General features: G+C 55.9%; 54 protein-coding genes (1 of these 54 running past the window's edge). 26 read left to right on the top strand and 28 right to left on the bottom strand.

The window, feature by feature from the left end:
* The 4 genes from KGB14_RS00270 to KGB14_RS00255 all read right to left on the bottom strand — a co-directional run.
* Nucleotides 1–543: the 5' portion of a fumarylacetoacetate hydrolase family protein gene (locus KGB14_RS00270; RefSeq protein WP_223483583.1), read on the bottom strand. The gene continues 309 nt to the left of window position 1, outside the view; the window shows 543 of its 852 coding nt (coding positions 1–543); its start codon is at nt 541–543; its stop codon lies beyond the left edge, outside the window.
* A gap of 304 nt (nt 544–847) precedes the next feature.
* Nucleotides 848–2,293 carry a carotenoid oxygenase family protein gene (locus KGB14_RS00265; RefSeq protein WP_223483582.1) on the bottom strand — a complete coding sequence of 482 codons (1,446 nt, stop codon included), beginning with the start codon at nt 2,291–2,293 and terminating at the stop codon, nt 848–850.
* A 48-nt stretch (nt 2,294–2,341) separates the two neighbouring features.
* The gene (locus tag KGB14_RS00260; protein ID WP_223483581.1) at nt 2,342–3,523 is read right to left on the bottom strand and encodes an MFS transporter; all 1,182 of its coding nucleotides are present in this window, start codon (nt 3,521–3,523) and stop codon (nt 2,342–2,344) included.
* 59 nt (nt 3,524–3,582) lie between these two features.
* Entirely contained in the window at nt 3,583–4,575 is a 993-nt protein-coding gene (locus tag KGB14_RS00255) for a transporter (protein WP_223483580.1), read from the bottom strand.
* A gap of 245 nt (nt 4,576–4,820) precedes the next feature.
* On the opposite strand from KGB14_RS00255, the gene KGB14_RS00250 reads away from it, so the two are divergent.
* Nucleotides 4,821–5,828 (top strand): Ldh family oxidoreductase, encoded by a 1,008-nt coding sequence (locus KGB14_RS00250; protein WP_223483579.1) that lies wholly within the window; start codon nt 4,821–4,823, stop codon nt 5,826–5,828.
* A 123-nt stretch (nt 5,829–5,951) separates the two neighbouring features.
* Here KGB14_RS00250 and KGB14_RS00245 read toward each other — a convergent pair whose 3' ends face one another.
* From KGB14_RS00245 to KGB14_RS00170, 16 genes are all read right to left on the bottom strand, one after another.
* A complete protein-coding gene (locus KGB14_RS00245; protein WP_223483578.1) occupies nt 5,952–7,532 on the bottom strand; it encodes an aldehyde dehydrogenase (NADP(+)) in 1,581 nt (526 codons plus the stop codon).
* 144 nt (nt 7,533–7,676) lie between these two features.
* Entirely contained in the window at nt 7,677–9,071 is a 1,395-nt protein-coding gene (abaF, locus tag KGB14_RS00240; protein ID WP_223483577.1) for a fosfomycin efflux MFS transporter AbaF, read from the bottom strand.
* A gap of 71 nt (nt 9,072–9,142) precedes the next feature.
* Complete coding sequence (locus KGB14_RS00235) at nt 9,143–10,060, bottom strand: dihydrodipicolinate synthase family protein (protein ID WP_030132201.1); 918 nt, start codon at nt 10,058–10,060, stop codon at nt 9,143–9,145.
* Nucleotides 10,061–10,175: 115 nt separating this feature from the next.
* On the bottom strand, nt 10,176–11,204 hold the full coding sequence (locus KGB14_RS00230) for a trans-3-hydroxy-L-proline dehydratase (protein ID WP_223483576.1): 1,029 nt from the start codon (nt 11,202–11,204) through the stop codon (nt 10,176–10,178).
* 134 nt (nt 11,205–11,338) lie between these two features.
* On the bottom strand, nt 11,339–12,061 hold the full coding sequence (locus tag KGB14_RS00225; protein ID WP_223483575.1) for an amino acid ABC transporter ATP-binding protein: 723 nt from the start codon (nt 12,059–12,061) through the stop codon (nt 11,339–11,341).
* Nucleotides 12,054–12,704 carry an amino acid ABC transporter permease gene (locus KGB14_RS00220; RefSeq protein WP_223483574.1) on the bottom strand — a complete coding sequence of 217 codons (651 nt, stop codon included), beginning with the start codon at nt 12,702–12,704 and terminating at the stop codon, nt 12,054–12,056. The genes KGB14_RS00225 and KGB14_RS00220 overlap by 8 nt, the downstream gene beginning before the upstream one ends.
* A 10-nt stretch (nt 12,705–12,714) precedes the next feature.
* Entirely contained in the window at nt 12,715–13,380 is a 666-nt protein-coding gene (locus KGB14_RS00215; RefSeq protein ID WP_223483573.1) for an amino acid ABC transporter permease, read from the bottom strand.
* On the bottom strand, nt 13,373–15,151 hold the full coding sequence (locus tag KGB14_RS00210; RefSeq protein ID WP_223483572.1) for an aconitase X: 1,779 nt from the start codon (nt 15,149–15,151) through the stop codon (nt 13,373–13,375). The genes KGB14_RS00215 and KGB14_RS00210 overlap by 8 nt, the downstream gene beginning before the upstream one ends.
* A 10-nt stretch (nt 15,152–15,161) precedes the next feature.
* Nucleotides 15,162–15,980: a transporter substrate-binding domain-containing protein gene (locus tag KGB14_RS00205; RefSeq protein WP_223483571.1), complete on the bottom strand. Its 819-nt coding sequence runs from the start codon at nt 15,978–15,980 to the stop codon at nt 15,162–15,164.
* A gap of 399 nt (nt 15,981–16,379) precedes the next feature.
* Nucleotides 16,380–16,739, bottom strand: a complete 360-nt coding sequence (locus KGB14_RS00200) for a DUF6124 family protein (protein ID WP_223483570.1) — start codon at nt 16,737–16,739, stop codon at nt 16,380–16,382.
* Between the two features lie 513 nt (nt 16,740–17,252).
* On the bottom strand, nt 17,253–18,002 hold the full coding sequence (locus KGB14_RS00195) for an AraC family transcriptional regulator (protein WP_223483569.1): 750 nt from the start codon (nt 18,000–18,002) through the stop codon (nt 17,253–17,255).
* Between the two features lie 71 nt (nt 18,003–18,073).
* The gene (locus KGB14_RS00190; RefSeq protein WP_223483568.1) at nt 18,074–19,330 is read right to left on the bottom strand and encodes an FAD/NAD(P)-binding oxidoreductase; all 1,257 of its coding nucleotides are present in this window, start codon (nt 19,328–19,330) and stop codon (nt 18,074–18,076) included.
* Entirely contained in the window at nt 19,327–19,563 is a 237-nt protein-coding gene (locus KGB14_RS00185; RefSeq protein WP_223483567.1) for a (2Fe-2S)-binding protein, read from the bottom strand. Before KGB14_RS00185 ends, KGB14_RS00190 begins: the two co-directional genes overlap by 4 nt.
* Nucleotides 19,556–20,671 carry an NAD(P)/FAD-dependent oxidoreductase gene (locus KGB14_RS00180; RefSeq protein WP_223483566.1) on the bottom strand — a complete coding sequence of 372 codons (1,116 nt, stop codon included), beginning with the start codon at nt 20,669–20,671 and terminating at the stop codon, nt 19,556–19,558. Before KGB14_RS00180 ends, KGB14_RS00185 begins: the two co-directional genes overlap by 8 nt.
* Nucleotides 20,668–21,600: a 4-hydroxyproline epimerase gene (locus KGB14_RS00175; protein WP_223483565.1), complete on the bottom strand. Its 933-nt coding sequence runs from the start codon at nt 21,598–21,600 to the stop codon at nt 20,668–20,670. Before KGB14_RS00175 ends, KGB14_RS00180 begins: the two co-directional genes overlap by 4 nt.
* A gap of 106 nt (nt 21,601–21,706) precedes the next feature.
* Nucleotides 21,707–22,378, bottom strand: a complete 672-nt coding sequence (locus tag KGB14_RS00170) for a GntR family transcriptional regulator (protein ID WP_223483564.1) — start codon at nt 22,376–22,378, stop codon at nt 21,707–21,709.
* Nucleotides 22,379–22,603: 225 nt separating this feature from the next.
* On the opposite strand from KGB14_RS00170, the gene KGB14_RS00165 reads away from it, so the two are divergent.
* The 4 genes from KGB14_RS00165 to KGB14_RS00150 all read left to right on the top strand — a co-directional run bounded on the left by KGB14_RS00165 (nt 22,604) and on the right by KGB14_RS00150 (nt 26,217).
* Entirely contained in the window at nt 22,604–22,969 is a 366-nt protein-coding gene (locus KGB14_RS00165; RefSeq protein ID WP_223483563.1) for a metalloregulator ArsR/SmtB family transcription factor, read from the top strand.
* A gap of 80 nt (nt 22,970–23,049) precedes the next feature.
* Nucleotides 23,050–24,054 (top strand): ArsJ-associated glyceraldehyde-3-phosphate dehydrogenase, encoded by a 1,005-nt coding sequence (locus tag KGB14_RS00160; RefSeq protein WP_223483562.1) that lies wholly within the window; start codon nt 23,050–23,052, stop codon nt 24,052–24,054.
* A 9-nt stretch (nt 24,055–24,063) separates the two neighbouring features.
* On the top strand, nt 24,064–25,284 hold the full coding sequence (arsJ, locus tag KGB14_RS00155; protein ID WP_223483561.1) for an organoarsenical effux MFS transporter ArsJ: 1,221 nt from the start codon (nt 24,064–24,066) through the stop codon (nt 25,282–25,284).
* 333 nt (nt 25,285–25,617) lie between these two features.
* The gene (locus KGB14_RS00150; protein ID WP_223483710.1) at nt 25,618–26,217 is read left to right on the top strand and encodes a serine protease; all 600 of its coding nucleotides are present in this window, start codon (nt 25,618–25,620) and stop codon (nt 26,215–26,217) included.
* A gap of 65 nt (nt 26,218–26,282) precedes the next feature.
* Here the strand turns inward: KGB14_RS00150 and KGB14_RS00145 are convergent, their stop codons facing one another.
* Both KGB14_RS00145 and KGB14_RS00140 read right to left on the bottom strand, forming a co-directional pair.
* Entirely contained in the window at nt 26,283–26,699 is a 417-nt protein-coding gene (locus tag KGB14_RS00145) for a hypothetical protein (RefSeq protein ID WP_223483560.1), read from the bottom strand.
* Between the two features lie 171 nt (nt 26,700–26,870).
* The gene (locus KGB14_RS00140) at nt 26,871–28,112 is read right to left on the bottom strand and encodes an MgtC/SapB family protein (protein ID WP_223483559.1); all 1,242 of its coding nucleotides are present in this window, start codon (nt 28,110–28,112) and stop codon (nt 26,871–26,873) included.
* Nucleotides 28,113–28,353: 241 nt separating this feature from the next.
* Between KGB14_RS00140 and KGB14_RS00135 the strand changes: the two genes are divergently transcribed.
* Nucleotides 28,354–29,190, top strand: a complete 837-nt coding sequence (locus tag KGB14_RS00135) for an undecaprenyl-diphosphate phosphatase (RefSeq protein ID WP_223483558.1) — start codon at nt 28,354–28,356, stop codon at nt 29,188–29,190.
* Nucleotides 29,191–29,258: 68 nt separating this feature from the next.
* On the opposite strand, the gene rfaH is transcribed toward KGB14_RS00135, so the two are convergent.
* The 3 genes from rfaH to galU form a co-directional block, all read right to left on the bottom strand.
* Nucleotides 29,259–29,765, bottom strand: a complete 507-nt coding sequence (gene rfaH, locus KGB14_RS00130) for a transcription/translation regulatory transformer protein RfaH (protein WP_223483557.1) — start codon at nt 29,763–29,765, stop codon at nt 29,259–29,261.
* Nucleotides 29,740–30,192, bottom strand: a complete 453-nt coding sequence (locus KGB14_RS00125) for a phosphomannomutase (RefSeq protein WP_223483556.1) — start codon at nt 30,190–30,192, stop codon at nt 29,740–29,742. The genes rfaH and KGB14_RS00125 overlap by 26 nt, the downstream gene beginning before the upstream one ends.
* 76 nt (nt 30,193–30,268) lie before the next feature.
* A complete protein-coding gene (gene galU, locus KGB14_RS00120) occupies nt 30,269–31,102 on the bottom strand; it encodes a UTP--glucose-1-phosphate uridylyltransferase GalU (protein WP_223483555.1) in 834 nt (277 codons plus the stop codon).
* 603 nt (nt 31,103–31,705) lie between these two features.
* Here galU and KGB14_RS00115 point away from each other — a divergent pair.
* The 17 genes from KGB14_RS00115 (at nt 31,706) to KGB14_RS00035 (ending at nt 50,094) form a co-directional block, all read left to right on the top strand.
* The gene (locus KGB14_RS00115; RefSeq protein ID WP_223483554.1) at nt 31,706–32,200 is read left to right on the top strand and encodes a low molecular weight protein-tyrosine-phosphatase; all 495 of its coding nucleotides are present in this window, start codon (nt 31,706–31,708) and stop codon (nt 32,198–32,200) included.
* Between the two features lie 44 nt (nt 32,201–32,244).
* The gene (locus tag KGB14_RS00110; protein ID WP_223483553.1) at nt 32,245–34,473 is read left to right on the top strand and encodes a polysaccharide biosynthesis tyrosine autokinase; all 2,229 of its coding nucleotides are present in this window, start codon (nt 32,245–32,247) and stop codon (nt 34,471–34,473) included.
* A 309-nt stretch (nt 34,474–34,782) separates the two neighbouring features.
* Entirely contained in the window at nt 34,783–36,108 is a 1,326-nt protein-coding gene (locus KGB14_RS00105) for a UDP-glucose dehydrogenase family protein (protein ID WP_223483552.1), read from the top strand.
* A 192-nt stretch (nt 36,109–36,300) separates the two neighbouring features.
* The gene (locus KGB14_RS00100) at nt 36,301–37,602 is read left to right on the top strand and encodes a lipopolysaccharide biosynthesis protein (protein ID WP_223483551.1); all 1,302 of its coding nucleotides are present in this window, start codon (nt 36,301–36,303) and stop codon (nt 37,600–37,602) included.
* Nucleotides 37,603–37,621: 19 nt separating this feature from the next.
* Entirely contained in the window at nt 37,622–38,503 is an 882-nt protein-coding gene (locus KGB14_RS00095; RefSeq protein ID WP_223483550.1) for a glycosyltransferase, read from the top strand.
* Nucleotides 38,493–39,596, top strand: coding sequence for a glycosyltransferase family 4 protein (locus KGB14_RS00090; protein ID WP_223483549.1), 1,104 nt, complete (start codon nt 38,493–38,495; stop codon nt 39,594–39,596). Before KGB14_RS00095 ends, KGB14_RS00090 begins: the two co-directional genes overlap by 11 nt.
* Nucleotides 39,597–39,750: 154 nt before the next feature.
* Nucleotides 39,751–40,872: a DUF1972 domain-containing protein gene (locus KGB14_RS00085; protein WP_223483548.1), complete on the top strand. Its 1,122-nt coding sequence runs from the start codon at nt 39,751–39,753 to the stop codon at nt 40,870–40,872.
* Nucleotides 40,869–41,936 (top strand): dTDP-glucose 4,6-dehydratase, encoded by a 1,068-nt coding sequence (gene rfbB, locus KGB14_RS00080; protein WP_223483547.1) that lies wholly within the window; start codon nt 40,869–40,871, stop codon nt 41,934–41,936. The genes KGB14_RS00085 and rfbB overlap by 4 nt, the downstream gene beginning before the upstream one ends.
* Before the next feature lie 44 nt (nt 41,937–41,980).
* The gene (gene rfbA, locus KGB14_RS00075) at nt 41,981–42,859 is read left to right on the top strand and encodes a glucose-1-phosphate thymidylyltransferase RfbA (RefSeq protein ID WP_223483546.1); all 879 of its coding nucleotides are present in this window, start codon (nt 41,981–41,983) and stop codon (nt 42,857–42,859) included.
* On the top strand, nt 42,856–43,395 hold the full coding sequence (rfbC, locus tag KGB14_RS00070) for a dTDP-4-dehydrorhamnose 3,5-epimerase (RefSeq protein WP_223483545.1): 540 nt from the start codon (nt 42,856–42,858) through the stop codon (nt 43,393–43,395). The genes rfbA and rfbC overlap by 4 nt, the downstream gene beginning before the upstream one ends.
* Before the next feature lie 2 nt (nt 43,396–43,397).
* Nucleotides 43,398–44,291, top strand: coding sequence for a dTDP-4-dehydrorhamnose reductase (gene rfbD / locus KGB14_RS00065; protein WP_223483544.1), 894 nt, complete (start codon nt 43,398–43,400; stop codon nt 44,289–44,291).
* Between the two features lie 449 nt (nt 44,292–44,740).
* Nucleotides 44,741–45,013: a hypothetical protein gene (locus tag KGB14_RS00060; RefSeq protein ID WP_223483543.1), complete on the top strand. Its 273-nt coding sequence runs from the start codon at nt 44,741–44,743 to the stop codon at nt 45,011–45,013.
* A gap of 87 nt (nt 45,014–45,100) precedes the next feature.
* On the top strand, nt 45,101–46,213 hold the full coding sequence (locus tag KGB14_RS00055; RefSeq protein WP_223483542.1) for a polysaccharide biosynthesis/export family protein: 1,113 nt from the start codon (nt 45,101–45,103) through the stop codon (nt 46,211–46,213).
* A gap of 14 nt (nt 46,214–46,227) precedes the next feature.
* Nucleotides 46,228–46,887 (top strand): YjbF family lipoprotein, encoded by a 660-nt coding sequence (locus KGB14_RS00050; protein WP_317851004.1) that lies wholly within the window; start codon nt 46,228–46,230, stop codon nt 46,885–46,887.
* On the top strand, nt 46,884–47,651 hold the full coding sequence (locus tag KGB14_RS00045; protein ID WP_223483541.1) for a capsule biosynthesis GfcC family protein: 768 nt from the start codon (nt 46,884–46,886) through the stop codon (nt 47,649–47,651). The genes KGB14_RS00050 and KGB14_RS00045 overlap by 4 nt, the downstream gene beginning before the upstream one ends.
* Complete coding sequence (locus KGB14_RS00040; RefSeq protein ID WP_223483540.1) at nt 47,648–49,738, top strand: YjbH domain-containing protein; 2,091 nt, start codon at nt 47,648–47,650, stop codon at nt 49,736–49,738. The genes KGB14_RS00045 and KGB14_RS00040 overlap by 4 nt, the downstream gene beginning before the upstream one ends.
* On the top strand, nt 49,735–50,094 hold the full coding sequence (locus KGB14_RS00035; RefSeq protein ID WP_223483539.1) for a VanZ family protein: 360 nt from the start codon (nt 49,735–49,737) through the stop codon (nt 50,092–50,094). Before KGB14_RS00040 ends, KGB14_RS00035 begins: the two co-directional genes overlap by 4 nt.
* Nucleotides 50,095–50,371: 277 nt before the next feature.
* Here the strand turns inward: KGB14_RS00035 and KGB14_RS00030 are convergent, their stop codons facing one another.
* The 3 genes from KGB14_RS00030 to KGB14_RS00020 are packed head-to-tail and all read right to left on the bottom strand — an operon-like array spanning nt 50,372 to nt 54,014.
* A complete protein-coding gene (locus KGB14_RS00030; RefSeq protein WP_223483538.1) occupies nt 50,372–51,418 on the bottom strand; it encodes a glycoside hydrolase family 99-like domain-containing protein in 1,047 nt (348 codons plus the stop codon).
* A 16-nt stretch (nt 51,419–51,434) separates the two neighbouring features.
* Nucleotides 51,435–52,607, bottom strand: a complete 1,173-nt coding sequence (locus tag KGB14_RS00025) for an acyltransferase family protein (RefSeq protein WP_223483537.1) — start codon at nt 52,605–52,607, stop codon at nt 51,435–51,437.
* Nucleotides 52,608–52,619: 12 nt separating this feature from the next.
* A complete protein-coding gene (locus KGB14_RS00020) occupies nt 52,620–54,014 on the bottom strand; it encodes a hypothetical protein (RefSeq protein WP_223483536.1) in 1,395 nt (464 codons plus the stop codon).
* Between the two features lie 296 nt (nt 54,015–54,310).
* Here KGB14_RS00020 and KGB14_RS00015 point away from each other — a divergent pair, with 296 nt between their 5' ends.
* The 3 genes from KGB14_RS00015 to KGB14_RS00005 all read left to right on the top strand — a co-directional run bounded on the left by KGB14_RS00015 (nt 54,311) and on the right by KGB14_RS00005 (nt 56,818).
* On the top strand, nt 54,311–55,408 hold the full coding sequence (locus KGB14_RS00015; protein WP_223483535.1) for an acyltransferase family protein: 1,098 nt from the start codon (nt 54,311–54,313) through the stop codon (nt 55,406–55,408).
* Nucleotides 55,405–56,169 carry an SGNH/GDSL hydrolase family protein gene (locus KGB14_RS00010; protein WP_223483534.1) on the top strand — a complete coding sequence of 255 codons (765 nt, stop codon included), beginning with the start codon at nt 55,405–55,407 and terminating at the stop codon, nt 56,167–56,169. Before KGB14_RS00015 ends, KGB14_RS00010 begins: the two co-directional genes overlap by 4 nt.
* Nucleotides 56,170–56,368: 199 nt before the next feature.
* On the top strand, nt 56,369–56,818 hold the full coding sequence (locus tag KGB14_RS00005; RefSeq protein WP_411740763.1) for an IS66 family transposase: 450 nt from the start codon (nt 56,369–56,371) through the stop codon (nt 56,816–56,818).
* The last annotated feature ends 292 nt before the right edge of the window (nt 56,819–57,110 follow it).

Raw genomic sequence — 57,110 nt, 5'->3', positions numbered from 1 at the left:
GCCGGTGTTAGGGAAGTTCTTGCCCGGTACGAACTGAATGGTGTGCTTCTGCCAGTCGCGGACACTGCCGTCGTTGTAGCAGGCGTAACCGGCTACATAGTCCAGCGCGTCGGCTTGCTTGACGTGACGTGCCGTTTTACCGATCACCACGGCCAGCTCGCCCTCAAAATCAAGCTTGTGCGAGGCCTTTGGGCGAATGATGGGTTGCAGGTGGGCGGTCTGGCTGTCGGCGAAGCGGGTAAAAATCATCGGGTAGGTCGGCATCTCACGACCGGTTTCGCGCACATGAGTGGCGTAGTTGATGCCAATGCACAGCACCTTGCCCGGGTTCTGGATGACGGGCAGGAAAGTCACTTCAGTCAGAGGGATGCGCGGCAGGTTCGCCAGGGCGACGCTGGTCAGCTCGCCCAGGCGATTGTTGGCAATGGCTTGCTTGAGATCGGTGCCGAAGGTTGGCTTGAGCGATTCCAGATCAATGACCTGATCGCCTTCGACGACGCCGTAGGTGCTACGACCTTGCACAATAAAGCTCGCGAGTTTCATGGAGTCTCCTTAGAGAGTGGTGCATGCGCACGGGATGCAATGAGGGTTAATCTAGTCTTGCAGATAAATCCTGTAAAGTAGGATTTGTGCATAAATCCTAAAATATGAAATTTTTGTAAAGTTGGCAGTTTTTTGCGGACCGAAGGATCGAGGGAAAAAGGGAGATGAGGAAGGTGTGCCACCCGTACGGTATGCGGATGGCAACGATGTTGTGCGAGGTTGGAAACGGGACGAGGGCTTAATACCCGTCAGCGATCCGTAGCAGCGGGCGGGACCTGCATTCGGCAACACGACACAGAATGCGTCAGCTCGGTGCCCAGCACCCGTGCAGCGACATGCGCATCCGGAACGGGATTTTGATTCGCGCAATCGGGCCACTTTCCATGTCACGAGAGTCCAGAACGACGAGCTCGCTACGGCCCTCTGCGATGAGATTGAGCAGGGAAACGACATAGCCATCGGCTTCCTCTGCATCTGGGGAGCGCGGAATGAAAATGGGCTCCTGGAAGCATCCGCTGTCACCGGGAAACCAGGCGTCGGTGGTTCCTGTTTTCAGGTTCACGTGAGCCAGCAAGTTGAAAAACTGAAACGGTATCGGTCCATTCTCGGGGTTGTAGGGGCGCTGCGGATCAAAGGCGAGCAGGAAGCCGTGCCCGTACTTTCGACCGATGTAGCGGTCATCACACCTTGGAAACTCGCAGGGGTAGTCAGTCAGTGGCTGCGGTTGAATGTCGTCCTGCGAACCGTTCAGGTCAAAGGTCCAGCGCATCAGGCTGGCAGCCAGCGTTTCAGGCGGTGGGACATAACCGTCCGCCTGGGGGAAGAAGTAGAAGATGTTCCCGCCGGTGACCGGCATATCGACGTAAACCTTGTCATCCTCATCGAACGCATTGAGCGTATGCCCCTGGAAACCTTCCTTGGGGCCCTTGAACCAACGAACGTCCTGCGTGCTCCCGTTGCGTGGCACGACAGCGAAAAGTTGAGGTAAATCGGGTTGCCATTGAAAGTGCGGCCCCCCGTTTTTCATGCGTTCGATGTCCACTGTTAACGGAATGAGTGGGAACACGACGTAGCGTTCGGTTACCGCGAAATCATGAACCATGGCTGCATAAGGTGCCTGGAACCAGATCTCATGCAGCAGCTTTCCGTCCGGCGAGAGTTCGAAATAGGCCAGGTCAGGCGTGCCTTCTCCTTTGGCTTCATAGCTGAATGCCAGGAGGTTTCCTGTTGCCGGGTCGAGCTTGGGGTGTGCGGTGAACGTCGCTGATTTGATCTGCCCGTCAAAATTCCATTCGCCGAGGGTCTCCAGCGTTTCGAGATCCATTGCCCAAGGCATGGCATCTTCCTTGAGTGCAAGCAGGACGCCGTTGTGTGGTACGACGGTTGTGTTCGCGGTGGTGTTGTTCTTCGCCGCAAGCGGATCATTGGTGTAGGCGTTTCGATAGAGACCATTGAGCGAACGACCTTCACGACGCTGGGCCAGCAACCGATCCGTCTTCACGTAGCGACGTCGCAGCGAAACCTTGCCGTTTGCGAAGTAGAACCCGCTGACCATTCCGTCACCGTTGAAAAAGATATCGGTGCCCAGCATCGGTGGGTACTGCGGGTCTGGCGCGACCTGATAAAAAGTCCCACGGATCGAGGCGGGAAGGGCACCTTCAATCTCGAGATCGAACACTTCTGCTTCTACGCGGCTGGGCGTATAGAGCGCACCGGAAAACTCAGGGGTTTGAGGGAATGGAATAGTCATCAGGTCATCTCATTAATAGGCGGTTTCGTTCAGGTTCAGGGTGAGCGTTCAGACCGATTGGGGGGACATTGCCGGCTCGGCCGGCTTCACGCCTCGACGAAAGCGTGCAACGACCAGACACGAGATAATCAAGGCTGCCAAATAGGCTGAGGCGGCCAGCCATCCGACGGCCCGGAAGTGTCCCTCACCGACGACAAGTGCTGCACCAAACGGGCCGAGCCCCTGGCCGATAAAAATGGCGGCGTTACCCAAACCCGCCAGTCGACCGGAAGGGTCCAGTTCTGCCGCCATGGACAGCAGGTAAGGCAGGCTGAAAAACCACACCATATGGATCAGGCAGGCAGTGGCGGCAAAAGCAACGGCACTATCGCCATAGACCATGACCAGGGTCGCCAGCAACGCTGTGCCGAAGCTCAATAGTTGTGGAAACAGCAAGCCCAGGCGACGTCCGATCAGCCCGGCAAGACCTGCTCCAAGGGCGCCGGCAAGGATGCTGCCTCCGAGAATGCCACCAATCTGCTGCGGCTCCAGGCCAATGCTTTTGCCGATGCGCTCCTGGTAAACCCACAGGGCGGAATGTCCGAAAAACAGCAGCGCAAACAGCATGATCAACAGGATGGACGTGAGACCAAATGGCGGAGTCGAGAGGTTGGCCGAACGGTGTGTTTCCGGGTAGCGCTTGGGCACCCTCCGGCAACCCAACGCCGCTAGCACGCTGGTGATGGCCAATAGGGAAAACGCACCATTCACGCCGAATGTTTGCACGATCATGGGCATGGAGGTCACCAGCAGCATGCCCCAGAGCAGATTGCCGATATTGATGACGGCGAACGTTGCATCTTTAGACGTGCGCAGTGCTGCTGTAGCGTAGACAACCGCCATAACAGCGCCGCCGCTTGCGCCGCAGATCATTCTGCAAATGAGTAGCCAAGTCTGACTGTGCAGTTGAGTGCTGGCCAGATTGCCTGACGCCAGGATCAACAATGCAACCAGGGCGAAGCGGCGCCGGTCGATGCTCGCCATGAACAGGGCGCAAACACCGCACGCGATGGCCATCGCAATAAGCTCTGTTGCGAAAATGGCGCCTATTGCATTGAGCGGCAAGCCGAGTTGATCGATCAACGCGCCACCCAGAATAGGCTGGATTTGCAGCGTCCCTAGGGAAATGACCATCATCAGGCAAATAGCGCCCAATGATTTTTTGCTGTCGATGGAGTCGAGCGCGTTCATGAAGCATCACCTCGGGTCAGAAGGCCCGCTCCTCATGCAGGAGCGGGCGCACACGTCAGTCAGAACTTGTGAACGTAACGAACCTGCACCTGGTAATCCGCTCGGGAGCGGTTTTCGACGCCGGTCTCTTTATAGGTGTTCAGCCAAAAGGCTTTGTCTTCGGTGATTTTCCAGAACAGGCCCGGGCCAATGCCCAATACCTTTTCCCGAGAATTGCTCAGCCTGCCTCCGTTGACCTCGTCATCCGATATCTGCCTGAAGTAGTACCCGTTGATGCCGACCGAGACCTTTGGGATCACTTCATACGAGGCCGTGAAGTTGGCCCACGCCGACTGTCCTGCCTGGGTGTCACGTACGGATTGCCCTTCGAAATATTGCGCCGAGCTGCTGGCGGGGTCGTCGTTCTTGAAGTTGTACAGGTACTGCAACCTCCAGCTCACCTCCCAGCGCGGTGCGGGCATCCAGGTCGCTGCCCAGTAGGGGTTCAGAGAGAAGTAGTTGGAGCCTGGGTTCAGGTCTTTATGTTTGTCGTATTTACCCGTTGGCAGGATGGTATCGAAGGCCACACGCTGCACAAAAACCGGCCTGCCGTGGGCGTCGACGATCGGATCGAACTGGACCTGAGGCCCAACCGTGATGTCACCAAGGCCGGTGGCGTTATCCTGGAGCTTGGCACCGTTGTCTCCGAAGTCGCCGTCCAGCGAGACGATGGGCACCAACAAACTCCAGCCCAGGTGCGCACCGCCCCCGATGGTGTCGGGTGAGTAATAGCTCAGCTGATTGATCAGCGTGATGACGTTGATCTTCGGATTATCAAAGGCGCCATTATCCTTGCCTGCATTGTCCCTGATGCTGCTTGCGGTGCTGAATTTCAGATAGGTCTGATGCGTCAACCCGGGTGGTCCCGCAAAACCATCGTAAAAACTGGTGCCGCCCAGGTTGATGCCGCTGGGCTGGTTCACCGAGGGGGGTGGAGGGCCATCTGCTGCATGTGCGGCAAATGATGCGAAGGTGAGTGCCAGGCAGGCTGGCAGGGATTTTGTCAGGCTCATCGCAGTGGCTCTATTCTTGGAATTGTGAGCGGGGTAACTTCCCCTGGCGCTTCGACTTTAATTCCTGGGTATACGTGATGCTTGAGCATAACGGCCAGAGTTGACTGAGCGTGCCATGATGCAAGACGACCGCAGCCCGCCCCTTCACCACCCCTGTGCCAATATCGTCACCCCCCGCGCCAAAACCCATCAAGCCACCTTCTTGCAAATAGACCACCCTGACCGGTCTGTCCAAGGAGATGAGCATGATCCGACTGACCCTGATCGAAGCCTGTGAACTGGCCGAATCGATCCTGTTGCACAACGGTTTTAATCTGGCCCATGCGCAAGCGGTGGCGGCGACGGTGATCGCCGGCGAGCGCGATGGCTGTGCCTCTCACGGGTTGTACCGGATTCTGGGCTGCGTGAATTCCCTGCGGGCCGGCAAGGTGTCGGCCGATGCCGAGCCGCAGGTGATCGACCAGGCGCCGTCGATCGTGCGGGTGGATGCCGGTGGTGGTTTTTCGCAGTTGGCGTTTCAGGCGGGGCTTGGGTTGCTGGCGGAGAAAACCCGGGCCAACGGGATTGCGGCGTTGGCGATCAATCGCTGTGTGCATTTCTCGGCGCTGTGGGTGGAGATCGAGCAGTTGACCGCCGCCGGGTTGGTGGCGCTGGCGTGCAATCCGAGTCATGCCTGGGTGGCACCCGCCGGGGGACGTGTGCCGGTGTTCGGCACCAATCCCATTGCCTTTGGCTGGCCGCGTGCAGGTCAGGATCCGTTTGTATTCGACTTTGCCACCAGTGCGATTGCCCGGGGTGATATCGAGTTGCATCGGCGTGCCGGCAAGGCGATTCCCGAGGGTTGGGGCGTGGACGCTGAGGGCCGACCGAGCACCGATGCCAACGTCGTGCTCGACAGCGGCGCGATGCTCACGTTCGGCGGGCACAAGGGCTCGGCGCTGGCGGCAATGGTGGAGTTGATCGCCGGGCCTTTGATCGGTGATTTGACCAGTGCCGAGTCGCTGGCCTATGACGCGGGCAGCAAGTCGTCGCCGTACCATGGCGAGTTGATCATCGCGCTGGATCCGCGCCGTTTTCTGGGGGCGGCCACCGAGGAACATTTGGCCCGGGCCGAAGTGTTGTTTCAGGGCATTGAAGGGCAGGGTGCACGCTTGCCGTCGCAACGGCGTTATGCGGCGCGGGCACGCAGTGTGGTGGAGGGGGTGCAGATTCCCGAGGCGCTGTACAAAGACCTGAAAGCGTTGCTGGCTTGAATGAAACGGGCGCCCACTCCTGTGGGAGCGAGCCTGCTCGCGATGAGGGTATCGGATTCAACATTTTCGTTGACTGACACACCGCTATCGCGAGCAGGCTCGCTCCCACAGGAGGTCGTGTTGTTAAACCGGTTCGCGGTGGCTGTTGCCATCAACCAGTCGCGCAATGCCCAACGGGTTGGCGTTTTTCAGGGCGTCGGGCAACAAGGCGTCGGGGCAGTTCTGGTAGCACACCGGGCGCAGGAAGCGCTCGATAGCCAGGCTGCCGACCGACGTGCCACGGGCGTCGGAGGTTGCCGGGTAGGGGCCGCCATGCACCATGGCATCGCAGACTTCGACGCCGGTGGGGTAGCCGTTGAACAGCACGCGGCCGACCTTTTGTTCCAGCAGTACCAGCAGATCGGCGTGTTCCTTCAAGTCCTGTGCTTCGCCAATCAACGTGGCGGTGAGCTGACCGTGCAAACTGTTCAGCGCTTGTCGCAACTCGGCCTTGTCGGCCACTTCGACGACGAGGGTGGTCGGGCCGAACACTTCTTCCTGCAACAGCGGATCACCTTTGAACAGCAGACTGACATCGGCCTTGAACAGTTGCGGCCGCGCTTGATTGCCGTGTTGGTCCTGGCCTGCCAGGCGGGTTATTCCCGGATGGTCGAGCAAGGCCTGCACGCCTTTTTCGTAACTGCCGAGGGTGCCGGCATTGAGCATGGTTTGCGCCGGTTGTTCGGCCATCAAAGTACTGAGCGATGTGATGAAAGCGCTGAAGTGGGGTGAGCGCATACCGATCACCAACCCCGGATTGGTGCAGAACTGACCGCAACCCTGGACCACCGACGCCACCAGTTCACCGGCAATTTTCTCGCCACGCGCGAGCAAGGCTTCAGGCAATACCAGCACCGGGTTGATGCTGCTCATTTCGGCGAACACCGGGATCGGTTGTGGCCGGGCGGCGGCCATGTCACAGAGGGCGCGACCACCTTTTAACGAGCCGGTAAAACCGACAGCCTGAATCGCCGGATGCTTGACCAGCGCTTCGCCGACGCCCGCGCCGTAGATCATGTTGAACACACCTTTGGGCATGTCGGTTTGCTCGGCGGCGCGGATGATTGCGTCGGCCACGCGTTCGGCGGTCGCCATGTGTCCGCTGTGGGCCTTGAACACCACCGGGCAACCGGCGGCCAGGGCGGCAGCGGTGTCGCCGCCAGCGGTGGAAAAGGCCAGCGGGAAATTACTGGCGCCGAACACGGCCACCGGACCGACGCCGATCCGGTATTGGCGCAGGTCGACCCGTGGCAGTGGCTGACGTTCGGGCAAGGCACGGTCGATGCGCGCACCATAGAAATTGCCCCGGCGCAGAACCTGGGCGAACAGGCGCATTTGGCCGCTGGTACGGTTGCGTTCACCTTGAATGCGCCCGGTCGGCAGCGCCGTTTCGCGGGTGACCAGAGCGACGAATTCATCATCCAGCGCATCCAGTTGCGCGGCGATGGCCTCAAGAAACTCTGCACGGCGAGTCGCCGGCAGATTGCGGAAGGCCGGGTAGGCCGCCGCCGCAGCTTGGGCGGCGGCGTCCACTTCCTCGGCGGTGGCTTGCATGAACGAGTAGGCCAGCGCTTCGCCGGTGCTGGCGTCGTGGCTGCGCAGGGTGATGCTGCCAGCGGCGCTGCGGGCGCCGCCGATGTAGTTGTGGCCAATGATCTGGGGCATGGAAAACTCCTATCAAAAAAGATGACCGGGATCTGTAGGAGCGAGCGGTGCGGCGATCCGACTTGCCCGCGAAGACGGTGTGTCAGACAACATCAATGGTGAATGTCGGACCGTCTTCGCGGGCAAGCCTCGCTCCTACAGGGTTCAGGCCAATGAATCACCCCGGCGTGTGGCCGGCGCGGCGCTATCGAGGGCAGCAATGCGCGCAGCGGATTCGGCATCCACCTGGTGCAACGACTTGCCACGGGTTTCCCGGGTCAGGCCGACGGCGACGATGGAGATCAACGCGGCGCCCACCAGGTACCAGGCGATGGGTGTCGAGCTGTGATATTTGTTGAGCAAGGTGATGGCGATCAGCGGTGCCAGGGAACCGGCGAAGATCGGCGCCACCTGATAACACAGTGAAAGGGCGGTGTAGCGCACATGGGTCGGGAACATCTCGGCCATCAGCGCCGAGTAAGGCGCGTAGGTCATCGACTCGATGCCCAGGCCCAGAATGATCGCCGCCATGATCAGCCAGTTGTTGCCAGTCTCCATCATCGGAAAACCGATAAAGCCCCAGAATGCGGTGAGCACTGCGCCGGTCAGGTAGATCGGTTTGCGCCCGACGATATCCGACAAATACCCCATCAACGGAATCAGGAAAAAGTGCACCAGGTGCGCACCGAACATCAGCAGCAGAATTTCCGAGGTGTCCTTGTGCACCACCAGTTTCAGGTAGGTGATTGAAAAGGTGACTACGGTGTAATAGAGGATGTTCTCGGCAAAGCGTGCGCCAATCCCGACCAGCACGGCGCGCCAGTGATGACGCAGCACTTCGACCACGCCCAGCTGTTGCTGCTTGGTCTGCGCTTGACGGGCCTGGGCTTGTTTGAAGATCGGCGCGTCATCGACGCTGGTGCGAATCCAGTAGCCGATCAGCACCACCACCGCCGAGAACCAGAACGCCACGCGCCAGCCCCAGGCGAGGAATTGTTCCTCCGACAGGTTCGACGACAACAGCAACAGCGCGACGGTGGCCACCAGGTTACCGGCCGGCACCCCGGCTTGCGGCCAACTGGCCCAGAAGCCTCGGCGATTGTCCGGGCAGTGTTCGGACACCAGCAGAATTGCACCGCCCCATTCACCGCCAAAGGCAAAGCCCTGGATCAGCCGCAGCAACACCAATAACACTGGCGCGGCATAGCCGATGCTGTCGAAACCGGGCAGGCAACCCATCAGAAAAGTCGTGATGCCGACCACCACCAGGCTCAGTTGCAGCAGACGCTTGCGACCGAACTTGTCACCGTAGTGACCGAACACCAGACCGCCCAATGGGCGGGCGAGAAAGCCGACCGCGTACAGGGCGAAGGCGGCGATGATGCCGTCAATCGGGCTGTCGGTCTGGCGGAAGAACAACTGGCCGAAGACCAGCGCCGAGGCGGTGCCGTAGAGAAAGAATTCGTACCACTCGGCGACAGTGCCGGCCATGGCAGCGGCCACTACGCGTTTGAGTCCCGAGGGGGTGGTTGCGCTTTGCGTGTGTAGAGGATTGGACATGCTGGCGTTTCCTGTAGAGGCGCAAAAACAGGCAGCCGGGCCGGGTCCGCAAAGACCCGCCCGGCAATCACTCAGAGACCGACGTCTGGCAACTCCGGACGATTGGCCAGGGCCTTGGCCATGATCTGCTCGACGAACACCCGATCGGCTTCCGGCAGTGCCAGGCGTGGCGGACGGGTCAGCGCGCTGCCGCGACCGGCAATGGCTTCGCAGAGCTTGATGCACTGCACCAGGTCGGCACGGGCGTCGAGGTGCAGGATCGGCATCAGCCATTCGTAGATCGGCATGGCTTCGGCGAAGCGACCGGCCTTGGCCAGGCGGAAGATGGTCTCGCCTTCTTTCGGGAACACGTTCGACATGCCCGAGACCCAGCCTTCGGCACCCACCGCGATGCTTTCCAGCACCACGTCGTCCAAACCTGCGAACAGTACGAAACGGTCGCCGACTTCATTGCGCACGTCGATGAAACGACGGGTGTCGCCGGACGAATCCTTGAAGCACACCACGTTGTCGCAGTCGGCCAGGGAAATCAGGATGTCCGGGGTGACGTCGTTTTTGTAGATCGGCGGGTTGTTGTAGACCATCAGCGGTACGTCGGCGTTTTTCGCCACGTAGCGGTAATGCTCGGCGGTCTCGAACGGTTTGGAGCCGTAGACCAGCGCCGGCATCAGCATCACGCCGTCGACACCGACCCGGCGCACAGCATTGGCGACCTTGGCCGCTTGCACGCTGGTGAACTCGGCCACACCACAGATCACTGGCACGCGGCCCCGGGAGGCGTCGACCGCGACTTCGGTCACGGCGATTTTTTCTTCGGCGGTCAATGAGGTGTTTTCCCCCACCGAACCGCACACCACCAGGCCCGATACGCCGTCACGGATCACGTTGGAAATCACCTGATGGGTTTTTTCCAGGTTGATGGTGAAGTCATCGTTGAATTGAGTGGTCACCGCGGGGAAGACGCCACTCCAGTTAATACGCTTGCTCATTGTTGCCTCCGGTTCGTTAATTGTATTTCGTATACGATATTTTAAATGCTAAGGATTCTGCTAGTGTTTTTTTCAATTAGTCAGGGTTTTTGGTAGCCGTTGGTCTGGGGGAGTTTCAGGCACCCGGCCAGGTGTCTGACAGGCGATAGCCCTGTGGCCACGGATCGCTCGGGTCGAGCAGCAATTGGTGGGTGCCGGTGATCCAGGCCCGGCCGGAAATGCACGGGTAAATCGCCGGGCGTCCGGCCACTTCGGTCAGGGAATCGATGCGGCAGTGGAATTCGGAACCGATGATCGAACGCCCAATAAAACGCTCGCCCACTTGCATCAAGCCCTTGGCCTGCAGCACCGCCATGCGCGCCGAGCAGCCGGTGCCGGTGGGCGAGCGGTCGATCTTGCCGGGTTGAATCACCACCGCATTGGAGCCAGTAGCGATGCCATTTTCAACGACGATGGGCGCGGCAATCTGGCAGAAGGAAATATGTGACCACTCGGGGTTCAGCGGATGGACGAAGCCCAGTTGTTCATTGGCCGCGCGAGTGATTTTCAACCCGACCGCCACCAGGTCGGCAGCCTCATCAGGACGAATGGAAAAGCCCAGGCGTTCGGCGTCGGCGATCACAAAACTGTCGCCGCCATACGCGGTGTCGACCTGCAATGAGCCGAGGCCTTCGACTTCGATCCAGGCGTCGAGGCGGTCAGCGAAGGAGGGCACGTTCTTGATTTCAACCCGCTCGACCTTGCCATCACGGCAGTCGGCCACGGCCTCGATCAGGCCGCCGGGGGCTTCGAGCACCAGCCGGGTTTGCGGTTCGGTCATCGGCAGGATGCCGCTGTCCAGCAGCACCGTGGCGACGCACAGCGAGTTGGAGCCGGACATCGGTGGCGTGTCCGCCGGTTCCATGATGATCCAGGCCATCTGCGCCCGAGGGGCCTTGGCCGGCACCAGCAGGTTGACGTGGCGGAATACACCGCCGCGAGGTTCGTTGAGCACGAAGTTGCGCAGTGTCTGATCCTTGGCGATCCAGCGCGATTGTTCCCACACAGTGGCGCCCGGTGGTGGGGCGACGCCGCCGACGATCACATCGCCGACTTCGCCTTCGGCGTGGCAGCTGACTACATGAATGACTTTTGATGAGCGCATTGCCTGCTCCTTGTTTTGTCTGTTAGGGCCCCATCGCGGGCAAGCCCGCTCCCACAGGGTTTGGCGGTGTACCTAAAATCGGTGACCGACGCAGGCCACTGTGGGAGCGAGCCTGCTCGCGATGAGGTCAGTTGCTATTTCACCGATTTCAGAAAAGCCGCCGTTTCCGCATGCACCGGGTTACCGATCACCTGATCCGGCGAGCCGATCTCGTGCACCAGGCCATTGCGAAAGAACGCCACGCGGTCGGAGACATCGCGGGCAAAGCGGATTTCGTGGGTCACCAGCACCATGGTCATGCCGTCTTCGGCGAGCATGCGCATGGTGTCCAATACCTCGCCGACCAATTGCGGGTCGAGGGCCGACGTGGCTTCGTCGAACAGCATGTAATCCGGCGACATCGCCAAGGCGCGGGCGATGGCCATGCGTTGCTGCTGACCGCCGGACAACTTGCCGGGGAAGGTCTTGAGCTTGTCGGCAAGGCCCACGTGGGTCAGTTGCTGCACCGCCAATTCCTCGGCTTCGGTCTTGCTTTTGCCCAAGACTTTGCGCGGTGCCAGCATCACGTTTTCCAGCACGGTGAGGTGGGGGAAGGCATTCCATTGCTGGAACACGATGCCGATTTTCTGCCGCAGGCGATTGAGGTCGGTGGCGCTGTGATGGACCTCGACGCCGTCGACGCGGATGTTGCCTTTCTGGATCGGTTCCAGGCCGTTGATGCACATCAGCAGGGTCGATTTGCCGGAGCCCGAGCCGCCGATGATCGACACCACCTCGCCCTTGTTCACCGTCAGGCTGACACCCTTGACCACGGCGAGGTCGCCGAAGGATTTATGTACGTTGTCGATCTCAATCATTTTCTTGCCACCTTCTTTCCAGACGAGCGCCCAGGCGTGCGACCACCAGGCTCATGACGTAGTAAATAAGGCCCGCGATGCACAGCACCAGCAACGGTTCCTGGATGCGGGTGACGATGGTTTGCGAGGCGCGCAGCAGTTCGACGATGCCGATCCACATCACCAACGCGGTGTCTTTCATCACGCCGAGCACCAGGTTCAGCCAGCCGGGGAAAGCCACCCGGGTAGCCATCGGCAGGACGATCCAGCGCAGGTCCTGCAGGAAGCTCAGGCCCAGCGAGCGACTGGCCCGGCGCAGGGTGAACGGCACCGAAAGCACACCTGCGCGCACGATCTCGGTGAAGTACGCGGCGGCGTAAACCCCCAGCACGATGCAGCCGACGCTGAAGGCGCTGATGTTCAAGCCGACGATGCTTTTGAGCGAATTGAACAGCACGAACTGGATCAACAGCGGCACGCTGCGAAACACGTCCAGCACCCAGGCCAGGGGCAGACTGGCCCGCGGCAACAAGGCCCGCAGCAGGCCGAAGATCAAACCGGCCAAGGAGCCGAGGATGATCGACCAGAACGTCAGTTGCAGCGTGACCCAGGCGCCATTGAGCAGGAACAACAGGTCATTGGAGGAAAAACCGGTGGAGAACATGCACAGCTCCTCAGTAACGGAACAACCGCCAGGCCATCAGCCGGGCTGTCGCGACGATCGCCTTGGCAATCAGGTAATACAGCGCTGCTGCGATGGCGAAGTACTCGAAGGTGCGGAACGTCTTGACGTTGTAATCCTGGGTCACGCCGGTCAGGTCATTGTTCAGCCCGACGATCACCCCCAGCGACGTCATCAGCACCGCCCAGACCATTTGATTGGTCAGCGGGTAGAAGACGATCCGCAGCAACTGCGGGACGATGATCATGCGATAGGCCTGAAAGGCACTCATGCCCAGCGAACGTGCGGCGCGCACTTGCGTGTCCGGGACGGCCTTGAGGCCACCGCGAAAGTTCTCCGCCAGGTACCCGGCATTGTTGAAGGTGATCCCGGCCAGCAGGGCGAACCATGAGCTGACGTGCATGCCCAGCGAGCCGAGGCCGAAGTAGAGGATGTAGATCTGGAACAGCGACGGGGTGTTGCGCGCGATCGATACCCAGCCGTTGCCGATGCCGCGCAGCAGCGGTTTTTTGCTTTCGCGCATCACGGTCAGGGCCAGGGCAATCAGTACGCCGAAGATCATCGACAGCGCCGCGGTCTCGAAGGTGACCAGGGCACCGGCGAGCATGTCCGGCAGGGCGCGCAGCGCTGAGCGCCATTGGAAGCTGTAGTCAAACATGCGCAGGGTTCTCCATCAGGGCGGCAGGTTGTAGCCACGCCGGCAGGCGCCCGCTGGCGGTGGCATTGCAGGCGGCATCGACGCATTCTTTGAGGCTGGCGAAATGCACCTTGCGGCCCACCAGACCGGGTGCGTAATGGGCGTATTTGCCGGAGTTGGTCATCAGGGTTTTTGCGGCCGGCGGGATCACCGGTTCGCCGAGCATGCACCAGCAGGTATCGGTGACCAGGGTGGCGCCGAACGCTTCGATCACGGCGATATGCCCGGCTTCGCGAGCCTGTTCCAGCACGGCGCGGCCGCAGGTAATGGCGAGGACCACGTCAGGATGTTTGTGCCGACCGAGGCACAGCCGCGCGAGGTGGGCGAACTCGCCGAGGGAGAAATGCGGATTGCCCAGCGAGACCACATCCACTCGGTTGTCGCGGGCACTGTTGAGTTCGCGCCAGCTGACCAGCAGGTCCTTCAAGAGGATGTGTTCCACCGGCACCGGGTTATCCGTATCCAACACCTGATACGGGTCGAGTGCTTCCGGCGTTACCCCGGCGATATGGAACAGTGGTGCGGCGGACGTGGTGGCAAATGCCGCGCCGAAAGCTTTGAGGTCGTCCAGGCTTGGCTTGCGGGTTTCCAACCCGCGCACCAGCGGAATCCGGCTGCCCGCCAGTGCGCCGATGTGGTAACCGAGCAGCGGGTAGAAAGCATCGTCCAGTTCACTCAAGGCGGGCAACTCGATCTGCAGTCGGGCCTTGCGTTGCGCGTCCAGGTGGCAACCGATCAATGGTGCGCGACCGGTCAGCGCGATGCAGATGTCCAGGTAGTCCGGGTATTTCAAGGTGTGTGCGCCGAGCACGCTGTTGGCGTAAACCACCGCATTGGATTCGGCCCAGACGATCTGCTCGCCAGCCTTCGGCGCGCTGTCGAGCAGGTAGGGCGCGCAGGTGAAACTGAGCTGTGCACCCATCGCCATATAGGCATCGCCCAAGGCACTGGCCGGTTCACCGAGGGCCGGGTCGATGCCCAGCTCGCGCCAGCGGCGCTGGTCCACGGAAATCGAATTGAGGGTGGTGGGCACCCGCACTGTGGCGCCCCATTGCACCAACTGTCGGGCAAAACGCAGGCTCGCCGGTCCCGTGTAGATGCAGCCGTCGATGTGCGCCTGGGTGACGTCCACCAGACTGAGCGCACCTTGCAGTTCGGCCATGCGCAGGACGATCTGCATGGCCACCTGCGCGGCCTTGCCATGCTGGCCGTTGAGCAGCGCCTGGTCGTGTTCGGTGAGTTCGATCGCGGTGGCGATATCGGTGCTCGGCAATGGGCTGTCGAGTGCCTGCCAGGCATCGCCCGGCAGGTGCTCGAACAGGCTCAGCGTTGTGTCCTCGACCCGAGCGAAAGCCTTGCCGCGCAGGGCGGCGAAGGCCTCCCGGCCGATGCACAGCACCGGCAGGGAACGCTCGAAAATGGTCTGTGCCACGAGCACGCCCAGGGTCAGGATCTCATCGGGCTCGGCCAGCACCAGTGCGGCCGGTGCGTGACCGTTGCTGATCAGTTCCATCAACACGCTACTGCCGGTGCACGAGCCGCGACCGCTGGGGATGGCCAGCACGCGGCCGGCCAGGTATTCGCCGCTGAGAGGGTGGTGACGGTCAATGATCTCGCCGCTATACGGATCGACCCCGCCCCAGAAACTCAGGCCCATATCGGCGAACAGCAGGGCGCCCTGGGCGGCGCCCGTGACCAGGCTGCGACCGGTCAGAGAAGTGGGCCTAGGCATGCCGGACATCTCAGTAGTAGACCTGTGGCACGGTCAGGTTGGTCGGCGCAATGTCGGTGCCGACCCATTTGACGAACAGCTCCTTGTAACGACCGGTACGCACCTGCTGGTTGACGAACAGGTTGAGGTAGTTGAGCAGCCCATACTCGTTGCGTTTGGCCCCGAGTGACACATAGTCGATCACGTACGGCGCGTTACCGGCGACTTTCAGGTTTTTGTATTTGCCCGACTTGAGGGTGGCGGCGGCCACGGTGTTGGTGACCACGGTGGCGTCGATATGGCCCTGGGCGACGGCCAGCAGGGTGTCGTTCTGCGACTGATAGGCGCGGAAGGTGCCGGTGCCCCAGTTCTTCACATCTTTCTCCAGGGCGATGGCTTCATAGGTGCCACTGGTGTTGCCCACGGGTTTGCCCTTGATGTCATCGAAGCTGTTGATGCCGGTGTCATCGCGGGTCAGCACGACCATCTGGAAGGCGAAGTAGGGCACCGTGAGGCCGACGGTCTTCGCTCGTTCGAGAGTGTCGGAGGTGGAGGCGACGATCACGTCGGCCCGCCCGGAGACCAGCGCCGGAATGCGGTCCGGGAATGGCGTCTCGACCACCTCGGCCTCAACCCCGAGGATTTTCGCCAGGTCATGGCAGTAGTCCACGTCGAAACCGGCCGGGTTGTTGCCCGCATCGCGAAAACCCATGGGCGGGAAGTCCAGGGTCACGGCGCAGCGCAGCTTGCCCGAACCGATGATGTCGTCGAGCTTGTCGGCCTGGGCGGTGGCGATAAAGGAGGTACTGAGAACAGCGCTGAGGGCTACGGCAAATGCGGGGTTTTTCATAGAGGCCTCGTTGATGTGAAGTGCTGTTGGATATCGTATTGGGGATTTCGTATACGATATTAAATATAGCAATCAACGTGCCCGTTTCCAGGTAGGGGCGTGAATTTATTATCAGGCCTTGAAGTAGAGGTGTTGCGGTGCGTCAGAGTGATGCCGTGAGGGGCGAGGTCCGCAATGGCGGGTGTTACAGATGGGAGCAATGGTTGTGCGGGGCGCCCCTTTAAGGAACACCGGTTCTACGCTCCTTTCATCTTTGGCATTTTTGAAACCGCTGAAAATCAAAAGATCGCAGCCTGCGGCAGCTCCTACGGGGGATTGTGTTCGACCGCGGTATGGCGGAGAACACCGAATCTGTAGGAGCTGCCGAAGGCTGCGATCTTTTGACTTTGCTTTTGCTGGCTAGCCTTGTGGATCGAGGTTATCCAGCACTCGGTTGACGGCCAGCTCACCCAGCATGACCACCGATTGAATCCCCAACATCACGTTGCGATGTGGCATGTCCATCAACCCGGCGAACTCACTGAGCATCATGCTCGCTGACGCCAGGGATTCGCAGGCGTTGACCAGCAGGGTTTCGTTATCGACCTTCGCACCGACGTGGTAAATGGTGCTGGGTTTGCGCTGGGTGTCTTTGGGGATGGGCGGTTTGAGGTAGTGATCGAGGGCGCGGTCGGCGGCTTCGTTGAGTTTTTTGGAATCGAGGGATTCGTAGGGGGAGGTTGGATCGGTTTCCGGCGGGTTAGGTGTTGGTTTGAACATGGTGAAGCTCCTTGATGAGTGGCGCTACCGCCGTTCGCGGTCAAACGAACAAGGTGGCAGCTGTACGCGGGTTGACCGACCGGACATCAAGGAATCCGGCACACCCGAAGGTGTCCCACGCACAGCCACCGCGACACGATATTTCAGACATGCCTGAAACAGGTCTTGGACGCTGGCGCGCCTTGATTGATTCGGACGGTCAAATCCGATCGCTGATTCGTCAGCGACCCGGAAACGATAGAACCCGGCCTCAAGGCGCACAAGCCGGCGGATTCTGGCGTAGTCGTAGGCAACGGCGCAAGGATGTGTAGCCTGGGTGAGTGTCTGGAAGTGTCGTTTAAACAGTGCTTGTTTAGCCGTCTGACACTGAGCCTTATGGTGGCTGCACCGGCCTCATCGCGAGCAGGCTCGCTCCCACATTGGATCTGCGGCGTTCGCAAAAAATGGATTCACTGCAAATCCCCTGTGGGAGCGAGCCTGCTCGCGATGAGACCCGAAAGAACACCACATTCCCTAACGCTGATTATCCCGAAACTGGCTCGGCGAAAGACTGGTCAACGCCCGAAACTGCCGGCTAAACGCACTGTGGTCGGTGTAACCGCAGCGCAGGGCGATTTCGGTGATCGGCAGTTCGGTGTGCAGTAACAGCCGCGAACCTTCTTCCAGGCGCGCCTTGTGAATCATCTGCCGTGGGGTGAGCTGGAATACCCGTTTGCAGTGACGTTCCAGTTGCGCCACGGAATAGCCGGCGATGGCGGTCAGTTCGGCGAGGCTGATGGCGCGGGCGAAGTGGCTGCGGATGTGCGCATCCACGGCGGCGAGTTTCTGGAACGCGGGATGGTTGGACTGCGGCGATTGCAGGTCACGGGAGATTCCGGCCAGGCCCACGATGTGACCCTGTTCATCTTGCAAGGCGAGTTTGTGGGTCAGGCACCAGATCGGCTGATTACCGTAATACAAGTGCAGTTCCAGTTGGTCGGACAGTTCGCGGCCGCTGGACAGTACCCGTCGATCCTGTTCGGTGTACAACGGGCCGAAGCGTTCCGGGAAGACCATTTCGGCGGTGAGCCCCAGCAGTTCTTCGCGATGTTTGAAACCGCAACGTCGGGCCAGGGTCTGGTTGACGAAGGCGTAGCGGGCTTCGCGGTCCTTGATGAAAAACACCACGTCCGCCAGGGTATCGAGCAGCGGCGCAATCGGCTGCAGACTGTTGAGCAGCGTTGGCAGGTCGCAGGGTTTGAAGGTGCTGAGCGAGGGATACATGGCGCTGGGGTCCGATGGCGACCCCGGGATCATAGAGGCTCGGCAGCGTGGCTGAAACCCCCGAGGGGGTTTCAGGTCGGCGGGGTGTCGTCCAGGCACATCAAGGTCTCGATTCGCGCCGGGCTGAAGGGTGGGCGGGGCGCTGAAGGTTGCCAGCCGAACAGATGCTGCACCGCACCGCCACACACCCGGCCCTGACAGGCGCCCATGCCGCAGCGGCTGGCCAGCTTGGCTTCGCGCCAGTCAGTGTGCCCGGCCAATGCGGCGTAGGGCACGTCTTCGCAGCGACAGACCAGGGTGTCGGGGCGGGCCAGGGATTTGAGCTGCGGGTCGAGGGCGAAGGCCTGATTCAGTGCCTTGGCGAAACCCTGCCAGCGTGCCCGACGTGGCCACAACTGGCGTGCCGCTTCAAGGTCACCGACCGCCGCGTGGCCAGCAATTGCACCTTCGACCAACGCCAGTTCACTGCCACCAAACCCGGTGCATTCGCCTGCCGCATAATGATCGGCACGGCTGCTGGCTTGCCAGGCATCCACCGCCAACGCCTGATCTTCGATGGCATAACCCAGTGCCTGGCCCAATTGAATGTTCGGGATCAAACCGAAACCACAGGCCAGCCGATCACATTCCAGTTCGATGATTTTGCCTTGCTGTTGCAGGCGCACGCCTTCCAGTCGGTCAGTGCCAAGGGCGGCCAGCACATGAGTCGCGGTGCGGTAACGGCGGTCGAACAAGCTGAACGATTGCAACCATTTGGCGGGCCAGCGCGGCAGTTGCGCGGCGAAACCGGCGACGGCGGTGCGCGAGGCTTGCTCGGCGATACGTTGTACCTGCGCGCCATGCTTTTTCGCGGTGGCGGCACTCGCCAGCAATAGCGGGCCGCTGCCGGCGATCACCACGCGTTCACCTTGCACAGGCACACCCGCCTTGATCAGCGCTTGTAAGCCACCGGCCCCGGTCACGCCAGGCAATGTCCAGCCGGGGAAGGGCAGCAGCAACTCGCGGGCGCCAGTACAAAGAATCAGTTTGTCGTAACTGATCAGCCAGCCGTCGTCATCATCTTCGACCAACAGTTGTTTCGGACCGGGGCTGGCGATCACCCGCGTACCGGCGTGATGACGGATGTTGCTGCACGACGCCAGACGCTCACGCAGTCGACGGGCCTGATCAGGCACGTTGGCTTGAGGGCCGTCACGCCAGATTTGCCCGCCCGGCAGCGGATTGTCGTCGAGCATGACGATGCGTGCGCCGCCGGGTGCGGCAGCAAGGGCGGCGGCCATGCCAGCGGGGCCGGCACCGATGATCAGCAGATCGGCGTATTCGTTCATGGGCGTGTCTCCACCTGCATGCCGTCCCGGCACAGGGTCTGGCAGGCCAGGCGTCGGCGGCCGTCGATGGTCACCCGGCATTCCTGGCAGATGCCCATGCCGCACAGCGGTGCGCGACGGTGGCCACTGACCGACGTGCGCGTGCAGCCGTCACTGCCTAACGCCAAGGCAGCGGCGACGCTGGTGCCCTCGGCCACCTTCAAGGCGCGGCCGTCCAGCAGCAATTCAGGCATAGGCAGGTTCTCCGAGGAAACGCTGGGGCAGATAGGGTTGTGCGGTCAGTGGCGGGGATTCGTTGAACAGTTGCGCCACCAGCAAGTCGGCCGTGCCGGGGGCCGTGGTGACGCCCAACCCTTCGTGACCGACGGCCAGCCACAAGCCCTGACGCTGCGGATGTTGGCCCACCAGTGGCAGGCCATCGGGGCTGGCGGCGCGAAAGCCGGTCCAGGCGCGGATGCCGTTGAGTCGGGCCAGCCCCGGCATGTACTCGGCGGCGCGCTTGAGCATTTTCGCCAGCATCCAGCCTTCGACTTGTGGGTCGGTGGTACCGAATTGTCGCGAGGCACCGATGAACAATTGCCCGGTGGGGCGCGGCTGGATATTGCAGGCGGTCGATGGCCCCGTGGCGTTGTGAGCGCTGGTGACGTAACCCAGTTCCACCAGGGTGTGGGTGACGGTGCGGGGGTAGCGGTCGGTAATCAGCAGGTGACCTTTTTTCGGCTCGATGGGCAACTCCGGGCACAGTTCACTGGCCTGAATACCGTTGGCCAACACCACCGCTTCGGCACTCAACCAATGGCCGTCATCGAGGCATACGCGGTTGCCATCGACCGCGCTGACCCGCGCCCGGCGTTGACGGATGTTCGGCGTGTCGAGCATCCAGCTGGCCGTTGCCGGCGCATAAAGAATGCCGTCGCCATTGATCAACAAACCGCCTTCCAGACCTTCGCGCAGTTCCGGTTCACGCTGGTGCAAAGCACTGGCACTAATCAACTCGCACGCCACGCCCTGGGCTTGCAGGTTCAAGTATTTGCCATGGGCGACCGCCATTTCCTCGGCGTTGGCCGCCAGCCACAGCGTGCCATTGTTGCGGTAGGCGCAGCCGTCGGGCAGGTCCGGCGCCAATTCGCGCCAGCGTTGCAGGGAATATTGACTCAGGGCCAGCTCGGCCGGGTTGTCGTCGAGCACCAGCAGATGGCCCATTCCCGCCGCCGTCGCACCGTGCAGGCCGGCGTCCAGCACCAGCACCTGCAAGCCGCGACGGGCCAACGCCTGGGCACAGGCGGCGCCGATGATGCCGGCGCCGATCACGATCACATCGGCCACAAGGCCCTCGTTCACGGACGAATGCCCCAGGCGAACGGGTCGTCCTGTTCGATGATCAAACTGGCTTCGGCGCTGATGAAGGCACGACCGCGAATGGTCGGCACAACGCGCTCGCCCTGCCATTCATAAGAGCCTTCGAACTCGCTGCCGATGACACTGGCCTGGCGCCAGATCTGCCCCGGTTGCAATTTGTCGTCCGCGGCCAGGCACGCCAGTTTGGCACTGGTGCCAGTGCCGCACGGTGAGCGGTCATAGGCCCTGCCGGGGCAGAGGACAAAGTTGCGGCTGTCGGCATGATCATCATCGGCGAACAGCTCGACATGGTCGATCAGCCCGCCGTCTTCGCCACGAATACCCTGGGTTTCCAGCGCCTGCTGCACGGCGTAGGTATAAGCGGTCAGCGCTTCGAGATTGTCGCCAGCCACCCGCAGGCCATGCTCGGCGATCAGGAAAAACCAGTTGCCGCCCCAGGCGATATCGCCGACCACCTGACCGACATCTGGCACCTGCAACACCAGCGCCTTGCGGTAACGGTAGGCCGGTACATTGCGCACGCTCACCGAATGATCTTCGTGCAGGGTCGCCTGCACCGTACCCACCGGCGTCTCGATGCGATGCACGCCAGGGCTGATCTTGCCCAGATGCGCCAACGACGCCACCAGGCCAATAGTGCCGTGGCCGCACATGCCCAGGTAACCGGTGTTGTTGAAGAAAATCACCCCGGCACAGGCGCTCGGGTCGACGGGCTCGCAGAGCAGGGCGCCCACCAGCACGTCGCTGCCACGAGGTTCCAGCACACAGGCGGCGCGCCATTGATCGTGATGTTCGGCGAGCAGCTTGCGGCGTTCAGCCATGCTGCCGGTGCCCAGGTCGGGGAAGCCGGCGGTCACCAAGCGGGTCGGTTCGCCGCCGGTGTGGGAGTCGATCACGGTGATGCGTTTCATGGGAAGGCCACGTCCGTTCAGATGAGTGAACGAAAGAGTGGCCTGTGCAGCGGGGTGCCGGCTTGATGGATTTATCCTGTGCCAGTGACGAAATCAGCACAGCATCCTAGTGCGCGTGAGGCAGGTGCTCGAACAGGGTTTTGCAGACCCCGGCAATGTGCTCGTCCAGCAGCTTCACCGCCAGATCCACATTCCCGGCACGACAGGCTTTGATGATCTCACGGTGCTCGTGATCAGCCCGATCCTTGCCGGCCGACAGGCTCATCTGCATGCGCAGGTAGCGCTCCAGCTTGTCGTTGACCGAACGAATCAGGCTGACCAGAAACGGCCGTTGCGCCGGTTCGTATAGACAGGCGTGCAGCTCCCAATTGAGCTCGGCCCAGCGGCCCACGTCGTCCTCGCCAATGAACTCCTGACAGATGCGCTCGGCACGGGCGAAGGTTTCTTCGGTCATGTTGGGAATGGCCAGGCGCAGTATTTTGTCCTCCAGCAACATCCGCACTTCGAACATCTGCGCCAGTTCCGCATCGGAAACCCGCGTGACCATCGCCCCGCGATTGCGCTGGAACATCACCAGCCCTTCGGCCTCCAGCCGCTTGAGGGCCTCGCGCACCGGAATCTTGCTGACGTTGAACTGGCGGGCAATGTCGTCCTGGCGAATCGGCTCATCTTCGGCGAAATGCCCGGCGACAATCGCGTCCCGCAGATGACGGGTGATGATTTCCGAGGTCGACGGCGTATTGCCAAGGTCGGGAGCGTTGAGTTTGGGTAGGTTCACGGCGGCGGTCGTTTGGAGTGAGATAGCGATAGGGTATACGAAATTCTTTTGCTGATCTTCCTTGGTCCGCGCTGGTTGGATGCAGAGTCGCTACATTTACCGCTTTACCGTACATGCGGGAAAACATATATTCGGAAATTCGCATATGGGCGGGTTCCCTATGTCCCAAAAGCCCGTGTTCATTCGCGCGCCTTTGATGCGTGAAACCTAACGCCGAGAACCGAAATGGCTGACCCTCTGACGCCGACCACTGTTTTTAAATGCCTGGCTGACGACAACCGGGTCCGCATGATGCTGCTCATCGCCCGTGAGGGAGAGCTGTGCGTCTGCGAGCTGACCTGTGCGTTGAACGAGAGTCAGCCCAAGGTTTCCCGCCACCTGGCGCAGTTACGCACGTGCGGATTGCTGTCGGACCGTCGACAAGGCCAATGGGTTTACTACCGACTGCACCCCACGCTTCCGGATTGGGTGCATCAGGTTCTGACTGTCGCGTTAGAAGCCAACCAGCATTGGTTGAGCCCCGATGCCAAACGCCTTGAAGACATGGGTGACCGCCCTGAACGGGCAGCCGCCTGCTGTCCGGTTCGATGATTCCAAGAGCGCTATTGCGCAGGACAATGACCATGCACGATGAAACGTGTCAATCAGCGCTCCATTTGAAGGGGGAAAACATGACTATCAAAGTGGGCATTAACGGTTTTGGCCGGATCGGTCGCCTCGCTCTGCGCGCAGCCTGGAGCTGGCCAGCGTTTGAATTTGTGCAGATCAACGATCCGGCCGGTGACGCGGCGACCCATGCGCACCTGCTGAACTTTGACTCGGTGCATGGCCGTTGGAATCACCAGGCCGATTCCGAGGGCAACAGCATCATCATCGACGGCAAACGGATCAAGGTGACGGCCAACAAGGCGATTGCCGACACCGACTGGTCGGGCTGCGATCTGGTGATTGAAGCCAGCGGCAAGATGAAGACCGTCGCGGTGCTTCAGGCTTACCTCGACCAGGGTGTGAAACGCGTGGTGGTCAGCGCCCCGGTGAAGGAGACGGGCGCGCTGAACATCGTCATGGGCGTCAACCATCAGCTGTTCAACCCGGCGGAACATCGCATCGTCACTGCCGCGTCGTGCACCACCAACTGTCTGGCGCCGGTGGTCAAAGTGATCCACGAGAAACTGGGCATTCGCCACGGTTCGATCACCACTATTCACGACTTGACCAACACCCAAAGCATCCTCGACCAGCCCCACAAGGATCTGCGCCGTGCCCGTGCGTCGGGCATGAGCCTGATTCCAACCAGTACCGGCTCGGCCACCGCCATTGCCGAAATCTTCCCGGAGCTGCGCGGGCGTCTGAATGGCCACGCCGTGCGTGTACCGTTGGCCAACGCTTCGCTGACGGACTGTGTTTTTGAAGTCGAGCGCGTCACCACTGTCGAAGAGGTGAATCAACTCCTTAAATCGGCTGCTGAAAACGAGCTGAAAGACATCCTCGGTTTCGAGGAGCGTCCGCTGGTGTCCATCGACTACCGAACCGACCCGCGCTCATCGATCATCGATGCGCTGTCGACCATGGTCATCAACGGCACCCAGGTCAAAATCTATGCCTGGTACGACAACGAATGGGCTTATGCGAACCGCACCGTCGAACTGGCCAGAATGGTCGGCCTGGCCGTTTAAGGAGCGGTGATGAAAGCGTTGTCAGCCCTCGCTCCGCCAGTGCGGCAGTACTTGCTCGTGACGGGCAATTACTGGACCTTCACCCTCACTGACGGTGCCTTGCGCATGTTGGTGGTGCTGCACTTTCACGGGTTGGGCTACAGCCCGTTGCAAATCGCGGCGTTGTTTCTGTTCTACGAACTTTTTGGCGTGATCACCAACCTGGTGGGCGGTTATCTCGGCGCTCGGCTGGGCCTGAACCGAACCATGAACATCGGGCTGGGGATGCAGGTTGTGGCGCTGTTGATGCTGACGGTGCCAGTGGCCTGGCTGACAATCCCCTGGGTGATGGGCGCTCAGGCGTTGTCGGGGATCGCCAAAGACCTGAACAAGATGAGCGCCAAAAGCTCGATCAAATTGTTAGTGCCTGATGGGCAGCAAGGCACGCTTTATCGATGGATAGCACTGCTTACCGGTTCGAAGAATGCACTTAAAGGTGTTGGTTTCTTTCTCGGCGGGGCATTGCTCGCCCTGATCGGGTTCAAAGGGGCATTGCTGTCCATGGCAGGTGTTCTGGCATTGATCTGGGTCAGCAGCTTGATTCTGTTGAAAAAGGATCTGGGCAAGGCGAAGGCCAAGCCCAGGTTTCGCGACATCCTGTCCAAGAGCCGCGCCATCAACATTCTGTCCGCGGCCCGAATGTTCCTGTTCGGCGCACGCGATGTCTGGTTTGTGGTGGCCTTGCCCGTTTACCTGAGTAGCGTCTTTGGCTGGGATTTCTGGAAGGTCGGTGGATTCCTGGCGACCTGGGTGATCGGCTATGGCATCGTGCAATCGTTCGCGCCGCGAATCACCGGCAAGCAGCGAGGACATGTCCCTGATGGTCGCGCAGCGTTTCTGTGGGCGCTTGCGCTGGCAGGCCTGCCCGCGGCAATTGCTCTGGGGCTGAACACCGGGTTGTCGCAACAGGTGGTGCTGCTAGGCGGATTGATGGTCTTTGGTGCGTTGTTCGCGGTGAACTCCTCGCTGCACAGCTACCTGATCGTCTCCTACGCCAAGGAAGATGGCGTATCGTTGGATGTGGGCTTCTACTACATGTCCAACGCCATGGGGCGGCTGATCGGTACCGTGCTCTCTGGCTGGATTTATCAGGCTTTCGGGCTGGGGGCCTGTTTATGGATATCCAGCACATTTGTTATTTTCGCAGCACTGATCTCCATTGCGTTACCGAGGCATGCCGAAGTGATTTGAAAGACTCAAAGTGCCTGTTTTACTGAGCTTTATTTGCACTATTGGAACTTCCATTTCTATTGTTTACTTAGCCTGATGTCATTTTTCAGGCGCCAAATATTTCACTTTTTTATATGGGTCTAAAAGCACTAGGACTTAGCGCAATTCGTTCATACCCATTATTAAAAACTTCAGCCATAAATAACCAACCCAACCCCAAGGAGGCCACAAGAACCTGACAACTAAAGATTCGCCCACAACAAAAACTCAATTCTCCTAATAAGTCGGTGATCCATCATGATTAAATTCATGGCCTGCTTTTTTATAGGAGCTGTTCTTGCAGGATGCAACGGTATGGTTAAGCCCGACTTGTCGGGGCCTACCAACGATTCATATTTTTCCGTCTTCTCGGGCTTTCCTTTGCCTTATCTGTACACGGCCTCGGCCGTGCAATGGAACGAAGACTATGCCGTCACTACCCGCCACACCCCGCTCATACCCAACGTGATATACAGCTGCAGTACCGGCTGTGATCTCGTCTTCATCCAGCACAAGGCCAACGGTCACTATCCGTCATGGCGCGCCCCACGCATGGGTGAGCACATCACTGCCGCGGGGACGAGCCCGTATATGACGACTGTCAGCGGGCAAGGCAAGATATATCCCGCGCCTTTCATCAATAGTGATGAAGGCAGCGGCGAACGCTATGCCATCCATGATGCCCCGATGATCAAGGGGATGTCGGGTGGCCCCGTTATCGCCAATGACGGCAGCATTGTCGGTATCAATGTCGGCTTTTTCTCCACCACCCTTAATGATGTGAGTTTTCACCCCGGGTTAAAGGGGGCTCAGAGGGTCAGTATCTTTATCCCTTACTCGATCATTGAACGTGAATGGGAACTGATGCAGGTGAAACTTAACGATCCGCACGGCGCGAAATATGCGAATAAGTAACTCGCCACGGAGCCTGTTCTGTATCGAGAGCCCTGCAACATGTTCACAGTCACCGGGCAAGCGGATCAAAGAATGGATCCGCTGCCAAGTGACCTGGAAAGGGGGGCTCGGCGGCCGGGGCGGTTTTTTTTGAGGGCGCGCGCCGAGATATCCCGATAGGTATCACTATCGGTCGCCGCAAGCAGCTTTCCACCGTCCTTTAGTGTCGCCATAAATGTCACCTCGGTGTTATTGCCAGCGAGTAGGTAGCCGGCGATGGCGCCAACGGGACCGAGCAACATGGCGCCCGCGATACCCAAGCCTATGGCAGTCTTTATATTCTTGTTCGAATCGGTGTTCTGGACGGTCAGATCTTTAAATTCCGAGACCGAGAGACTTTTTCCAAGCCGCGGTTTGAGGGACGTTTTGAGGGTGATGGTTCCAAGGTGATATTCCCCGTCGCCCTGCGGGAAGTCACCGGCGAGTACTATGATCTTTGCCATTTGGAGTGTTCTCTTGGGCGATCATTTTGGGGGAGACATTGCGCGCGCCCGACGTCAAAACGTCAATGACCCGACGATGAGTGGCATCGATAGATAGGTCACACACAAGTATCAGTCCTGTAAAACAATTTCATTCTCAGGCGTCCCTCTGCAATCAGGTCGCTCAGCGCTTCATCCATGAATGAATGCGCCGCCCCAGAGTGCGCACAGCAGCAGTATCTGGCCCGGTATCACATGCCTGGAAAATTGCGCTCCACCGCTGGTCCAGGCGACGAAACACTTAGTGCAGGCATTGGTACTCATGGCCGCGACAATCGGTAAAACTGCGCTGGCCGCCGGTAGCTGGCCGGACGCGACCAATGAGGCGGCAGAGGCCGAAGCCGCGTGAGCATCGGCAAAACCACCCAGAACGGTCGCAATAAACACGCCTCGCGGACCGAGCCAGGCCAAGAGTGCAGCCGATAATAACGAGATGCCCGCAATACTCACCGCGACCAACAGCGCCAGCTTGATGTTAAAAGCGCCACCGACATCAGTGGCCGGGTTGCTCTTGGTATTTCTGCCCAGATAAACGAATACCAAAGCATAGATCAGGGTCGTCGCAAACCCCAGGGAGAGGGGCAGCCACATCAACTCAAGCGTCGGAAGGCTGACGGCGCCCAGGACGATGCTCATTTGAACCGGGGTTGCGAGCGAGGACAAAATCGCGGCGGTACTGGCCGGCAACATGAGCGCCGGCTCTGCGCGAACACGACTGCCCATGACCGCGATGGTTGCAGTGCTGGATGCGAAGCCCGAAGCGATGCCGGTAATGGCAAGTCCATAACGTGTACCGACCAGACGCATGGCGACATGCCCGGCAGCGCCGATCGCCATTATCAAGACCGTCAGGGTCCAGACCGTGCGCAAATTGATCGCCGCGAACGGGCCGATAAAACGGTCCGGCACCAGTGGCATGATGACCAGTGCGGCGGTGGCCAGGATCAGGCCATCACGGATCTCGCGCTCGGACAGCTGCGTGCGGACAAAACGATGCAGGCTTTGGCGATAGGTGAGCAGCAGGGACAGGACGACGCCGAAGGCAATGGCCAGGGTCGGGTCGTATGAGCACAGTCCACCCAGCATCAGGACCAGTAGCAAGGCGATCTCGGTGGTCAAGCCACGGTCTCGGCTCCGGGTCCTGAAATAGGCCGCGGCCACCAGCGCGGTCACGCCAAGCAGTGTGATGGCAAACAATAGCTCCCCACCCAATAGCATGGCGACATAGCCCAGCAATGAGGTAATGGCGAACGTGCGCAGGCCGGCAAAACTGCGTTCCTTGCCTTCGCCTTTCCTGCGCTCGCGCTCCAGCCCGACCCATAAGCCGATGCCCAGGGCGGCGGCGAAATTGGCGATGCTGTCGAAATTATCCACGGTATGTTCTTCCGGTCCGCTGGGCGCAGTGCTCGGGCTTTGGCCATGCAGGTTAGAGCGTAGGTCATTTGCAGGAGGCCGGACCTGGTGCTGCGACATGGACGTTTTATAACGTTTGGCTCAAGCGCGCAGATAATGCGTTTTAATTCTCCGTTGGTCCGACAGGTTTAATCGCGATCAGGATTTAGAGGCTCGGCATCATCAACAGACCTTTCAGTTGAGAGGCACTAACGGGGGATTAATGGACTTCTGGACCACCACACAAGTATCGATTCTAGGGTTGGTTGAAGGGCTCACAGAGTTTTTGCCGATCTCCAGTACAGGGCACCAGATTATCGCCGCGGACTTGCTCGACTTTGGCGGTGAGCGAGCGATGGCGTTCAATATCATTATTCAATTGGGGGCTATTCTGGCGGTCGTCTGGGAGTTTCGTCGCAAGATTCTGGAGATCACCACCGGCTTGCCGACCCAGCGCAATGCACAACGTTTCAGTCTGAATTTGTTGATCGGTTTTTTGCCGGCGGTTGTCTTGGGCGTGATGTTCGCCGACAAGATTCATGAGTATCTTTTCAACCCGATTACTGTGGCCGTGGCGCTGGTGATCGGTGGAATCATCATGTTGTGGGCGGAGCAACGTGAGCATGTGGTGGTTATCGATCACGTTGACGAGATGCGCTGGACCGATGCCTTGAAAGTCGGTTTTGCGCAGTGCCTGGCAATGATCCCCGGCACCTCGCGCTCAGGGTCGACGATTATCGGCGGCTTGCTGTTTGGCCTGTCGCGCAAGACCGCGACCGAGTTTTCGTTCTTCCTGGCGATGCCGACGATGGTGGGGGCTGCGGTGTACTCGGGCTATAAGTACCGCGACCTGTTCCAGGCCGACGACTTGCCGGTGTTTGCCTTGGGTTTTGTGGTCGCGTTTTTCTTTGCAATGGTTGCCGTGCGCGGTTTGCTCAAATTCATCGTCAACCATAGTTATGCCGCGTTTGCCTGGTATCGGATCGCGTTCGGTTTGCTGATCCTGGCGACGTGGTTTTTGGGTTGGGTCGACTGGAATCACCTTTCAGAGGGGGCGTAGGTTTTCCTGCGAACATAAAAACGCCGCTTATTACTGAGCGGCGTTTTTGTGTGGGTAGCCAAGGGAATCTAAAGCTTGTTAACCCCTGCCAATGGCAGGCTGATGCGCTGTTCACGCTGCAGGAAGTTCATCATCAACAGCACCCGTTCATCGCCGTCCATGGCCAGGAACACCGCTTCGAGATCGGAGAACGGGCCTTCAGTGATGCGCACCGTGTCTCCCTGCCTCAAAAGCGTTTTCACGATCGCCTGGCTGTCCCGTTCCTGGAGCTCGTCAATCAGCTCATCGCGGATCGGCAGTGGCTGGCCGCCAAACCCGACGACGCGCGAAACGCCACGGGTCGAGCGCAGCGGGCCCCAACTGTCCTGAAGGCTCAGTTGAATGAACAGATAGCCCGGAAACAGCGACTCGCTGATCACCCGGCGCTGGCCGCGCAAAACGCGCTCACGCCGGTAGGTGGAGCGAAAACAGGCATAACCCTGGCGCTGCAAATGTTCTTCGGCGCGCTCATCTTGCTTGGGTTTGCACTGGAGCAGATACCAGGCTTTGTCAGCGTGTTCGGCAATCGCGTTCATTTAAAGGCCCCCCTGCATCGATTTGCTCAAGCAGTTCGGCGGTTTTGCGCTGCATTAATGAGCGGTCGCCGCGGCTTTCCACGGTCAGGCAAATCACGCAACCATCGTCCAAAAGACGCAAGCTCAGACGCCAGTCGGCAAAGACCAGGTTCAGCCCATCGTTCTCGTCGATGTCGAGGGCGTCGGCGGCATAGTGCCGCTTGATGCTCGCCAACAGCGCCGGACCCTCCTTGACTTGACGGCGGATCTCCCCGGAGGAGGGGAAGGCGCCGATGCGTTCCACCAGCAGCACCGGCGGTTTCCGCACGCGGGGAAAGATCAGCTCCGACGCATAGGCGCGCACGATGAGGTACGCGAGGTTGTTTTTAAGGTCAGCGCCATACGGGCGGCGACTGTCATCTGCCTTGAAACCGCTCAATGTCTTCATAGAGGCTTCGTCCATAGGGTAGTAAAGACCGAAAAATCGATTCGATAACGCACACGTTTGTCAGGGTTCAGCGCTGTCACAAGGTGTTCTGATGAAGGTGCTCAAAACAGAAGTTGGTGGCTTCGATGTAACCTTCGGCGCCGCCACAATCGAAGCGTTGGCCCTTGAACTTGTAAGCCAGCACGCAGCCGTTCTGGGCCTGTTTCATCAGTGCATCAGTGATCTGGATTTCACCACCCTTGCCAGGTTCGGTGTCGGCGATCAGGTCGAAGATATCGGGGGTCAGAATGTACCGACCGATAATGGCCAGATTGGACGGGGCGTCTTCCGGGCGGGGCTTTTCGACCATGCTGTTGACCCGATAAATACCCTCGCGAATCAGCTCGCCGGCAATCACGCCGTACTTCTGTGTTTGCTCACGGGGAACTTCCTGAATGGCCACGATTGAGCAACGGAACTGCTGATAGAGCTTGATCATTTGCGCCAGTACGCCATCACCCTCAAGGTTCAGGCACAGGTCATCGGCCAGCACCACGGCGAAGGGTTCATCACCGATCAACGACCGGCCGCTGAGAATCGCGTGCCCCAGGCCCTTCATTTCCACCTGACGGGTATAGGAAAAAGTGCAGGTGTCGATCAGCTCTCGAGTGCCTTCCAGGAATCGCTCCTTATCGGTGCCGCGAATCTGGTGTTCCAGCTCGAAGCTGACATCGAAATGATCTTCCAGCGCTCGCTTGCCCCGGCCGGTGACGATGGCCATGTGTTGCAGACCGGCATCGCGCGCTTCCTCGACGGCGTACTGAATCAGCGGCTTGTTGACGATCGGCAGCATCTCCTTCGGCATGGCCTTGGTGGCAGGCAAAAAGCGGGTCCCATAGCCGGCAGCGGGGAATAGGCATTTACGAATCATGGAAGCGTCCTTGAAAGTAGACAGATGGAATGGCTAATGGCAGTAGGAAAGGTCCGGCTCATGTTGTCGGAACCGGCAACGCTGGAGAGTGCGGGCTCTAAATGGCCCGATCACTCGATAAAACGTTCGCAAGCCTCAGTCGGCAGCGAAAAGGCCTCTACGCTATGTTTCGCGCCAGGCGCAGGCAGAGGAAAGATCGGGCGGTCGGTTGGCCGGCGAGCATGCCTGGTTGTTCCATGGCATCCTCCTGACGCAACCCGCTGTAAACAAAGTTATTGCCCAAGGCATCTTTTACCCAACTTCTAACCGAATGTCTGACGCCCTGGCAATGCACTAGCGGAACGACTATATATTAGCCGTTCGCTATTTTGGTGTAATTTAGATTGAATGGTCGCGGGAAAACGGCAATTGTTAGAAATTGTCTGGATAAATTCTTTAACTGTTATTTTCAGTATTAAAGAGCGAAATGTTATTTATTGTCTGAAAAAAAAGTTGGGGGCTGTTCAAACGTCATGGTAATAAATACGCACTGATTGTTTGAAAGTCTCAGCTGTAGTTGCCGGGGTTACAAATACCCGGACTCATTCGTAGTTTAAAGCTCTTATGTTCGGCAAGTGCTATGTCACCGCCAATGTTGACAAGACGGGGAATGTTATCTTGCTTAAAAGGGTTTTGATTGTCTGCGTCGGCAATATTTGCCGCAGTCCCACCGCGGAGCATCTGTTGCGCGGGGCACTCGTCCATTCCGATATCGAGGTCAGCTCCGCTGGCCTTGCCGCCTTGGTAGGCAAGCCCATCGAGCCGACGGCACACGCTGTACTCAAGGAGCACGGTCATTTGCCCCATGAGCACCAGGCCATTCAACTCACGCCCCAAACCGTCAGCGAGGCGGACTTGATTCTGGTGATGGAGCGGCGGCATGTCGGCGGCGTGCTCAACATTGCCCCCGAAGCGCGAGGCAAGGTGTTGCTGCTGGGCAAATGGCAAGACGATCGCGAAATCAGCGACCCCTACCGCCAAGGCAAACCTGCTTTTGTGCACGCTTATGCGTTGATCGAAGAAGCCGTACTCGCATGGGCACAGCGCCTGGCGCGCTGATGGCCACTCCTTTTGAATCGTAATACAGGCAAAGAATACGACTTATGCAGCAAGCACCGGTAGTCAACGTGCGGGACGACGACAATGACGAGATTGATCTTCTCGGCCTGTTTGGAACACTCATCGACCATAAATGGCTGATAGCCGCGGTTACCGGTGCCTTTATGGTGGCGGGTGCCGCGTACGCGGTGCTGGCGACCCCGGTGTACCAAGCGAATGCGCTGTTGCAGGTTGAAGCGAAGAAGAATGATTTGTTGGGCTTCTCGGATATCGGCAGCATGCTGGGCAAGGAGTCTCCTTCGGCCACCGAGATCGAATTGATCCAGTCCCGCTCCGTGATTGGCAAAACCGTCGACAACTTGAAGCTTGATATTGTCATACAACCGAAGTACTTCCCGGTGGTCGGTGAGTTCCTGGCGCGTCGATTCCAGAATAAAAACCCCGGTGAAATAGCCGACCCATTATTGGGGTTGAACAGTTTCGCCTGGGGAGGGGAGTCGCTGAAGATATTCAAACTGGATCTTCCCGACTCGCAACTGGGCAAAAAGTTGACCCTGACCGCGGGTGAGAGTGGTCATTACACCTTGGTGGACGAAGACGACAACCTATTGGCAGCCAGCCAGGCGGGACAACTTTTCGAACAAAATGGCGTTACGTTTCAGATAGAGGAAATGCACGCCAATCCTGGAACACGCTTTCGCATTATCCGTAATTCCCGCCTGACCAGTATCCTCGACTATCAAGAGGCTCTTGATGTAGTCGAGCGCGGAAAAGAGTCGGGCATGATCGGGTTAGCGCTGGAAAGCACAGACCCGGACCAAGCTATTAAAATACTCAATGAAATTGCCGCTATTTATGTGCGGCAAAACGTAGAGCGCACTTCAGCTGAGGCAGCGCAGAGTCTGGCATTTCTCAAAGAGCAACTTCCGGTGGTCAAGAGGGACCTGGAAAAAGCCGGAGATGCCTTGAATGAATACCAGACTCGCAGAAAGTCCGTGGACATCACGCTCGAAACCAAAGCCATTCTCGATCAGATTGTCGGGCTCGATACCAGCATCTCCGAATTGAAGTTGCAGCAAGCCGAGATGGACCGCAAGTTCACCCGTCAACATCCCGCCTACCGCGCATTGTTGAGCCAGATCGGTGAGTTGAGCAGCAAGCAGAAAAGTTTGGCGTCCAAGGTGGAGAGTCTTCCCTCTACCCAGCAAGAACTGCTGAGCCTTACCCGGGATGTAGAGGTCGGTACGGCCATTTATACCCAGTTACTGAACAAGTCTCAGGAACTGGATGTAATGCGTGCGGGTACCGTCGGTAACGTGCGTCTGATCGACACTGCGGACGTCAATTTCCTCAAACCAGTCAAACCGAAAAAAGCCTTGATTGTGCTGGTAGCCACGATTCTTGGCGGTTTCCTGGCGGTGGCCTTGGTGCTGGTACGCAAAGCGCTGAACCGGGGGCTGGAAAGTCCGGAAGCCATCGAGCAACTTGGGTTGCCGGTCTACGCGTCGATTCCTTACAGCATTCTGCAGAAAACCGAAGACGATAAAGTCTCCCGCGGACGAGGGCGTTCCGGTGCAGGTTCTACTTTGCTGGCTGTCAGTCACCCCACCGATCTGGCAGTCGAGGCATTGCGCAGTTTGCGTACAAGCCTGCACTTCGCCATGCATGAGGCTGACAATAACCGCCTGATGATTTCCGGGCCCAGCCCGCAGGTGGGTAAAACCTTCGTGTCGGTCAACCTCGCGGTGGTGATAGCACAAACCGGGCTGCGGGTATTGTTGGTCGACGTCGACATGCGTAAAGGCTATCTGCACAAAGTGCTAGGTGTTTCTTCAGACAATGGGCTCTCCGATGTCCTGGCCCGACGCTGCGACATCACCACAGCTATCCATAAGACCGGAATCGACAACTTCGATTTTGTCAGTCGAGGCCAGATCCCGCCCAATCCTTCCGAGTTACTGATGCACGCCAATTTCAGCGCGCTATTGGAGCAGGCGAGCGAGCTATACGATCTGGTGATTCTCGATACGCCGCCACTACTGGCGGTGACAGACGCGGCGATCGTCGGGCGTTTGTCCGGGACCAACCTGATTGTGACGCGCTATGGCCTGAACCCGGCGAAAGAAATCGAGTTGACGGTCCGCCGGTTCTCGCAGAATGGTGTTGTTATCAAAGGTGCGATTTTCAATGGCGTGGAGAGAAAAGCCTCCAATAAATATGGCTACAGTGATTATGGCTATTACCACTATGCCTACGCCTCCGATAAAAATTGATGAGTATTAAACTGGTTGCGTCATAAGTTCGGGTTTTTGACGGTATTGCTGTTGTTCTTGAGTTCTTATCGTTATTGCTGCACCGGATCATTAGCCAGCAGGCATGATCAAACCGATATTTCATAGAAACACTACGTCCTGAGGAAGATGACGAAAAATCCTGGGGCGGTAGCGTGCCTTATGCCGCCCCCTTTCTAATCGGCCATCCTTGCCGCCGAACGTGAAGGCTATTAAGGAACCTGGGATTTCTTAGGTTTTCAAGTGGACGGTGTGAGCCGAAAACCAACATTGGTATCGCAGGTAATCATCATGAAAGTCACTGTATTCGGAATTGGCTACGTAGGCCTTGTTCAAGGGGCGGTGCTAGCCGAGATTGGACACGATGTAATTTGTGTGGACGTAGATGAGCAAAAAGTAAGAAACCTGGAGCAGGGAATTATCCCAATCTATGAGCCTGGACTGGAGGTCTTGGTTAAAGAAAACTACACCGCCGGAAGATTGAAATTCACGACGGATGCTGCATCAGCAGTGAAGCATGGAGAGGTTCAATTCATTGCGGTAGGCACGCCCCCTGATGAGGACGGATCTGCGGACCTGAAATATGTACTGGCCGTTGCTGAAACGATAGCAAGTAACATTGAAAAAAATTGTATTATCATAAACAAATCTACCGTTCCTGTTGGGACGGCTGATAAAGTGAAAGATCGAGTTGCGAGCGTACTTTCTCAACGCGGCCGCACTGATCTTTCATTTGACGTTGCATCGAATCCAGAATTTTTAAAAGAAGGTTCCGCAGTATCGGACTGCTTGCGTCCGGATCGGATAATTGTCGGAACGGAGCAGGCTAGCACAGAAGAAGTCATACGTGACCTTTATGCTCCGTTCAACCGAAATCACGAAAAAATAATTGTCATGGATGTTCGCAGTGCTGAGCTGACGAAATATGCAGCCAACTGCATGCTCGCAACAAAAATCAGCTTCATGAATGAGATTTCTAACTTGTCAGAAATGCTCGGAGCTGATATCGAAATGGTACGAAAAGGTATAGGTTCAGATCCAAGAATTGGCTACCACTTCATCTATGCAGGATCCGGCTATGGTGGATCTTGTTTTCCTAAAGATGTACAAGCCCTCATTAAAACATCTGAGCAACTGGACTTTGATGCAGTAATTCTGAAATCCGTAGAAGCAAGAAACAATGAGCAGAAGAGTGTGATTTTCAGGAAAATATTTAACCACTATGATGGAAATATTGCAGGAAAAACATTCGCTCTCTGGGGCTTAAGTTTTAAACCGAATACGGATGATATGCGTGAAGCACCCAGTCGCGTACTGATGGAGGCTCTTTGGAAAAACGGCGCCAAGGTGAGAGCGTATGATCCGGAGGCGATGGAAGAAACTCAGCGAATTTACAACAATCGTGAAGACCTGAGTCTATGCGGAACCAAAGAAGAGACGTTAAAAGAAAGCGATGCTTTAATTATCATAACTGAATGGCAGGCCTTCAAAGCCCCCGACCTGGATCAAATTAAAAGCCAACTTCGCGAGCCTATAATATTTGACGGAAGGAATCTTTACAGTCCTCAAAAGCTTAAGGATAAGGGCATCAAATATTACTCTATAGGCCGTCAGTAGCTTTACAAGTTGAAGCGGGGGCTTTAGCCCCCACTTCAAACAAGCTCTAGAGGTTATGTTTCAGCATCTGTCCGGATCCCTATGCTGCAATATGATATGGATCTTGCTGGTCGTCTCAGCCAACTTGGTCAGACACAAAAGCGATCAGGCTATTGAAGTCAACTACTCAAACAATTGGCTACCAAGACCACAATGAACATGCTCAAATCAAAATCATTTCACTTGCTATGCGTTCGAATTGTCGGCGCCATAGCAGTGCTGCTTGCAAATATTGTCATTCTGAAAATAGAAAGCAGTGATTTGGCGGGCCTGTTTCTTGTTGCTTACACTATATTTCAGATTTCCGCGGTTATCGCACGCTTCGGATCGGACATCCACCTGGTAAGAAATTACTATAAACAATCAAGCGAGGCAGTGCAGGACTGCTTCAATCAATCTGTAGTCGTTAGCCTTTTGATGGGTTCAATACTGATCCCGATTACTTACTTCCTTGGAGATTTCTACGTCCAACACTGGAGTAGCATCTCGAGTGCTAGCAATGATCACTCATCAATACTTCTTATCTTTATATTGATTCCTGTGTTTTCCGCTGCCAATACTGTTTTTTTTATATATCAAGCCAGGCATAAGACTGTCATTCAAATCTTGGGTATAAATGTCATTCAGCCTTGGGTTTTTTTGGTTATCTATCTAGCGATTAAGTTCGCCACTCACCTTGATTTTCTATCGTTAACTCCCGATACAACCATTGTAACCTCCTTCTACACCTCCATTTTAATTTACCTAATTGTTTCTGCTGTGTTTGCAAAGAAAGCAAACATGACTTGGGCTCCGATAGCAGCGTTGTCTAAAAAGCCACTCAATAAAATTCTAGCCTCACAGCTAAAGTATGCATCCGCAACAATAGGAACTCAGCTAGTTGGTTGGTTGCCCTATTTGTTAGCGTCCCTGCTTTTAGGGGCTTCATTTGCTTCAGTCTTTAACATACTCCAGAGACTGGCAATGCTTTCAACTTTTATATCGGTATCAATAAATTCTATATCCGCGCCTCAGTTTTCAGAGCTTTCCAGCCGGTTAGACTATCGCGCAATAAAAAAAATATTTTGGTCCAATACGAAAAAGTTAACTTCTTTCTCTTGTGTTTATCTAGTTGCCCTACTGGTATTAGTCAGGTTTAGCGGGCAAATACCGGAAAGCTTTCACGTCGCATGCTACATCGTATTATTAGGGTTTTTTGTAAATTGCTCTACGTCAGTGTGCGGATATTATTATCAGAATGCTTCAAATATTCACCATCTTAACGTAGCGCTGTATCTGACCATTGCACTATCTCCGTTCGTGACTTATTGGCTTTTAGGGGGCTGGGGCACATTGGGTGCAGCAGTTGCCATAGGGGGTACCATTGCATGTGTTAATGTAATCTTATTCCCGCTAGCCACACTAGATCTTAATCGACGCACGTCGGCAAAGGTTATTAGTTCAATTCAATCGTAGCTAAACTTTCAGGTTTGTCATGACGCGCACACAGAGCCAACGTGTACAAGTTAACTTCCTTGTTGTGGTTTACTCTACCAATCCTGGCTTAACCACTACACTCAAGTCGCTAGCTACCCTGGATTTTCAGTCGGCAAAAATTCTTCCAAAGTTTTCAATTTGGGATAATTCTGAGCGGGGATTCGGGGAGGCATCAATCCCAACATTGCCTGGTGAAATAACGTATCACCACAGTGGAAAAAACGAGCGCCTTTCAACGGTATACAACACCCTGATCTCCAACAGTGCAGGCTCGGACTATTTTATAGTTTTGGACGACGACTCCAGCATTACTAATGATTATATATCCAGTTTGGATTTGTTTTTCAGAAGCCGTGTGCCAGTGGCTGTACCTCAAATTTTGTTCAACAACAACCTTATATCACCTGGAACAGTAAAGGGTGTTCGCGGCAGGGCTTTGAACCTGCAGAGTTTGGTGACAGGCCCCGTCCCGTCCAAAAACATAGTGGCCATGATGAGTGGGACCGTCATATCTAAAGAAGCATTGTTGCGGGGCCTGAAGTTTGATGAGCGCTTGAGTTTCTATGGGGTCGATACACGATTTTTCATCGACTATGCAAACGACTATAGCGAAATATTCATTCTCAAAACATCAATTCCCCATAGTTCGGCACTCAGAGAGAGCGGACAAGCTTATACCAAAAAAGTTCAGCGATTCCGGAACCTCATACTGTCGAGGCCACTGGTTTTCGATTACGTCAAGCATCACAGATTAAAAATATCATTATATGTGCTTTTTTTTAGTCTAAACACATGCCTTAAAGAAAGAAATATCAGATATTTATCCCTGATGCTGCTTGCACTAGACATACTGAATCCAAGGAAATCATATGCGAGATGAAATACTTTGCCTTCATCAAAGCTCCGAGTTGTACGGTTCAGATCGAAGTTTCCTTACGGCAATTGAGTCAATTTCCGCAAAAAAGAAAATCCACTGCATTCTACCTTTTCGTGGGGAGCTCTCTCCGTTAGTTAAAAATATCGGTGCCGAAGTCGAGTATTATCCCTACGGAATATTGAGAAAGCAGAAGCTGAAAAACCCAGTCAGCTATAGCGTGGAACTCATTAAGGCGACCTTGTATTACGCAAGGAAGTATAAGGCCTTTAATGCAATATACATAAACACGACTGTCATGTTGTCAGCGTTGCTCGCTGCAGGATTCTATAGACTTTCCAAGAAGAGTTTCTTTTGCCACATTCGAGAAATTCCAGATAAAAAACTCATTGTGATCTTCCGTTTGCTCCTACGGTTTTCAGGTGCAAAATTAATATTCAATTCAGAGGCTACGAAGGCCGCTTTCAACCTTCCGGGAACTGTAATTTATAATGGTGTAGCTCCCCTTTACAGCGTTCCGTCGGTGCGTACTGAAAGAGACTGTAAGAATCTACTTCTGATCGGCAGGATAAACACCTGGAAAGGGCAAGATTTCTTAATTGATGTCATTGGGAAGTTAGCCAGTAACGCTAGAGATGACCTTCAAATAAGGATAGTGGGTAGCCCTTTTGAGGGATACGAATACCTGGAAAAGGATTTAATCGAAAAAGTAAACTCATACGGGATTTCCGACAATGTCGAATTCTTCCCTTTTTGCTCGGATCCAACCGAGCATTTTCAATGGGCAAACTATGTTGTTGTCCCCTCCACGAAGCCGGAGCCGTTCGGTCGAGTAGCGATCGAAGCCTACTCTGTCGGAAAACCGGTGATAGCTGCAGGCCATGGTGGCTTGGTAGAGATCGTTAACCACGAAAAAGACGGTTTCCTTTTCATCCCTGCCAATCAAAGCAGTCTTGAGGATGTCCTGCTAAAACTTCCTCTGCCTGGCAGTCCGGCGTACGAAAAGCTGAGCAAGTGTGCACTGGATACTTATTACAAAAAGTTCTCAATAAAAAGCTATAAAAAGAACATAAATTCAACGCTAGAAAATTCCTATTAAAAGCAAAGCAATTGTTGTTGAAGCGAACACGGCAAGGGTTAATAAATTGAGCAATCAAAAAAGTACAAATTTCAATGTTTAGATCAGATTAAAGCATTTTCAAAACTTCAGATAACTCTGAAAGCCCATCACATTGAAAGAACCAAAAGCCTCTATGAAAAGCCTCTATATCCTCGGCATCCGCGGCGTCCCCGCCAAACACGGCGGTTTTGAAACCTTCGCCGAAAAGCTCTCCCTCTATTTGGTCAAGCAGGGCTGGAAAGTCACTGTCTACTGCCAGGAAGAAGGTTCCGGCGGTATATCGACCAGTGTATGGAAGGGTATTCATCGGATTCATATCCCGATCGCCAACACCGGCGTGGCGGGCACAGTGTTTTTCGATTGGAAGGCCACGGTCCATGCGCTGGGCCAGAAGGGATTGTTTCTGACCCTCGGCTACAACACGGCGGCATTCGGTATTCTGCAGCGGATCAAGGGCCAGACCAATGTCATCAATATGGATGGCATTGAATGGCGGCGGGAGAAGTGGGGGCTGGTGGCGAAAACCTGGTTCTGGCTGAACGAGCGGGCGGGTTGCTGGATCGGCAACCACCTGGTGGCCGACCACCCGAAAATCAGGGATCACCTGGCCACCCGGGTCAAGGATTCGAAGGTCACCATGATCCCCTATGGCGGGGACCGGGTGCACGAGGCAGACCCGGTCGCGCTGGCCGGTTATGGCCTGGAGCCCCATGGTTTCTCGGTGGTTATCGCCCGGCCGGAGCCAGAGAACTCCTTTCTGCAGGTCGTCAAGGCCTTCAGCAGCAAGCGCCGTAACCATAAGTTGGTGGTGCTGGGCAACTTCACGCCAGAGAAGAACGAGTACCACAAGCGAGTGATGGACGCAGCCGGCGAGGAAGTGATCTTCCCCGGCGCTATCTATGAGGCGGCGGTGGTCCGGGCCCTGCGGTTTTTCAGTCGCTTTTACATCCATGGCCATCAGGTAGGGGGCACCAACCCTTCGCTGGTGGAGGCATTGGGCGCCGGCTGTTCGGTGATTGCCCATAACAACCATTTCAACCGTTGGGTCGCCGGTGATGCGGCGGTGTACTTCGATGACGAGCACGACTGTGCCGAGTTGTTCGAGAAGTACCTGCGCGACGACCACAACCATTTGATCACGGCGATGAAGGCTGAAGGCACCCGCCGCTTCAACGAAAAGTTCACTTGGGAAACCATCCTTTCCCAATATGAAAAATTACTGATCCAGTGGTACCCCAGGGAGTACAGCAAGTGACCCAACGAATTATCGTCACCGGCGGTGCCGGTTTTATCGGCTCCGCCGTCGTTCGCCATCTGATCGACAACACGGATGTGAGCGTGCTCAATATCGACAAGCTCACCTACGCCGGCAATACCGAGTCCCTGGCGTCGGTGGCGGATAGCGCCCGGTATGAATTCCAGCAGGTGGATATCTGCGACACGGCGGCGCTGCACGAGCTGTTCGCGCGTTTCCAACCCGATGCGGTGATGCACCTTGCGGCCGAGTCCCATGTGGACCGTTCCATCGACAGCCCGTCGGATTTCATCCAGACCAATATCGTCGGCACTTACAGCATGCTGGAGGCCAGCCGCCGCTATTGGTCGGGGCTGGCGGCGGGGCAGAAGCAGAGCTTTCGCTTCCACCATATCTCCACCGATGAAGTCTATGGCGACCTGGTAGGTACCGACGACCTGTTCACCGAGACCACACCCTACGAGCCGAGCTCGCCTTACTCGGCGTCCAAGGCCGGCTCCGACCACTTGGTGCGCGCCTGGCACCGCACGTATGGTCTGCCGGTGCTGGTCACCAACTGTTCGAACAACTACGGGCCCTTCCACTTCCCCGAGAAGCTGATCCCCCATGTGATTCTCAATGCCATCCACGGCAAGCCGCTGCCGGTGTATGGCGATGGCTCGCAGATCCGCGATTGGCTGTTTGTCGAAGACCATGCCCGAGCGCTGTTCGAAGTAGTGTCGCGCGGCACCGTGGGCGAAACCTACAACATCGGCGGGCACAATGAGAAGCGCAACCTGCAAGTGGTGGAAACCATCTGCGAACTGCTCGATGAGCTGCGCCCCCGAGATGAAGAGCTGGGCTCATACAAGGAACTGATCACCTTCGTCACCGACCGACCCGGGCATGATCGTCGTTACGCCATTGATGCGAGCAAGATCGAGCGTGAGCTCGGCTGGCGACCACAGGAAACCTTTGAAAGCGGCCTACTCAAAACGGTTCAGTGGTACCTGGATAATCAAGGGTGGTGGCAACGAGTCCTTAACGGTGAGTACCGCCCGGAGCGTCTTGGCCATATCGGTTGAACAATTCAAACCCTGCCTCTTTAAACTTTGAAGGGAATCCTCATATGAAAGGCATCATTTTGGCGGGCGGCTCCGGCACTCGCTTGCATCCTATTACCCGTGGTGTATCCAAACAGCTGCTGCCGGTCTATGACAAGCCGATGATTTATTATCCGCTGTCGGTATTAATGCTGGCGGGCATTCGCGAGATATTGATTATTTCCACGCCGCAGGACTTGCCCAACTTCCAGAACCTGTTGGGTGATGGCTCTTCTTTCGGCATTGAACTCAGTTATGCCGAACAACCTTCTCCCGATGGTCTGGCCCAGGCCTTTCTGATCGGCGAGGATTTTATCGGCGACAGTAATGTGGCGCTGATTCTGGGCGACAACATCTTCTACGGTTATGGCTTCAGCGCCTTGTTGCGCGAAGCGTCACAACGACAGACCGGTGCCACCGTCTTCGGTTATCGAGTGAGCGATCCGGAGCGTTTTGGCGTTGTCGAGTTCGACGATAACGGCAAGGCGATTTCGATCGAAGAGAAGCCTAAACATCCGAAGTCCGACCATGCTGTTACCGGCTTGTATTTCTACGATAAAGACGTGGTGAGCATTGCAAAGCAAGTTAAACCTTCGATCCGCGGCGAGCTCGAAATCACGGATGTGAACAACGCCTATCTGGAGCGCGGGGACCTGCACGTAAGCGTACTCGGGCGTGGTTTTGCCTGGCTGGACACCGGGACCCATGATTCGTTGATGGAGGCCGGGCATTTCGTCCAGACCATCGAAGCGCGACAGGGCTTGAAAGTGGCCTGTCTTGAAGAAGTGGCCTATCACCAGGGTTGGTTGTCGGCTGCGGAGCTAGATAGACAAGCCACCGCGTTACACAAAACCGGTTACGGCCAATACCTGGCACGGGTGCTGACCACGGAGCCTGCGAAATGAATGTCATCAACACCCGGCTGCCTGGCGTACTGATTATCGAGCCTAAAATCTTCGGCGATGCCCGCGGGTTCTTTCTCGAGAGCTATCACCAGCAGCGTTATCGCGATGCCGGCATCGAATTGCCTTTCGTTCAGGACAATCACTCGCGCTCGCAATATGGCGTGCTACGTGGTTTGCACTTCCAGCGGACTCGGCCTCAGGGCAAGTTGGTGCGGGTCACCCAAGGTGCGGTGTACGACGTGGTGGTGGACATCAATCCAGAATCCCCCACTTGTGGTGAACATGTGGGCGTCAAGTTGACGGCTGACAACCACCTTCAGCTATGGGTGCCGCCGGGTTATGCCCACGGTTTCTGTGTGCTCAGTGATATCGCCGATTTTCAATACAAATGCACCGATCTGTATTACCCCGAGGACGAGGGTGGTCTGCTCTGGAATGACCCGGAGCTGGACATTGCCTGGCCGTTGGAGTCGCCTCAACTCTCGGAGAAAGACATGCGCAACCCGCGCTTGCGTGCGGTGTTGAATGGAGAATGACCATGCGAGTTCTAGTGACTGGGGCACAAGGGCAGGTCGGGTATGAGTTGCTGCAGAGGGTTCCGCGCGGGTTTAACGTCATAGGCTACAACTCGAGGGAGCTGGATATCAGCGATCGGGCACAGGTCCAGGAAGTCTTGTCCCGGGTCAAGCCGCAGTTGTTGATCAATGCGGCGGCCTATACCGCAGTGGACAAGGCTGAAAGCGAAGTCGATCGCGCTTATAAGGTGAATCGCGACGGTGTTGCGCACCTTGCACTGGCGGCCGAAGAGTTGGGGGTTCCTCTGCTGCATATTTCTACTGACTATGTGTTCAGTGGTGACAATGACAGCGCTTATAAACCCGATGATGAGACCGCACCTTCCGGCGTGTATGGATTGAGCAAACTGGCTGGCGAGCAGCAACTGCAGCAACACTGTTCGCGTCATGTGATTTTGCGAACAAGTTGGGTTTTTGGCGCCCATGGCAATAACTTCGTTAAAACCATGCTTCGCCTTGGACGTGATCGGGATGAGCTGGCTGTGGTGGCGGATCAACGCGGTTGTCCAACTTCGGCCGGCAGCATTGCCGATGCATTGTGGACCCTCGCGGCGATTTTTCAGCGCGACGGCGCGCTCAAGTGGGGCCTGTACCATTACTGCGGCGCTCCAGCCAGCACTTGGCACGACTTCGCCGATGAGATTTTCAGCCGGGCACTGGTGTTGGGCTTACTTGAAAAACGCCCACGCTTGAAGGCCATCACCACCGCTGAGTATCCAACTCCGGCCAAACGCCCGGCCTCGTCAGTGCTGGATTGCCAAACCCTTGAGCAGGCTCATGGATTGGTGCCGCGAAGCTGGGCAGGGGAGTTGCAACGGGTGCTTAAACAACTGGAAAAAGTAGCCTCTGATGCCTGACTCCTCACAGCCCCGATACGTGTGCCGTTACTCAGTCTTTTTTTATTAGCGGTCTATACTTGATATTGAAATACAGTCCGCGGTCCTTTTTGGCTGGAACTTCCAATCACAATAAGCCCTCAAGACTCCAATGCCGGGAAAATCCTGACTAATAATAACAATAAGCCTGTTCGGCGAATGACCCGCGCTCAAAAGTCTGTGTTGAAAATGCCTTGTTGTGCCGCCAAAATCGTAAAAAACGTCCGCAATCTCCCGTCCGACGCAAATGCTTTGCCCGAGGTGTGGGGAGGAGAGGTCTATGGCGTGCAACACCTATAAATGACATGCTCCAAAGGAGGCAATGCGCATGAACTGCTCGTTCAATCGGTCAGTTTCATTCGTTCTGCTGTTCCATTCCTGGTCCTTAGTATCAAATCTTATAGAGAGTTGATGTCGAGAAGGAGTCTGATATGAAGAAACTACTTACGGCCGGCTTGCTGGCTGTCATGAGTACCGCGGCATTGGCAGCGGGTGAACCAGTGAGCCAGACGGCGAGTGAAAGCGAGCCACTGTCGTTGAACACCCCGCTGGTTGGGGGCGTGACGGTCGCCGAAACTGTGGTGCTCGGCGCGGCTATTGTCGGTGCAGCAGCGGCCGCTTCAAACTCCGGTGGCAGTTCCAATGGTGGTACCTCTGGAACGGGCGGCACCACCGGTACAGGTGGTACGACGGGCACCAACTAATACCCCGCGATATATGTTGTTCAAGATCACTCAGAACTTTCTGGGTGATCTTGTTTTAGCCTTGCCCTCGACTAGCGTAGTGCCATTATGATCCGTAGATTATCTGTTGTTATGCTGGCAAGTATCAGCTTGCACGGCTGTATGTTTTCGCCTGGTCAACACATGGACACCAGTCAAATGGTCGGTGACGGCTCTCCGGAAAGTAACCGGGTGGAGCTTATTCCCATCACGCCTAAATTGATTGCCATGGATGCTGCCACGCAAGTTCGTGAATCGGTCCCTCCGGCATTGTCATCCTATGTTCCGGGCGGTTATCGCGTGGGCGCCAATGACCTGTTGTTTATCACGGTTTGGGATCACCCTGAGTTGACGGCGCCTTCCGGTCCGCAGCAGCAGATTGATGCCAACGGTCGTCTGGTTCGTCCGGACGGCACGCTGTTTTATCCCTACATCGGTAATGTTCCGGCGGCCGGTAAAACCATCGAAGAGTTGCGAGCCTTTATTGCCGAACGCTTGTCGCAATTTGTCGAAAGCCCTCAGGTCGACGTCAGCGTATTACGCTTCGCCAGCCAGACCGTGGTGATTTCCGGTGCGGTGCTCAAAGCCGGCCTGCAGCCAATCACCACCACCCCGCTGGGCGTAGTGGAGGCCATTGGCGCGGCAGGTGTGGACCCGTTGAACGCAGACCTGTCAGGCCTGACGCTGACCCGGGACGGACGCGAATACAAGCTTGATCTCGACACCCTCAATCGCCAGGACTCACAGCTACAAAGTGTTTATCTCAAGGGCGGTGACCGGCTGTACTTGCCTTATAACGACCAAAAGCGAATCTATGTCATGGGTGAGGTCAACCAGCCTCGCGCGCTGAGCTTCAAGAGCAAATCGATCAACCTGACCGATGCCCTGGGCACGGTGGGGGGCTTGAACCAGACCACCTCCAACGGCAACGCGGTGTACGTGATTCGCGGCGCGGATCACCTGGAAACGGAACCGGCCAAGGTGTTCCAACTCGATGCCGAATCCCCTTCGGCGCTGGTGCTGGCCACCCGTTTCGACTTGCAGCCGCAAGATATCGTCTATGTCGGCCCGGCCGGCGTGACGCGTTGGAACCGTTTGATCAGCCAGCTTCTGCCTACAGCCACCGTCCTTGGGACTGGCGCCAGCTCCCTCAATGACCTCAGCGAAGCCAACAGCAGATAAGGCTCTATCCCGCCGTGAAAACTTTGCCTACCTGTGCCTTTCTGACGATGGCTCTCTCGCTGTGCGGGTGTAATCCGTTGACGAAGGCCTCCTGGGACACCCTTGAAGCGTCCGTCGCGGGGCCTGCCTCCATCAACTTGACCCGCGCTCAAGTCGACGCCGTGCCGTACCCACAGATCCTGGTCACCACCGTTTCCAGCGAGGGGGTGATGGCCATGGCCCGTCGGCGGGGTGACCTGCAGTTCTGGGTCGCTTCCGGCAAACAAGTACTGATGATGCGCGACGGGTTGGTGGTGCGCACGGTTGGGCTGGGCGTTTCACTGGATGGCACTCGCTTCAATGATGAGTCACCTTTCAAGCGCGGCCTTCAGCATTTGCCAGAGGGTTACACCAGCACGCGCTGGGTCGACATCTACGACGGCAACCGAATCGGTATCGCGGTCAACAGCCGTTTCAGCCTTCACGGCATCGAGACCATCAGCATTCTGGACAAGGATTACGCCTTGCTGCGCATCGACGAGCAGGTGGATGCACCCACCCTGAATTTCCGCGCCACCAACCGCTACTGGGTCGACCCCCAGGACGGTTTCATCCTGCGTAGCGAGCAGCATCTGACGCCGCAGCTGTTTCTGAAAATCGTGCAGTTACGCCCTGATCGGGGAGCTGCCCGGTGAAGTGCTCAATTCTTTTAATACTGGGCCTGCTGATGATTGGCCCTGGTGTCGGCCAAGCGGCCGTCACGGTCAGCGGTGACGTGCGCAGCCCCGGCCACTTCGATATCAAACCCGGTGCACGCTTGATGGACGTCATTCGCGACGCCCAACCCAATGCCGAAAGTTACTGGCTGGGCGCGGCCTGGCTGCACCGCTCATTGGAGGATCGGCAAGCACGTTTGAAGGCCGGGGTCCTGTTCGATCTGAAACTGCTGCAACGGGGTGCCTTGCTGGATGGCAGGAACTCGCGAGCAGACTTGAGCGCGCGAATGTATGAACAGGTCGAGCGGCTGCCGGTCACCGGGCGTCAGATCGCCGTGCTCGACCCGATCGCTGTGGAAGTGGGCTTCGCCCGCAACGCTTTGCTGGATGATGGCGACCGTCTTATTTATCCCGCGCGGCCCTCCACGGTTGAAGTCCTGGGGGCGGTCGCGCAGGTCTGTCATGTGCCTTACCGCGCCCTGCAGGAAGTCCGTGTTTATGCTCGGGACTGCACCATTCTTGACGATGCCGAACGCGATTATCTGTGGCTGATCCAGCCCGACGGTCAGGTGCGGCGCGTGGGCGTGGCAGCATGGAATCGTGAGGACGGCGTCGTGGCGGCTCCAGGCAGCAGGATTCTGGTACCGATCAGGAACGACGATCTCGAAACGCCGACCCCTGAGCTCAATCAACAGCTTGCTGAGTTTCTCGCCACTCAACCCCTGGCTGAGGTGGCCCCTTGAAGTTACATTTTGCTGCTGTTTTGCTTCTACCCTGCGGATTGGTTCATGGCGAACCGCGTTACACCCAAAGTGATTTTGGTGGTGTCGGTCTGTTACAGACCCCCACCGCGCGTATGGCCCCCGTGGGGGAGCTAAGCGCCACGGCCAGTCGTACCGACCCTTACTCGCGCTACAGTTTTTCCTTGCAGCCGCTGGATTGGCTAGAGGGCTCGTTTCGTTATACCGCGATCACCAACCGCAAGTACGGCCCCGAGGATTTTAGCGGCGACCAGAGCTTCAAAGACAAGGCCATCGACATCAAGGCGCGGCTTTGGGAAGAAAGTCACTGGGCACCGCAGGTCGCCGTCGGTGCCCGGGATATCGGCGGTACCGGGCTGTTTTCCAGCGAATATTTCGTCGCCAACAAGCGCTATGGAGACCTCGATTTCAGCTTCGGCATTGCCTGGGGTTATTTGGGTAATCGAGGGGATTTCAGTAACCCGTTGGCGGTCTTCGGCAGCAGTTTCAACGACCGGCCAGAGAGCACGGCGGCTGTCGCCAGGGCAGGGGACGTGAACACCAACGCTTACTTCAGGGGCCACCCTTCGCTGTTTGGCGGGGTTGCCTATCAAACGCCGTGGGCACCGCTGAGCCTGAAGCTCGAGTACGAGGGCAACGACTACGAGAATGAGCCGCTGGACAACCCGCTCAAGCAAGACCTGCCGATCAACATCGGCGTGGTCTACAAACTGGCCGATAGTGTTGATTTGAGCGCTGGCTGGGAGCGGGGCAACACCGCGATGTTCGGCATCACGCTGCACACCAACTTTGTCAGCCGCAAGGCACCGGTCAAGACGTATGACCCTCCCGCCGAGCCGCTGCCGGCGCGAGCACCGTCGACCCCGGCCGACCAGGTCAACTGGGCCAATGTCTCCGACCGGCTGCAGCAGAATGCCGGCTACAAGGTGAAACGCATCACCCAGCGCGGTTCGGAACTGATGGTGTATGGCGAGCAGTCCCGCTATTTTTATTCGGCCAAGGCCGTCGGGCGGGCTAGCCGGATTCTCGATAACAGCGTCAATCAGGACATTGACTGGTTCACCCTGGTCAACCAGCGTTATGACATGTCCATCGAGGAAACCAGCGTGCCGCGGGAAACGTTCCGCGCGGTCGTGAACAACGACCAGCCGCTGAAGGATCTGCACCGTACGACTGAGGTCAATCCGGCGACTGCGCACCGGGAGACTACGCTTTACACCCAGGCGCTGGAACCGTTCAGCTACGGCTTGGGCCTGGGCTACAAACAGAACATCGGCGGCCCCGACGGATTGCTCTATCAGTTCACCGCCGATGCCGACGCGGAGTACCGTTTCACCCGCAATACCTGGTGGAGCGGCTTGCTCAGTGCAAACTTGGTCAACAACTACGACAAGTTCACCTACGACGCGCCGAGCGGTTTACCGCGAGTGCGCACCGATCTGCGCAAGTACCTGACCACCTCCGATGTGACGATGCCGACGTTCCAGTTCAACCATGCGGCGCAATTGGATCGTGATTTGTACGGCATGGTCTATGGCGGCTACCTGGAATCCATGTTCGCCGGGGTTGGCAGCGAAGTGCTGTATCGACCCACGGGGAAACGCTGGTCGGTGGGTGCTGATCTGAACTTCGTGCGTCAGCGCGATTTTGATCAGGGCTTTGGCCTGCGTGATTACCAGACCGTGACGGGCCATGTCACCAGCTATACTGAGCTGCCCGATGACATGCTTGCGGCGGTCAGTGTCGGGCGTTATCTGGCGCGAGACTGGGGCACTACTGTCGACGTGTCGCGGGTGTTCAAGAACGGCGTGAAGTTTGGTGCCTGGGTCACTCTGACCAGCGCGTCGAAGGAGGAGTATGGCGAGGGCAGCTTCGACAAAGGGATCTATGTTTCCATCCCGTTCGACGAGTTGATGAGTACCTCCACCATGCGCCGAGCCAATATCGTCTGGGCGCCACTGACGCGCGATGGTGGTGCGCGCCTGAGCCGTGCCTACTCGCTACAGACCATGACCGACGGACGCGACAGCGACCTGTTCTACAACAACTTCGAGAAAATTACCGAATGATTACATGGTTCAAGGGTTTGGTTGAGTTACCGTTCTGGCTCCGGGGTCTGATCTTTGCCGCGGTGACCGTGATTCTGCTGTTCGCCGGATTGCGCTCTCAGCCGATCCCGGAACTGTTCGTCGAAGAGGACAAGCTTCATCACTGGATCGGCTTTCTGGTTTTTGCGTGCAGTTGTCGCTTGGCCTTTCCCAATGTGAGATTTTGCTGGATCGCCGTGGGGTGTTTGCTCACCGGCGTACTCATCGAGGCCGCGCAAGGTTTAATGCCGTTACGTACGGCTTCGCCCTACGACATGCTGGCAAATAGCATCGGCGTGTTGATGGGGTTATTGATTTCAAGGTACTGGGTGCGTTGAAAAGGCACGAAATACCAATCAGCCATGCTTGCATGTTGTAACCGTAGATCCTCTCTCTATCCCCCTCCAGCAACACCTCTCTTGTCGATGGCGTGAACACCATCGCCCCATGTAATCGGCGTCGAGGACCCCGTCCGGCCTTTCAATTTCATACCCATGGTTTATCTTGCCGTCAGCGAGCCCAGCGCTGGCGGCAGCGTATAACCGAGCCGGAGTAGCCGGCCTGGCCTGTGAAAGACCGTATAAATAACTGCGAAATAACAGCTTGCTTTAAACACTATTGGGTTTTGAGGATCTTATGTATTTGCTCAAGATAGTCGAAACCAAATTTTTTAGTTGGTTCAATATAAGACCCTTCCCCGAACTCGTTCCAGCAGCAAATAATTATGGTGTTTAGCGTTTTTTTCGGATTGTCAAGAAGTTCTTTCTTTGCCCGGGATAAATGCTCTGAAAACTCCTCTGGAGTGCTGTAGGAATTATCGTGCGCTGGATCGCTGCTTCCACCCCAAGGCGTTCTATCCCACCCTGAGGTCACTGGGATGACGTAAGGCAAGGGGCTTGTTCTCAACGTAAAGTCCCAAGTTTTGGAGTAGCCATCCATCAGCTCCGAATAGCTTTTGGATAGAGTACGAATATTTGGGGTTTTTGACGGTCCGTACTGATAGTTGTAGGCGCTCACTGCATCATACGTTTGGTTTGGTAGTCCAAGTGTTAGTGAGTCATTTTTTGAACCTGACGTCCCAATGAAAAAGATTCCGTTAAGTCCAGAATTTTTTGCTAGTTTACGTGCTCTCGTTAGTAGTTTCTTGGGGGATGATCCAAATTTCTCTGAGTCTTTGCTTAGCATGTCTGAAGAAAATATATACACTACAGGCTTGCCGTCGATTTTTTTATATTTTGGGTTTTTGAAATAGTTGGAAATCCAGTAATTAACTATTTCATCAAACTGTGACAGGCTTTCCGGAGTGTTCGTATGGTTTGCCCATAATAGAGCAAACTCTACGTTGAAGTTCTTGGCATTTTTTATGTATGAGTCTATAGCATAGGTGCGGTTTTTTACACCTGTTCCTGGATCCCAATACCAATCATAGGCAATGAAGTTTATCCCGTATTTTTCCATCCATTGTAGGTGCCTTCTCGTCACCTCATCCGATCCCTCTGTGTACCATCCTAGAAGCGGCTCTCGTTCGGGGTGCGCTTTGATTTTCGCCCAGCCATCTACATCTGGCCTTTTCCAGCCGGGGTAATAGTAGACTCCGACGTCAATGGCATAGGTGGTGGAAGTTATCAGGGATAGAAATGAAGCAACTAGTAGCTTTTTCAAAATGGCACCGTAAGTCCTAAGTGTTAGTGGGTTCAGCAGTGCTTAGTGATTGGGGGGTGGGCTTTGTCTTGTTTTTGTTGGGTGCTATAAATGGCTTTTCGATGAATAGGTAGGTGACGACAGATGTGCCTGACACTACGATTAGTACGATAGGGAGCAATGCGATAAAAGTCAAAATTCCGGTTTTGGAAAAATCAAAAATGTTGAATGTCGAGAATGCCCAATAAAGTATTAGTCCGTGAGTAAGGTAAATGCTATAGCTTACTTCCCCGAGAGATTTAAGTCCGTGATTTTTCAGTAAGCCAAATATGTCGTTTCCAAGGCTAATAATAGCGAATGGAACTGCGAGCAACAGCATTTGGAGTGTTGAGTACTCTTGATGTTGAAAGAGTGCGGCTGCAATTAATATTGTGGCAATAAATGCCGCGCTTTTTCCTTGCAGTAGGGGGACTGCGTGAGGTAGATGATTTTTGATTAAGACCGGAATGAACCCGAAAAAAAATAGCTGGAAAAGACCAGGTTTAATAAGGTTGTTATGAAGCCCTGACGTCACTAGTGCTAGGGTGGACAATGACAGAATTAGGTAGGCTCTTGGGGGGGTTTTTCGGAATAAGATAGCTATTAGTGGAAGTGTCAGATAGAAAATCCACTCGTAGCCTAAGGTCCAATGAGCTCCAGCAGTCATTCGGATGCTATCCTGGAACCCATTAAATGATGCCCCGAAGAAGATTAGCCATTTTAGTGCCTCTTTTGCTAATACGCTGAGGTGAACCAGTTTGAACTCTGTTTTGATCAGGCTGGTAATAACAAGTGCCGCAAGCACAAATAAATAAAGCGGCATGATGCGGCGTACGCGCGAACTGAGTAATTTGGTCCAGTTTGGCGATGACTCATAAGTTTTTCCCAGAAAAAGAAATCCGGTAATCATAAAAAATAATGAAACCGGGACGGCGCCTAAGTTGTTTAATAGGTCGCTGTCAGGGCGCGTCCAAACCCCAGTGGTTTTCCAATAGTAGGTGGTGATGAAGTGATGGCACACTACTGATGTCGCAAGGATCCCTCGAAGCGCATCTAATGGTGAGGAGCGATCTAAGGATTGTTGAGTTAGCAATGTGGAGTGGCTGAATAGCTTGTTTAATAATGCTATTGATAGTGTGTATAGCAGTAGTAGCGCTGCGATAACTGTCATTTTGAAAGCCTATTAGGAAGCTATTGCGTGATTTTTTGGTGGCATTGTTCCAGGGTAGTTGCCCTGGAACAGGGTAGGTCTCGGTGTGATAGAGCGATTTTCATTGGCTTCAAATTTAAATATATAGTAGAGGGCGCAAATCATGAATAGGGTATTCTGTAGTGTGTCAATGAGGCCGGTGGATATTGTAAAGGTAATGTAGCCAATCATCATTCCCAGATACATGCGTCGAGCAGACTCTCGTTGGATGGTTCGAGCGACTTTGATATAAAGTAAAAAGAAGAATGCAGCATAACTAATGAGGCCAAGAGTGCCTTGGTCAATCATCAAGCGAAATACGATACTTTCAGTATTGAAAAGGTCTGGGTCGAGGCCTGAGGATACAATGTTGCGAGTTGCATCAAGGCCGCCTCCGACAAGCGGAGAGTTAAAGAAATGACGGGCGGAAGCTGCAAATTGTGCGCCGCGCATGGCTAAGTCGGAGCCATTCATGTCTTCGCCGAGGTTGGAATCAAATATGTTAGCAACGGATAGTACTTTATCTCTAAATAGCTCGGAAGTGGAAAAGAGCGTAACAAAAATCAAGGAAAAGGTTAGTGTGTATTTTAAGGATTTTGCTGCGCTTTGGCTAAATGCAAGTATTATAAGCGGAATCGCGAATAAAATAAGTGGGGTTCTAGAGTTTGTGAATAGCGCTCCTCCAATAATTATCGTCGTGGCCAAGCCGATTTTTAGATAATCTTTGAGGTTGAGCTTCGCTTTTTTTAGCTTCACTGTGTAGTAAGTGAGTAACATCATAACAATAAGTGCACCATAAGTGATGGGGTGCGAAATTGTGCCTTGTGCCCGGGTGCCGCGTAAGGTTTCCGCATAGGTTTGAGCAATGATGCGGCCTGTATGAGTGGTAGAGTTAATGAATTCAATGTAAGGATTATAGTTTATTAAGTAGCAGAGGGTGCCGTATGCTGCCAAGGCGCAGTAGCATATTATATATTTGCTCATAAGTGCATTGAGCTTTTGAGGGGTTTGTCTGCCAAGGTATTCGCAGTAGATAGTCACGGGCATGATCACTTCAATGACCAAGCTTGTTAGTGTTAGTAATCCAGAATTACTAGAGCTTATGTTTGATATGGCTGAAACTGCCGAGGAGATAAGGATTAGATAAAATGCACGACTGAAAGGCTTTTGAGGAGTGCGCTGTCTTTTTTTGAATAGGTTCTTTGTCAGGTACATACCTATCATTACAAGGCAAAGATATTTGTAAAGACTGAAGGCGGGCAGTGAGGGTGTATCAAGCAGGAGCAAAGCTTTAGGCGTTAGTACCGTCCAGACTGGGATGAGCAGTACGCTCCTGCGAAATGACAAAGTCATAGCCAGTGTGCCGAGGGCGGCCAGGATAAAAATCATATGTTGGGGCCTTAGGTCGAGTGCTTGCGGTGCATTGGTCTCCCGAGTGGGAGTAGTGCTTAGGCTCTAGTGGGCGAGGAATTGTAAAATATTTGATTTTCTAACATGTTTTTATCATGTTCTACATTGTTTTATTTGGACGAAAAATAACAAGCCATTTACACGCTCCTGCCGTTAAAAATTGTCGGGTATCAGGTGGCGACAAGAAAACTTCCTGAATTTATACTGCTTGTTTCGGCCAAGATTTTATTGGGCCTGCAGCACTTTGGCCATTAATACTTGGAGGTTATAGAATTATGTTGGTAGCAAAAAAGCATGCGGGGAGTGCAGCGGCGGGTAAGTTCGAGTTAATTCAGGTGTTGCGATTCATTGCTGCATTGGCTGTAGTTATCTGCCACTCTGCGTTTTACTCAAAGGAAAGGCTGGATTCAGGGACTATTAGTTATAGCCTTGGTGCTAATGGGGTCCCTCTATTTTTTGTCATTAGCGGTTTTGTGATGATGATAGCTGCTGAAAAAATGCACAGTGTGGAAGGGGCTTGGAAGCTTTTTGCTATACGCAGAATTGTCAGGATTGTTCCGCTTTACTGGTTTGCTACTTCGGTGAAGCTATTCACCCTGCTGGCAGCTGCCGGCCTGGTATTGCATGCGCAAGTTGATTGGTTGTACATAGTGAAGTCCTATTTTTTTGTGCCAGCTATCAATGTGGATAACGAAACCAAGCCACTGTTGGCAGTCGGTTGGACGTTGCTATTTGAAATGTTCTTCTATGCTGTTTTTACACTGGCATTGTTGGTTCGGGTAGATGCGGTAAAATTTACAGCACCGATATTGGTTGCTCTTGCAGTTGCGTCAGTTTTTAAAACGGATGCATGGAATGTGGCTTTGGCTTTTTATGCCGATCCAATAGTTCTGAATTTTTTGTGGGGAATGTTGACGGCTAGGCTAATGCAGCGAAGTGTGCTCATTGAGCGAAATACTGCTGTTATTATTCTGCTGTTTTCCCTTGGCTACTTGTTTTTTCCGCGCTTCCCTGAATATGGAAATACCTTAACGTATGGCTTGGCTTCTTTTTTAGTGGTTTATTGCTGTGCTAGCCTTGAAAAGACGGTAAAGTTTACAGTGCCTCGGGGTTTGGTGTTTTTGGGGGCGGCGTCTTACTCCATTTATTTATTTCATCCTTTAACTGCCCCTGTGGTACCTGAGGTGTTCAAGAGACTTGGCATGATCTATTCTGTTCCGTCGGTGATTGGCAGTATCTTTGTCGCCCTTTGCGTCGGGGGGTTCATTTATCGTTTTGTTGAGTGTCCACTGACGGACAAGCTCAATCGTTATGTTAAACAATACTTTAGTAGTTCAGCTGATTTTAGAAAGCGGGTGAAAAGTTTTGAATGAAAGGTCTAATGAGGGTGTGGGTAGGGAGTGTGTTTGCTCTTGGTTGCTCCTTTTTGGCTGCTGCGCCGCTGTCACAACTAGACGCGGTGATGCCATGTGATACTGAAAACGTCAAGGCTTACCGGATATTGTTTGTCGGTGACAGCATTACTTTGCATGGCTTCGATGAGACGACAAGGAAGAATCTAGGATGGAGTCATACAAGCGGTATGGCCGCGTCCTCCAGGCAGTCCGATTATGTAAGTATTTTAAGTCGAGAAATTAGTGATGCCCGCGAGCAGTCGGCGGTGGTCTGTTATCACACCGCAGGAGGAAGTGGCACAATTGACCAGCGACTCCGAGCGTTGGGCTCTGTAATTAATACGCACCCAAATCTTGTGGTCATTCAGCTAGGTGAGCACGAAGATATTAAAAGCGGAATCGGTATTGTAGAAGAAAATTACAGAAAGCTAATTATTGCTCTACGGCAACTAGACAGTCGTCCGAGTATCATTGCCGTGGGCCCATGGTCCTTGTCTCGTCAGGATGGCCTTGGGCGTTACAGTGGTTGGTCCGGGGAGGTCGATAGAGTGATGGCGTCGGTCTCCTCTAAAGAGCATGTGCCTTACTCTTCAGTAGCTGATATCGCGGCTCTTCCACTAGCCCATGGTGACGGTTCATCTGACGGGGTGCGCTGGCATCCGAATGATTACGGACATGGCTTGTATGCTAAACGTTTATTTTTTTTGTATCAGCAGGCAGCTTCCTCCGTGCGTGATTAATTTTGCGTTTGGGGATGGTTGGTAGTCACTTCATTGTCAATCTGGTTTGTGTGACGAGGTGGGGGTGATGCCTAAAAGGCCTCCCCCGATGACGATGTCCCGCGCCAGAGCTCGGCCCGCTGGGTCATCCAGTGCGGTGAGCACTTTCAGCCACTGCTTAATTTGATGTAACTGCATCGTCCACTACGATGAAATGCGCGTGGAGGTGCTTAAAGAGCCAGATCGGGAGCCAGGCAACCAGTCCTGGATGTGGGTGCAGGCCGGTGGCCCGTCTGACAGGCCGATGATCCTTTTTGACTACTTCACCAGCCGGGCGCAGGAGGTGGCGACGCGCTTGCTCGATGGCTATGCGGCTACGATTACGCCGTGTACCGCGCTGGACGCACAGGCAGGCGTTGAACGTTTGCGCTGTTGGGCGCCGCACGGCGTAAGTTCGTCGAAGCGCAAAAAGTGCAACCCCAAGGGCAAGACGGGACGTGCGGATATCGCGCTGAACCTCATCAACAAGCTTTACGGCATCGAGCGTGACCTGAAGGACAGCTGCGATGAAGATCGCAAGGCCGATCGCTGTAGAAAAAACTGGTTGTTCAGCGACACGCCCAAGGGGCAACGGCCAGCGCTCAACTTCACACCCTGGTCGACACGGTAAAAGCCAACGGCGAAGAATCCTATGCATAGCTGCGCCACGCATAGGAACGTTTGCCACTGGCGTCCTCGGTTGAGGATTACAAAGCCCTGTTACCGTGGAACTGCTCGCCGGTATCACCTGGCTGAACACTTGCCCTATCCTGAAATTGGTGGGGCTGATGGGGCGAGGACAGCCTTTCCTGGAGTAGCGCTTCCCACCACTCTCCCAGGTAACCTCACAAAGAATTTGAATTTGGTTATGTTCCCCCACGGGGAATGGAATGAGGTGTAGAGGGCGGGGGGCTGTCTCTTAT

It is taken from the genome of Pseudomonas sp. A-RE-19 (genome assembly GCF_019956555.1).
GTDB lineage: Bacteria > Pseudomonadota > Gammaproteobacteria > Pseudomonadales > Pseudomonadaceae > Aquipseudomonas.
Note: the sequence above shows the minus strand (reverse complement) of the source record. Positions and strands in the feature narration are given on the sequence as shown.

Excerpts from the sequence above, each read along its gene's own strand:
- KGB14_RS00265 (WP_223483582.1), bottom strand. The coding sequence starts at position 2,293 with ATGACTATTCCATTCCCTCAAACCCCTGAGTTTTCCGGTGCGCTCTAT.
- KGB14_RS00195 (WP_223483569.1), bottom strand. The coding sequence starts at position 18,002 with ATGTATCCCTCGCTCAGCACCTTCAAACCCTGCGACCTGCCAACGCTG.
- KGB14_RS00095 (WP_223483550.1), top strand. The coding sequence starts at position 37,622 with ATGACGCGCACACAGAGCCAACGTGTACAAGTTAACTTCCTTGTTGTG.
- KGB14_RS00055 (WP_223483542.1), top strand. The coding sequence starts at position 45,101 with ATGATCCGTAGATTATCTGTTGTTATGCTGGCAAGTATCAGCTTGCAC.
- KGB14_RS00225 (WP_223483575.1), bottom strand. The coding sequence starts at position 12,061 with ATGATTGAGATCGACAACGTACATAAATCCTTCGGCGACCTCGCCGTG.
- KGB14_RS00135 (WP_223483558.1), top strand. The coding sequence starts at position 28,354 with ATGGACTTCTGGACCACCACACAAGTATCGATTCTAGGGTTGGTTGAA.
- KGB14_RS00105 (WP_223483552.1), top strand. The coding sequence starts at position 34,783 with ATGAAAGTCACTGTATTCGGAATTGGCTACGTAGGCCTTGTTCAAGGG.
- KGB14_RS00020 (WP_223483536.1), bottom strand. The coding sequence starts at position 54,014 with ATGATTTTTATCCTGGCCGCCCTCGGCACACTGGCTATGACTTTGTCA.
- KGB14_RS00015 (WP_223483535.1), top strand. The coding sequence starts at position 54,311 with ATGTTGGTAGCAAAAAAGCATGCGGGGAGTGCAGCGGCGGGTAAGTTC.
- KGB14_RS00175 (WP_223483565.1), bottom strand. The coding sequence starts at position 21,600 with ATGAAACGCATCACCGTGATCGACTCCCACACCGGCGGCGAACCGACC.
- KGB14_RS00025 (WP_223483537.1), bottom strand. The coding sequence starts at position 52,607 with ATGACAGTTATCGCAGCGCTACTACTGCTATACACACTATCAATAGCA.
- KGB14_RS00200 (WP_223483570.1), bottom strand. The coding sequence starts at position 16,739 with ATGTTCAAACCAACACCTAACCCGCCGGAAACCGATCCAACCTCCCCC.
- KGB14_RS00145 (WP_223483560.1), bottom strand. The coding sequence starts at position 26,699 with ATGGCAAAGATCATAGTACTCGCCGGTGACTTCCCGCAGGGCGACGGG.
- KGB14_RS00215 (WP_223483573.1), bottom strand. The coding sequence starts at position 13,380 with ATGTTTGACTACAGCTTCCAATGGCGCTCAGCGCTGCGCGCCCTGCCG.
- KGB14_RS00185 (WP_223483567.1), bottom strand. The coding sequence starts at position 19,563 with ATGCCTGAATTGCTGCTGGACGGCCGCGCCTTGAAGGTGGCCGAGGGC.
- rfbA (WP_223483546.1), top strand. The coding sequence starts at position 41,981 with ATGAAAGGCATCATTTTGGCGGGCGGCTCCGGCACTCGCTTGCATCCT.
- KGB14_RS00100 (WP_223483551.1), top strand. The coding sequence starts at position 36,301 with ATGAACATGCTCAAATCAAAATCATTTCACTTGCTATGCGTTCGAATT.
- KGB14_RS00085 (WP_223483548.1), top strand. The coding sequence starts at position 39,751 with ATGAAAAGCCTCTATATCCTCGGCATCCGCGGCGTCCCCGCCAAACAC.
- KGB14_RS00110 (WP_223483553.1), top strand. The coding sequence starts at position 32,245 with ATGCAGCAAGCACCGGTAGTCAACGTGCGGGACGACGACAATGACGAG.
- rfbC (WP_223483545.1), top strand. The coding sequence starts at position 42,856 with ATGAATGTCATCAACACCCGGCTGCCTGGCGTACTGATTATCGAGCCT.
- KGB14_RS00060 (WP_223483543.1), top strand. The coding sequence starts at position 44,741 with ATGAAGAAACTACTTACGGCCGGCTTGCTGGCTGTCATGAGTACCGCG.
- KGB14_RS00010 (WP_223483534.1), top strand. The coding sequence starts at position 55,405 with ATGAAAGGTCTAATGAGGGTGTGGGTAGGGAGTGTGTTTGCTCTTGGT.
- KGB14_RS00255 (WP_223483580.1), bottom strand. The coding sequence starts at position 4,575 with ATGAGCCTGACAAAATCCCTGCCAGCCTGCCTGGCACTCACCTTCGCA.
- KGB14_RS00115 (WP_223483554.1), top strand. The coding sequence starts at position 31,706 with ATGTTCGGCAAGTGCTATGTCACCGCCAATGTTGACAAGACGGGGAAT.
- KGB14_RS00125 (WP_223483556.1), bottom strand. The coding sequence starts at position 30,192 with ATGAAGACATTGAGCGGTTTCAAGGCAGATGACAGTCGCCGCCCGTAT.
- arsJ (WP_223483561.1), top strand. The coding sequence starts at position 24,064 with ATGAAAGCGTTGTCAGCCCTCGCTCCGCCAGTGCGGCAGTACTTGCTC.
- KGB14_RS00190 (WP_223483568.1), bottom strand. The coding sequence starts at position 19,330 with ATGAACGAATACGCCGATCTGCTGATCATCGGTGCCGGCCCCGCTGGC.
- KGB14_RS00160 (WP_223483562.1), top strand. The coding sequence starts at position 23,050 with ATGACTATCAAAGTGGGCATTAACGGTTTTGGCCGGATCGGTCGCCTC.
- KGB14_RS00260 (WP_223483581.1), bottom strand. The coding sequence starts at position 3,523 with ATGAACGCGCTCGACTCCATCGACAGCAAAAAATCATTGGGCGCTATT.
- KGB14_RS00150 (WP_223483710.1), top strand. The coding sequence starts at position 25,618 with ATGGTTAAGCCCGACTTGTCGGGGCCTACCAACGATTCATATTTTTCC.
- rfbD (WP_223483544.1), top strand. The coding sequence starts at position 43,398 with ATGCGAGTTCTAGTGACTGGGGCACAAGGGCAGGTCGGGTATGAGTTG.
- KGB14_RS00090 (WP_223483549.1), top strand. The coding sequence starts at position 38,493 with ATGCGAGATGAAATACTTTGCCTTCATCAAAGCTCCGAGTTGTACGGT.
- KGB14_RS00035 (WP_223483539.1), top strand. The coding sequence starts at position 49,735 with ATGATTACATGGTTCAAGGGTTTGGTTGAGTTACCGTTCTGGCTCCGG.
- KGB14_RS00230 (WP_223483576.1), bottom strand. The coding sequence starts at position 11,204 with ATGCGCTCATCAAAAGTCATTCATGTAGTCAGCTGCCACGCCGAAGGC.
- KGB14_RS00250 (WP_223483579.1), top strand. The coding sequence starts at position 4,821 with ATGATCCGACTGACCCTGATCGAAGCCTGTGAACTGGCCGAATCGATC.
- galU (WP_223483555.1), bottom strand. The coding sequence starts at position 31,102 with ATGATTCGTAAATGCCTATTCCCCGCTGCCGGCTATGGGACCCGCTTT.
- KGB14_RS00210 (WP_223483572.1), bottom strand. The coding sequence starts at position 15,151 with ATGCCTAGGCCCACTTCTCTGACCGGTCGCAGCCTGGTCACGGGCGCC.
- KGB14_RS00220 (WP_223483574.1), bottom strand. The coding sequence starts at position 12,704 with ATGTTCTCCACCGGTTTTTCCTCCAATGACCTGTTGTTCCTGCTCAAT.
- rfaH (WP_223483557.1), bottom strand. The coding sequence starts at position 29,765 with ATGAACGCGATTGCCGAACACGCTGACAAAGCCTGGTATCTGCTCCAG.
- abaF (WP_223483577.1), bottom strand. The coding sequence starts at position 9,071 with ATGTCCAATCCTCTACACACGCAAAGCGCAACCACCCCCTCGGGACTC.
- KGB14_RS00235 (WP_030132201.1), bottom strand. The coding sequence starts at position 10,060 with ATGAGCAAGCGTATTAACTGGAGTGGCGTCTTCCCCGCGGTGACCACT.
- KGB14_RS00205 (WP_223483571.1), bottom strand. The coding sequence starts at position 15,980 with ATGAAAAACCCCGCATTTGCCGTAGCCCTCAGCGCTGTTCTCAGTACC.
- KGB14_RS00165 (WP_223483563.1), top strand. The coding sequence starts at position 22,604 with ATGGCTGACCCTCTGACGCCGACCACTGTTTTTAAATGCCTGGCTGAC.
- KGB14_RS00245 (WP_223483578.1), bottom strand. The coding sequence starts at position 7,532 with ATGCCCCAGATCATTGGCCACAACTACATCGGCGGCGCCCGCAGCGCC.